Origin of the sequence: Solwaraspora sp. WMMA2065 (genome assembly GCF_030345075.1) — a bacterium.
GTDB lineage: Bacteria > Actinomycetota > Actinomycetes > Mycobacteriales > Micromonosporaceae > Micromonospora_E.
Genome location: NZ_CP128361.1, coordinates 1032098 through 1089768 on the forward strand (window position 1 = coordinate 1032098; position 57671 = coordinate 1089768).

The following is a 57671-nucleotide window of genomic DNA, read 5'->3' on the forward strand; positions in this document are numbered from 1 at the left end:
CCGGGTGACCATCCCGGAGGGCCGTACCGCCAAGCAGATCTACCGGCTGCTGGCCGAGTCGACGGACATCCCCGCGGAGGAGTTCGCCACCGCAGCCGAGGACCCGCTGGCCCTGGGCGTGCCCGAGTGGTGGATGACCCGCACCGACGGGCAGGAGGTGACGGTCTCCGCCGAAGGGTTCCTCTTCCCGGACACCTACGACTTCGATCCCGACGTCACCGCCCCGGAGATCCTCCGGGTGATGGTCAACCGGTTCCTGACCGTCACCGGTGAGCTGGAATACGCCGACCGGGTGCAGGCCGAACGCGGCGGGATCAGCCCGTACGAGGCGTTGATCGTCGCGTCACTGGCGCAGGCCGAGGCCGGTATCGCCGAGGACCTCGCCAAGGTCTCCCGGGTGGCGTACAACCGGGTGTACAGCGAGACCTTCCCGTGCAGCTGCCTGCAGTTTGATGTGACGGTCAACTACTACTGGGAGCTGACCGGCCAGGAGACCAAGGCGTCCAAGGACATGACCCGCGAGGAGCTGTACGACGAGAGCAATCCGTACAGCACCCACGCGCACAGCGGGCTGCCGCCCACGCCTATCAACAACCCGGGCAAGGCCGCCCTGGAAGGGTCGATCAACCCGCCGGACGAGGACTGGGTCTACTTCGTGGCGATCGACAAGGAGGGCCGCTCGGCGTTCGCCGAGACCCTCGACCAGCACAACCAGAACATCGAGATCGCCGAGCAGAACGGCATCCTCTGAGGTGTCCGCCCCCCGACCGTCCACCGCCGTCCGGCGGCGGGCCGCGGTGCTCGGCATGCCGATCGGGCACTCACTGTCGCCGGTGATCCACAACGCCGGCTACCAGGCCGCCGGGCTGACCGGCTGGAGCTACACCGCGATCGAATGCGCCGAGGCGCAGTTGGCGGGCCTGGTCGCCGGTCTCGGCCCGGAGTGGGCCGGGCTGTCGGTCACCATGCCGTTGAAGGAGGCGGCGCTCGCCCTGGCCGGGCGGGCCTCCTCGGTGGCCACCGCGGTCGGGGCGGCCAACACCCTGGTACGCCGGGCCGACGGCACCTGGTTCGCCGACAACACCGACGTGGCGGGGATGGTCGCGGTGCTGCGCGACGCCGGTGTCGGCACCGGTGCCCGGTTCACCGTGCTCGGCGCTGGCGGCACCGCCCGGGCCGCGTTGGCGGCCGCCGCCGCGCTGGCCGCCGCATCGGTCACCGTGGCGGCCCGGCGACCGGCGGCGGTCGACGAGCTGGTGCCGGTCGCCGGCGCGCTCGGCGTGTCGATGACCGGTACCGCCCTGTCGGCGGCCCCGGCGGCGGCCGGCACCGACGTACTGGTCTCCACCCTGCCGAAGGGGGCTGCCGACCCGTACGCCGGCCAGCTGCCGTGGGCATCCGGCACGGTCTGCTTCGACGCGCTCTACGATCCCTGGCCGACTCCACTGGCCTCGGCGGCGGCCGCCGCCGGTTGCCGGGTGGTCTCCGGGCTGGATCTGCTGCTGGCCCAGGCGGTCGGGCAGTTCGAACAGTTCACCGGGGTCGCCGCGCCGGTGGCGGCGATGCGAGCCGCGTTGTCCGCCGCGCGGTCGGCCGGCCCGGCCGGTGAGCTGGCGCGCTCAGCCGCCGCGGTCACGGGTCAGCGCCCACGCGGCGACCAGTGACAGCCCCGCCGCGCCGAGGATGATCAGCGCCATCGGGGTGGCGCTGGCCGTGCCGGCCAGCCCGACCACCGGCGCGGCCAGCGAGGCGATTCCCGACTGGACCGCGCCGAGCAGGGCGGCGGCGGTGCCGGCGTGCCGGGCGTGCTCCTGCAGGGCCAGCGCGGTCCCGTTCGGCATCAGCATCCCGATCGTGGCGACGTAGCCGGCCAGCGCCGGCACGATCAGCCACAGCTGGCCGGTGGTCGCGCCGGCCACCAGCAGCGCCGCAGCGCAGGCTCCGGCGGTCAACGCGCCGACGAACAACGGCCGGGTCCGGTACCGGCCGACCAGTCGGGCGTTGACCTGCCCGAGCGCGATCAGCCCGACCGCGTTGGCCCCGAACACCAGGCTGAACATGGTCGGCGACAGCCCGAAGCCGTCCTGCAGCACGTACGGCGATCCGGAGATGTAGGCGAACAAGCCGGCGAACGCCAGACCCTGGGTGGACGCGTACCCGACGAACGCCCGGTCGGTGAGGACCAGCCGGGCCGCCCGGGCGGCGCCAGCCAGACCGTCCGGGTTTCGGCGCTCCTCCGGCAGGGTCTCCGGTAGCCAGCGGGCCATGACGATGGTGAGCAGCGCGGCGAGTACCGCGAGGGCGACGAAGATCTCCCGCCAGGAGGCCACCCGCAGCACCGCCGCGCCGAGCACCGGCGCGGCGATCGGTGCCACCCCGAAGATGATCAGCAGGCGGGAGAAGAACCGGGCCGCGTCGGCACCCGAGTAGAGGTCGCGCACCACCGCGCGGGCGACGACCACCCCTACCCCGCCGGCGAAGCCCTGGAGCAGCCGCAACCCGGCCAGTGCCTCGGCGTTCGGGGCCAGCGCGCAGGCCAGCGAGACGACGATGTAGCCGGTGGTGCCGGCCAGCGCCGGACGCCGCCGCCCCCACCGGTCACTCACCGGCCCGCCGACCAGCTGGCCGAACGCGACGCCGATCAGGCACGCGGTCAGTGACAGTTGCACCCGGGCAGGGGTGGTGGTGAGGTCCTCGCTGATCGCCGGGAACGCCGGCAGGTACATGTCGATCGACAGCGGCCCCACCGCGGTGACCGCGCCGAGCAGGATGAGTAGCACCGCTGGTCGGCGGCGGATGTCGTACGGCACGAAGCCACCACCCCCCGAAACCGACCAACCGTACGTTAGGGCGGCTCGGGTGGTGTCCGGAGGGCGGGACGCGGGCGACGTGGGTCACCTGGCCCCGACCCCGCCGTGCCACACTTTCCGACGTGTTGCGTTGGCTGACCGCAGGTGAATCCCACGGCCCCGCGCTGGTCGCACTCCTCGAAGGCGTCCCCGCGGGCGTCGAGGTGACCAGTGCCGAGATCGGTCGCGAGCTGGCCCGGCGCCGGCTCGGCTACGGCCGGGGTGCCCGGATGAGTTTCGAGCAGGACGAGATCGAGATCGTCGGCGGCCTGCGGCACGGGGTGACGCTGGGCAGCCCGGTCGCGATCCGGGTGGGCAACTCGGAGTGGCCGAAGTGGCGCACCGTGATGGCGGCCGACCCAGTCGACCCGGTCGAGTTGGCCGGGCAGGCCCGCAACGCCCCGCTGACCCGGCCCCGACCGGGGCACGCCGACCTGGCCGGGATGCAGAAGTACGGCCATACCGACGCCCGGCCGATCCTGGAGCGGGCCAGCGCCAGGGAGACCGCCGCCCGGGTCGCCGTCGGTACGGTCGCCCGGGCGCTGTGCCGGCAGGCACTGGGGATCGAGATCGTGTCGCACGTGGTCGAGCTCGGTTCGGTGGCCGCCAAACCCGGACTGCAGCCCCGCCCGGAGGACGCCGAGCGGGTCGACGCCGACCCGCTGCGCTGCCTCGACCCCGAGGCAAGCGCCCGGATGGTCGCCGAGGTGGACGCCGCCAAGTCCGACGCCGACACCCTCGGCGGCATCGTCGAGGTGCTCGCCTACGGGGTGCCGCCGGGGCTGGGCAGCCACGTCCAGTGGGACCGCAAGCTCGACGCCCGGCTGGCCGCCGCGGTGCTGTCGATCCAGGCGGTCAAGGGTGTGGAGATCGGCGACGCCTGGCAGCAGGCCCGGTCGCGGGGCTCGGTCGCGCACGACGAGATCATTCCGACTGCGGCCGGGGTGCGCCGGGCGACCGACCGGGCCGGCGGGCTGGAGGGCGGCATCACCACCGGCGAGCCGGTGCGGGTGCGGGCCGCGATGAAGCCGATCTCCTCGTTGAACCGGGCGTTGTCGACCGTCGACGTCGTCACCGGCGAGCCGGCGACCGCGATCAACCAGCGGTCCGACGTCTGCGCGGTGCCGGCCGCCGCGGTGGTGGCCGAGGCGATGGTGGCGCTGGTGCTGGCCGAGGCGGCCACCGAGAAGTTCGGCGGTGACTCGGTCGCCGAGATCCGCCGCAACCTTGCCGGGTACCTGGACCACCTGGTGATCCGCTGATGGCCCCGGCCTGCGTGCTGGTCGGCGCACCCGGTGCGGGCAAGACCAGCACCGGTACCGTGCTGGCCGGGCTGCTCAACTGTGAGTTCCGCGACACCGACACCGACATCGTGGCGGCGGCCGGCAAGCCGATCCCGGAGATCTTCGTCGATGACGGCGAGGAGCACTTCCGGGCCTTGGAGCGGGCGGCGGTCCGGGCGGCACTGCGCGGCTTCGACGGTGTGCTCGCGCTCGGCGGCGGTGCGGTGCTGGCCGACGAGAACCGCGCCGCGCTCGCCGGACACACCGTGGTCCATCTCGGCGTCGAGCTGGCCGACGCGGTCCGTCGGGTCGGCCTCGACGCCGGCCGTCCGCTGCTGGCGATCAACCCGCGGGCCACGCTGCGGCACCTGCTGGAGCAGCGTCGCCCGCTCTACGAGCGGGTCGCCACGCACCGGGTGGCAACCGACGGCCGTACCCCGGAGCAGGTCGCCGAGGAGATCGCGACAATGCTGCGCACACCGGCCGACCGGCCCGGGTACTAGGCTCGGTGCCGATGGACTCGACGACCTGTATCCCGGTGCCCGGCGACCGACCGTACGACGTGCTGGTCGGTCGGGGACTGCTCGACCAGCTGCCCGACCTGCTGCCCGGCGCGGACCGGGTGGCGGTGCTGCACGCACCCCCGCTGCAGGGCCAGGCCGACCGGATCGCCGCCGGTTGCGCCGCGGCCGGTGTCAAGCCGCTGCTGGTCGAGGTGCCGGACGCCGAGGCCGGCAAGTCGATCGAGGTCGCCGGGCAGGCGTGGGCGCAGCTCGGCGCGGCCGGCTTCACCCGTACTGACGCGGTGGTCGGGGTCGGCGGCGGCGCGGTGACCGATCTGGCGGGTTTCGTGGCCGCCTGCTGGCTGCGTGGGGTCCGCTGGGTGCCGGTGGCGACCAGCCTGCTCGGCATGGTCGACGCGGCGGTGGGTGGCAAGACCGGGATCAATACGGCGGCCGGCAAGAACCTGGTGGGCGCGTTCCACCCGCCGGCCGGGGTGCTGGCCGACCTGGACCTGCTGACCAGCCTTGCGCCGGTGGACCTGGCCGCCGGGTTGGCCGAGGTGGTCAAGTGCGGGTTCATCGCCGATCCGGCGATCCTGGGGCTGATCGAGACCGATCCGGCGGCGGCCACCGACCCGACCGGGCCGCAGGTGCGTGAGCTGATCGAGCGCGCCGTGCGGGTCAAGGCCGACGTGGTCGGTGACGACCTGCGCGAGTCGGGGCTGCGTGAGGTGCTCAACTACGGGCACACGCTGGCCCACGCGATCGAGAAGGTGGAAGGCTACCGCTGGCGTCACGGGCACGCGGTGTCGGTGGGCCTGGTCTACGCGGCGACCCTGGCCCGGCTGGCCGGCCGGCTCGACGCAACGGTCGCCGATCGGCACGCGTCGGTACTCGCCGCCCTGGGGCTGCCCACCACGTACCGGGCAGACGCGTGGCCACAGCTGCTGGCCACGATGCGGGTGGACAAGAAGGCCCGGGGCAGCCGGCTGCGGCTGGTGGTGCTCGACGCGCTGGCCCGACCCGGGATTCTCGACGGCCCGGCCGACACGTTGCTCGCCGAGGCGTACCGGCAGGTGGCGGCGTGACGGGAGACGGCACGGCGTTGCGGACGTACGTGCTGAACGGCCCGAACCTGGGCCGGCTGGGCAGCCGTCAGGTCGACGTGTACGGGCTGACCAGCTACGCCGACCTGGTGGCGATGTGCGAGCAGGTGGGCCGGGACGCCGGGCTCGACGTCGAGGTGCGCCAGACCGACGCCGAGCACGAGATGCTCAGCTGGCTGCACACGGCGGCCGACGCCGAGGCCGCCGTGGTGATCAACCCGGGTGCCTGGTCGCACTACTCGTACGCGGTCCGCGACGCCTGCGCGCTGCTGCGCGGACCACTCGTCGAGGTGCACATCTCCAACATCCACGCCCGCGAGCAGTTCCGGCACCACTCGGTGGTGTCGGCGGTCGCCACCGGGGTGATCTGCGGGCTCGGGGTGGACGGCTACCGGTTGGCGCTGCTGCACGTCGCCCGGTTGGCCGCGGCCCGTCCCCGCTGAGCCGGCCCGGTTGCCGGTCGTGGGCCGCACCCGACCGCGTCGGGACGGGTAGGGGTCCGGGCCGTGCCGGCTGAGCAGGGTCCGGCCCGATAGACTTGGTAGATCCGTCCGTACATTGATGATCAAGGCAGGAAATGGCGACCACCAACGACCTGAAGAACGGGCTGGTTCTCAACCTCGACGGCGAGCTGTGGGCCGTCGTGGAGTTCCAGCACGTCAAGCCCGGCAAGGGCGGCGCTTTCGTGCGCACCACCCTGAAGAACGTGCTCTCCGGCAAGGTGGTCGACAAGACCTTCAACGCGGGCACCAAGGTCGACACCGCGACCGTCGACAAGCGGACCATGCAGTACCTGTACGCCGACGGCGAGGACTACGTCTTCATGGATCTGGAGACCTTCGACCAGATCATGGTGCCCGGTGGCACCGTCGGCGAGGCAGCGAACTACCTGCTGCCCGAGGCTGAGGCGATCGTGGCGACCCACGAGGGCGTGCCGCTGTACGTCGAGCTGCCGACCAGCGTGGTCCTCGAGGTTACCTACACCGAGCCGGGCCTGCAGGGTGACCGGTCGACCGGCGGAAACAAGCCGGCCACGATGGAGACGGGGGCCACCGTCCAGGTGCCGTTGTTCGTCACCACCGGGGAGAAGATCAAGGTCGACACCCGCGACGGCCGCTACCTCGGCCGAGCCTGATGGCCGAGGGGCCGAAGACCTCGATGCCAGCGCGTCGCAAGGCGCGCAAACGGGCCCTGGACGTGCTCTACGAGGCGGACATGCGCAGTCTGCCGCCGACCCAGGTGCTGGTCGGGTACCTGGCCCGGTTGTCCCCGCGTCCGGAGCATCTCGACTACGCGGTCGGCCTGGTCGAAGGGGTGGCGACGCACCGGGACCGGATCGACGAGCTGATCGGCAGCTACGCCGAGGGGTGGACGCTGGACCGGATGCCGGTGGTCGACCGCAACCTGGCCCGGATCGCCGTCTACGAGTTGCTCTACGTCGACGAGATCGACGACCCGGTGGCGATCACCGAGGCGGTCGAGTTGGCCCGGCAGATGTCCACTGACGATTCGCCGCGGTTCCTCAACGGTCTGCTGGACCGGATCGCCGAGTACACCCCGCACTAGCGGCTCCCGCCGCCATTCCGCGACCACGGTGCCACGCGGCACCGCTGACGGGCCCGATCCAGTTGGATCGGGCCCGTCAGCGGTTGGGCGCGCAGCCGTCAGGAGGCGAAGAACGCCCGCGGGTCGGCGACCAGTACGCCGTGCTCGTTCAGCCGCTCGATGAGGCCGGACGGCGACGAGTCGTACACGATCGCCAGCGCCCGCAGGTCATCGGCGCGGATGGACAGCACCCGACCGTTGTAGTCACCACGCTGCTGCTGGATCGCCCGGGCGTACCGGGCGACGTAGGCGAGGTCCTCGCCGACCTCGTCGTACAGCCGCTCCAGGTCCAGGACGATCTTGCTGGTGGGTTCGTGACGTACCCCACTGCCGTCCGGCAGCAGTTCCGACACGGGTACCCGGTAGAAGTCGGCCAGCTCGGCGAGGCGGGAGACGGTGACTGCCCGGTCCCCACGCTCGTAGGAACCGACGACGACAGCCTTCCAACGCCCGTTCGACTTCTCCTCCACCCCCTGCAGGGACAGCCCCTGCTGCTGACGGATGGAGCGCAGGCGGGCGCCCAACGACTTGGCGTACTCAGAGGGCATACGGACTCTCCCAGTGCTTTGCCCGGGGCTTTCCCCAGCGATCGCTACGGAGCGTGACGGTACGGCGGTTCGCAAGCGCGGTCAAGTGGTGAATAGCTACCAGTGAACAAGATCGTGACGACTTGCCCCAAATTTCGTCTTACTGATGCGACACTCAGCGCCCCATATCGGCTCGGCAACGGGACGCTGGTAACGTTCGGCGTGACCGCTGACCAGCCGGGTGCTGGCCGGCGGCACCCAAGACGTCCTTTAACGACCCGTCCCGTGAGGCGGGGAAGGGGGTCCGCTGTGGCCTACCCGTCGGCCACCCAATCATCGGCGACGATGCCACCGTCAGTTAAGAGCATCCTGACCAGCGCCGACATTCAACGCGTTGTGGACCGGATCGCCCATCAGGTGCTGGAAAAGACCAACGGGGCGCAACGCACCGTACTGCTCGGAATTCCCACCCGGGGTGTGCCGCTCGCCCGCCGTCTCGCCGACCGGATCCGCACCTTCGAAGGAGTCGGCGTCCCGGTCGGTGTGCTCGACATCACTCTCTACCGGGACGATCTCCGGTTGAAGGCCACCCGTGCGGTCGGGCCCACTGAACTGCCCGCCGGTGGCATCGACGGCCAGCGGGTCATCCTGGTCGACGACGTCCTCTACTCGGGTCGGACCGTACGGGCGGCGTTGGACGCGATCAGCGACCTCGGCCGGCCCAGTTCGGTGCAGTTGGCGGTGCTGGTCGACCGGGGCCACCGGGAGCTGCCGATCCGCGCCGACTACGTCGGCAAGAACATCCCCACCGCGCTCACCGAGAACGTCAAGGTGCTGCTCGCCGAGACCGACGACACCGACGAGGTACGGCTGTTCAGTTCACCCGGCAGGACCGAGGCGGCGGACGGCCCGCAGCGGGGGAGGGACCAGCGATGATCAGGCATCTGCTGTCCGGCGCCGATCTGGACGCGGCGGACGCCACCCGGATTCTGGACACCGCGGTCGAACTCGCCTCGCTGGCCGGCCGCGAGGTGAAGAAGCTGCCCACCCTGCGGGGGCGGACCGTGGTGAACCTGTTCTACGAGGATTCCACCCGGACCCGGATCTCGTTCGAGGCCGCCGCCAAACGACTCTCCGCCGACGTGATCAACTTCTCGGCCAAGGGATCCAGCGTCTCCAAGGGCGAGAGCCTCAAGGACACCGCGCTCACCCTGCAGGCGATGGGGGCCGACGCGGTGGTGATCCGCCACCCCGCCTCCGGTGCCCCGCACCGGCTGGCCAACTGGGTGGACGGGTCTGTGGTCAACGCCGGCGACGGCACCCACGAGCATCCCACCCAGGCATTGCTCGACGCGTACACCATGCGGGCCCGGCTGGGCCGGCTCGCCGGCCTGCACGTGGTGATCGTCGGCGACGTGCTGCACAGCCGGGTGGCCCGGTCCAACGTCCTGCTGCTGGCCACCCTCGGCGCCAAGGTGACCCTGGTCGGGCCGCCGCCGCTGATCCCGGTCGACATCGCCACCGCGCTCACCCCCGGCGTCGGGGTCGGCTACGACCTCGACGCCGTGCTGCCCACCGCCGACGTGGTGATGATGCTGCGGGTGCAGCACGAGCGGATGGCCGACTCCTACTTCCCGTCCGCCCGTGAGTACGCCCGCCGGTACGGCTTGGACGGGGCTCGGCTGCGCCGGCTGCCCGGACACGCCATCGTGATGCACCCCGGTCCGATGAACCGGGGCATGGAGATCTCCGCCGAGGTCGCCGACTCGCCCCGCTCCACGATCGTGGAACAGGTCGCCAACGGGGTAAGCGTCCGGATGGCCGTGCTCTACCTGCTGCTCGGCGGCCGCGGTTGATGCGGCCAACCGGTCACCGACATTCTCACCGGCACCACCGATTCCACGCGCACGACGAAAGGACCTCGCTGTGAGCGCGTACCTGATCAAGGGCGTCCGGGTCCTCGGCCGGGACCCCGTCGACCTGCTGTTGCGCGACGGTGTGGTCGCCGACGCCGGCACCGGGCTGAGCGCACCGGGGGCGCAGGTGCTCGACGCCGACGGCCTGATCGCCTTGCCCGGGCTGGTCGATCTCCATACCCACCTGCGTGAACCCGGCCGGGAGGACGCCGAAACGGTGGAGACCGGGTCGCGGGCCGCCGCGCTCGGCGGCTACACCGCGGTCTGCGCGATGGCGAACACCTCCCCGGTGGCCGACACCGCCGGCGTCGTCGAACAGGTCTGGCGGCTCGGCCGCCAGGCCGGGCTGGTCGACGTGCAGCCGATCGGCGCGGTCACCGTCGGTCTGGCCGGCGAGCGTCTCGCCGAGCTGGGCGCGATGGCCGACTCCGCCGCCGCGGTGCGGGTCTTCTCCGACGACGGGCACTGCGTCGCCGACCCCCGGCTGATGCGCCGTGCCCTGGAGTACGTCAAGGCGTTCGACGGTGTCGTCGCCCAGCACGCCGAGGAGCCCCGGCTGACCGAGGGCGCCCAGATGCACGAGGGCGAGGTCTCCACCCGGCTCGGCCTGACCGGCTGGCCGGCCGTCGCCGAGGAGGCGATCATCGCCCGCGACGCGCTGCTCGCCGAACACGTCGGCAGCCGGCTGCACGTCTGCCACCTGTCCACCGCCGGCAGCGTGGAGATCGTGCGGCAGGCCAAGGCCCGTGGGGTCCGGATCACCGCCGAGGTCACCCCGCACCACCTGCTGCTCACCCACGAGGCGCCGACCAGCTACGACCCGGTCTTCAAGGTCAATCCGCCGCTGCGGACCGGCGAGGATGTCGCCGCGCTGCGCGCCGCGCTCGCCGAGGGCGTCATCGACATCGTCGCCACCGACCACGCCCCGCACGCGGTGGAGGACAAGGAGTGCGAGTGGGCGTACGCCCGGCCCGGCATGCTCGGGTTGGAGACCGCCCTGTCGGTGGTGCTGCTCACGACCGCGTTGCACGACGCCGATGGTGTACCAGACTGGGAGCTGATCGCGGAGCGGATGTCCCGGGCCCCGGCCCGGATCGCCGGGCTGACCGGGCACGGGCACGACCCCGCGCCGGGCGTCCCGGCGAACCTCACCCTGATCGACCCGGCCGCCAGCCGCACCGTCGACCCGGCCGAGTCGGCCAGCCGCAGCCGCAACACGCCGTACGCGCGGATGGTGCTGCCCGGCCAGGTGGTCGCCACCTTCCTGCGCGGCGACGCGACCGTGCTCGACGGAAAGGCCGTGCGATGAACGACACCGCCGCCACCGCAGCAACCCGCCAGCGGGTTCCGGCGCTGCTGGTGCTCGAGGACGGCCGGGTCTTCCCCGGCGAGAGTTACGGCGCGGTCGGGGAGACCTTCGGCGAGGCGGTGTTCACCACCGCGATGACCGGCTACCAGGAGACCCTGACCGACCCGTCCTACCACCGGCAGGTGGTGGTGCAGACGGCACCGCACATCGGCAACACCGGGGTCAACGTCGACGACGACGAGTCGGACCGGATCCGGGTGGCCGGCTACGTGGTCCGGGATCCGGCCCGCCGCCCGTCGAACTGGCGGGCCACCGGTGACCTGGAGGACCGGCTGGCCGCCGAAGGGGTGGTCGGCATCTGCGGGGTCGACACCCGGGCACTGACCCGGCACCTGCGCGACCGGGGGGTGATGCGGGTCGGCGTCTCCACCCTGACCGGCGACCCGCAGGAGCTGCTGGACCGGGTCCGGCGGGCCCCGCAGATGGTCGGTGCCGACCTGTCCGCCGAGGTGACCACCGCCGAGCCGTACACGGTCACCGCGCAGGGCGAGCACCGCTACACCGTCGCCGCGCTGGACCTGGGCATCAAACGCAACGTGCCGCGCCGGCTCGCCGAGCGTGGGGTGACCACCCACGTGCTGCCGGCGACCTCGACGCTGGAGCAGGTCCTGGCGACCGGCCCGGACGCGGTGTTCTTCTCACCCGGGCCGGGTGACCCGGCCACCGCCGACCATCCGGTCGCGCTGGCCCGCCAGGTGATGGGGCGCCGGATCCCGCTGTTCGGCATCTGTTTCGGCTCGCAGATCCTCGGCCGGGCGCTGGGCTTCGGCACCTACAAGCTCGGCTACGGCCACCGCGGCATCAACCAGCCGGTGCTCGACCGCACCACCGGCAAGGTCGAGGTGACCAGCCACAACCACGGGTTCGCCGTGGACGCCCCGCTGAACACGGTGATCGACACCGACTTCGGCGGCGTCGAGGTGAGCCACGTGTGCCTCAACGACGACGTGGTCGAGGGGCTGCGGGCCCGTGAGGTGCCGGCGTTCACCGTCCAGTACCACCCGGAAGCGGCGGCCGGTCCGCACGACGCGGACTACCTGTTCGACCGGTTCGTCGAGCTGATCGAGGGAAAACATGCCTAAGCGGACAGATCTGCAGCATGTCATGGTGATCGGCTCTGGGCCGATCATCATCGGCCAGGCCTGCGAGTTCGACTACTCCGGCACCCAGGCGTGCCGGGTGCTGCGCGCCGAAGGGCTGCGCGTGTCGCTGGTCAACTCCAATCCGGCGACCATCATGACCGACCCGGAGTTCGCCGACGCCACCTACGTCGAGCCGATCACGCCCGAGTTCGTCGAGCTGGTCATCGCCCGGGAGCGTCCCGACGCGCTGCTGCCCACCCTCGGCGGGCAGACCGCGCTGAACACGGCGGTCGCCCTGCACTCCGCCGGCGTGCTGGACAAGTACGGCGTGGAGCTGATCGGGGCCGACGTCGACGCGATCCGTCGTGGCGAGGACCGGCAACTGTTCAAGGACATCGTCGCCGCCGCCGGCGGGGAGACCCCGCGCAGCCGGGTCTGCCACAGCATGGCCGAGGTGCACGACACCGTCGCCGAGCTCGGGCTGCCGGTGGTCATCCGGCCGTCGTTCACCATGGGCGGGCTCGGCTCCGGCATGGCGCACACCCCGGACGACCTGGAGCGCATCGCCGGTGCCGGGCTGGCCGCTTCTCCGGTGCACGAGGTCCTCATCGAGGAGAGCGTGCTCGGCTGGAAGGAGTACGAGCTGGAGCTGATGCGCGACCGCAACGACAACGTGGTCGTGGTCTGCTCCATCGAGAACATCGACCCGATGGGGGTGCACACCGGCGACAGCGTCACCGTCGCCCCGGCGATGACCCTCACCGACCGGGAGTACCAGCGGATGCGCGACATGGGCATCGCCGTGCTGCGCGAGGTCGGCGTCGACACCGGCGGCTGCAACATCCAGTTCGCCGTGCACCCGGGCACCGGCCGGCTCGTCGTCATCGAGATGAACCCCCGGGTGTCCCGGTCGTCGGCGCTGGCGTCCAAGGCGACCGGCTTCCCGATCGCCAAGATCGCCGCCAAGCTGGCCATCGGCTACACCCTCGACGAGATCCCCAACGACATCACCAAGCAGACCCCGGCGGCGTTCGAGCCGGTCCTCGACTACGTCGTGGTCAAGATCCCCCGGTTCGCGTTCGAGAAGTTCCCCGGCGCCGACCCGGAGCTGACCACCACGATGAAGTCGGTCGGCGAGGCGATGAGCCTGGGCCGCAACTTCACCGAGGCGCTGAACAAGGCGATGCGCTCGATGGAGACGAAGGCCGCCGGTTTCTGGACGGTGCCCGATCCGGCCGACGCCACCGTCGAGTCCACCCTGGCCGAGCTGGCCACCCCGCACGACGGCCGGCTCTACACCGTCGAACGGGCGCTGCGGCTGGGTGCCACCGTCGCCCAGGTCACCGAGGCCTCCGGTGGTATCGACCCCTGGTTCCTCGAGGAGATCGCCGGCCTGGTCGAACTGCGCCGTGAGATCGAGGCCGCGCCGGTGCTCGACGGCGCACTGCTGCGCCGGGCCAAGCGGGCCGGGCTGTCCGACCGGCAGATGGCCGCGCTGCGTCCGGAGCTGGCCGGCGAGGACGGGGTTCGGGCGTTGCGGCACCGGCTCGGTCTGCACCCGGTCTACAAGACGGTCGACACCTGCGCCGCCGAGTTCGCCGCCCGCACGCCGTACCACTACTCCAGCTACGACGTGGAGACCGAGGTAGCGCCGTCGGACCGGCCGAAAGTGCTGATCCTCGGCTCCGGGCCGAACCGGATCGGCCAGGGCATCGAGTTCGACTACTCCTGCGTGCACGCGGTGATGGCGCTCGCCGAGTACGAGACCGTCATGGTCAACTGCAATCCGGAGACGGTTTCCACCGACTACGACACCGCCGACCGGCTGTACTTCGAGCCGCTCACCTTCGAGGACGTGCTGGAGGTCTGGCAGGCCGAGGACGCCGCCGGCCGGGCCGCGGGCGGCCCCGGCGTGGTCGGGGTGATCGTCCAGCTCGGCGGGCAGACCCCGCTCGGGCTGGCGCAGCGGCTCGCCGATGCCGGGGTGCCGATCGTCGGCACCCCACCGGAGTCGATCCACCTGGCCGAGGAGCGGGGCGCGTTCGGCCAGGTGCTGGCCCGCGCCGGGCTGCGCGCCCCGGCGCACGGCACCGCCGTGTCGTTCGAGCAGGCCAAGGCGATCGCCGACGAGATCGGCTATCCGGTGCTGGTCCGCCCGTCGTACGTGCTCGGCGGGCGCGGCATGGAGATCGTCTACGACGACGCGACGCTGCGCGACTACATCGGCCGGGCCACCGACATCTCGCCGGAGCACCCGGTGCTGGTCGACCGGTTCCTCGACGACGCCATCGAGATCGACGTGGACGCGCTGTGCGACGCCACCGGCGAGGTCTACCTCGGCGGGGTGATGGAGCACATCGAGGAGGCCGGCATCCACTCCGGCGACTCGTCCTGCGCGCTGCCGCCGATCACCCTGGCCGCCCCGCACCTGGCCACCATCCGGCACTACACCGAGCAGATCGCCCGCGGCGTCGGGGTCCGCGGGCTGCTCAACGTGCAGTACGCGCTCAAGGACGACGTGCTGTACGTGCTGGAAGCCAACCCGCGGGCCTCGCGGACCGTTCCGTTCGTCTCCAAGGCCACTGCGGTGCCGCTGGCCAAGGCGGCGGCCCGGATCATGCTCGGGGCCACCGTCGCGCAGCTGCGCGACGAAGGGATGCTGCCGGCCACCGGTGACGGCGGCACGTTGCCGCCGGACGCGCCGATCGCGGTCAAGGAGGCGGTGCTGCCGTTCAAGCGGTTCCGCACCCGCGCCGGGCACGGCGTCGACTCGCTGCTCGGCCCGGAAATGAAGTCGACCGGCGAGGTAATGGGGATCGACCCGGCGTACGGCAACGCATTCGCCAAGTCGCAGGCTGCCGCGTACGGCTCCCTGCCGACCAGCGGAAAGGTCTTCGTCTCGGTCGCCAACCGGGACAAACGCGCGATGATCTTCCCGGTGAAGCGGCTGGCCGATCTCGGGTTCGACATCGTCGCCACCGCCGGCACCGCCGAGGTGCTGCGCCGCCACGGCATCGCCTGCGAGTTGACCCGCAAACACTGGGAGGAGCCGGGTGACGGCCAACCTGACGCGGTGACGCTGATCGCCTCCGGCGAGATCGCCCTGGTGATCAACACGCCGCAGGGCTCCGGGGCCAGCGCCCGCTCCGACGGGTACGAGATCCGCAGCGCGGCGGTCACCGCGGACACCCCGTGTGTGACCACCGTGCCCGGGGTCGCCGCCGCTGTGATGGGCATCGAAGCGCTGGTCAACGGGGACATGGCGGTCCGGCCGCTGCAGCAGTTGCACGCGGCGCTGCGCCCGGAGACAGCCGGCCGGCAGGCGGCCCGGTGACCCGATCCGGCGGGTACGGGCTGGCCCGGTCGGCGTTGTTCCGGCTCGGTGGTGGTGACGCCGAGACGGCCCATGAGTGGACGCTGCGCCGGTTGGCCGCCCTGTCCCGCAGCCGGGTGGCGCTGGCCGCGTTGCGCACCCGGTACGCGGTGGCCGCGCCGCGTACCGTCTTCGGGGTCGACTTCCCCAACCCGGTCGGCCTGGCCGCCGGGATGGACAAGGACGGCTTGGCGCTGCCCGCCTGGCCGGCGTTGGGTTTCGGTTTCGTCGAGGTCGGTACCGTCACCGCTCGTCCCCAGCCGGGCAACCCCCGACCCCGACTGTTCCGGTTGCCGGCCAGCGAGGCGGTGATCAACCGGATGGGCTTCAACAACGCCGGTGCCGAGGCGCTCGCCGACCGGCTCGCGGTGCTCGGCCGGCTGGACGAGCGGGCCGGGTTCGGCCGTTCGCATCCGGCGCACGCCGACCGCCCGGTGCCGTTGGGCATCTCGCTCGGCAAGTCGAAGGTGGTGCCGATCGAGGAGGCGGTCGACGACTACCTGTCGGCCTACAAGGCACTCAGTGGCTACGGCCAGTACTTCGTGATCAATGTCTCCTCGCCGAACACCCCGGGGCTACGGCAGCTGCAGGACCGTGGCCATCTCGACACCCTGCTGGCGACCCTGGTGGGGGAGCGGCCGATCCTGGTCAAGATCGCGCCGGACCTGTCCGAGCCGGCCATCGCCGAGTTGCTGGAGGTGTGCCTGGCCCGGGGCGCGGCCGGGGTGATCGCCACCAACACCACCCTGTCCCGCTCCGGCCTGGCCGGCGCCGACGCGGATCAGGCCGATCAGGCCGGCGGGCTGTCCGGCCGGCCGCTGACCGGCCGGGCCCGGGAGGTGGTCTCCTTCGTCCACCGGGAGACCGGTGGCGCGCTGCCGGTCATCGGGGTCGGCGGCATCCTCGACCCGGACGACGCGGCCCGGATGTTCGACGCCGGCGCCAGCCTGGTGCAGCTCTACACCGGCTTCATCTACCGTGGTCCGGGGCTGGTCCGGGCGATCGCCCGGCAGGCCCGGGGCCGATGAGCGCACCGCGTCCGGCGGGCCCGGGGCCGGTGAGCGCACAGCTGCCGGTGCCCGGCGACGGCCACCGCGCCGAGCGGTTACGGGAGCTGGACCGCCGGCACGTCTGGCATCCGTACGCCGCGCTGCCCCCGGCCATGGCGCCCCTGCTGGTCGACAGCGCCGCCGGAGTCCGGCTGCGGCTGGCCGACGGGCGGGAACTGGTCGACGGAATGTCGTCATGGTGGGCCGCCGTGCACGGCTACCAGCACCCGGTGCTGGACGCGGCCGTCACCGACCAGCTGGGTCGGATGGCGCACGTGATGTTCGGCGGGCTCACCCACGAGCCGGCGGTCCGCCTCGCACAGACCCTGGTGGAGATCACCCCGTCCGGCCTGGAGCACGTGTTCCTCTGCGACTCGGGCTCGGTGAGCGTCGAGGTCGCCATCAAAATGGGCCTGCAGTACCAGCTGGGTCGGGGTCGGCCCGGCCGGCGCAAGTTGGCCACCTGGCGCGGCGGCTACCACGGGGACACCTTCCACCCGATGAGCGTCTGCGACCCCGAGGGCGGGATGCACCATCTGTGGCGCGGAGTGCTGCCGGCGCAGGTGTTCGTGTCCGCCCCGCCGGGCGACTTCGCGGGGGCGCCGGACGAGCGGTACCTGGCCGAGCTGGTCGACGCGGTGGCCCGGTACGCGGACGAGATCGCCGCGGTGATCGTCGAGCCGGTGGTGCAGGGCACCGGCGGCATGCGGTTCCACCATCCGGCGTACCTGCGCGCCCTGCGCGAGGCGACCGCCGCGCACGACGTACTGCTGATCTTCGACGAGATCGCCACCGGGTTCGGCCGGACCGGCGCGTTCTTCGCAGCCGAGCACGCCGGGGTGACACCGGACGTGCTCTGCCTGGGCAAGGCGTTGACCGGTGGCTACCTCACACTGGCGGCCGCGCTGTGCACCCCGGAGGTGGCCGCCGGGATCTCCGCCAGCGGGGTCCTCGCCCACGGGCCGACCTTCATGGGCAATCCGTTGGCCTGCGCGGTCGCCAACGCCTCGATCGGACTGCTGCGCGCCGCCGCGCCGACGGCGGGGGCCGAGCCGGTTGCGGCCACCGGTCCGGCGCCGGCTGGGGTCGTCCCGGCCTGGCAGGTCGCCGTACGGCGGATCGAGGCCGGGCTGCGCGACGGCTTGGCCCCGGTCGCGACGCTGCCCGGCGTGCGCGACGTCCGGGTGCTCGGCGCGATCGGGGTGGTCCAGCTGGACCGGCCGGTCGACCTGGCAGCGGCGACTGCGGCGGCGGTGGACGCCGGGGTGTGGCTGCGGCCGTTCCGGGACCTGATCTACACCATGCCGCCCTATCCGGCGGACGACGATGACATCGCGCGGATCGCCCGCGCGATGGCGGCTGCGGCCGTCGCGGTACCGCGCTGAGGTCCGCCCGGCGGTACCGCCGAGGAAGGGAGAGCCGATGGAGACCTTTGGTCAGCGACTGCACCGGGCCGTCAGCGTCCGGGGCCCGCTGTGCGTGGGTGTCGACCCGCATCCGGAGCTGTTGACCCGGTGGGGGCTGCCGGACGACGTCGATGGGCTGGCCCGGTTCGCCGCGACGGCGGTCGACGCGCTTGGCGACGTGGCTGCGGTGGTGAAGCCTCAATCGGCCTTCTTCGAACGATTCGGGGCTGCGGGCATCGGCGTCCTAGAGTCAACTATCCGACAGTTTCGCGAGGCTGGGGCCCTCGTCCTGCTTGACGTGAAGCGCGGCGACATCGGTTCGACGGTCGCCGCGTACGCCGCCGCCTACCTCGATCCGGCGAGCCCGTTGGCGGTCGACGCGGTCACGGCCAACCCGTATCTGGGCGTCGGGGCGCTCGCTCCGATGTTCGATCTCGCCGGCCGGCACGGCGGCGGCGTCTTCGTGGTCGCGCTGACCTCGAATCCCGAGGGGCGGGCCGTGCAGCACGCCCGGCTGTCCGATGGACGCACCGTCGCTCAGACGGTGATCGATGAGATTTCGCAGCTCAACGTGGGTGCGGAGCCGATTGGCAGTTTCGGTCTGGTGGTCGGTGCGACCGTTGGTGACACCGGCCATGAACTGTCGCATGTCAATGGCCCAATGCTTGCCCCCGGGCTGGGTGCGCAAGGTGGACGGCCCGAGGACCTGCGGACAGTGTTCGGGCAAGCGCTTTCCGCAGTCCTTCCGTCGTACTCCCGTGAGGTGCTGAAATCCGGTCCGGACCCGTCGGCGTTGCGGGCCGCAGCCGAACAGACGCTTGTTAAGTGTCGGGAGGCTCTCGGGGTTCTGGTCTGAGTGAGTGACCGATCACCCCCGCGTGATCGTGGTGCGGCCACGTTGCCGAAAACGTCGCTGACCGCTAGTTTTCCCCGCGCTGGGAACCACATGCCCCTTTGGTTCCCGGCCACACCACGTTTCACAGAGCGGCGGTGCGATCCGCCCGTCGCGATAGGGACCTGAGGAGAACTGGTGCCGCTCCCGTCACTGACCCCCGAACAGCGCGCAGCCGCGCTGGAGAAGGCTGCGGAGATCCGTAAGGCCCGTGCTGAGTTGAAGGAGCAACTCAAGCAGGGCAAGACCACCCTCGCCGCCGTGCTCGACCGGGCGGAGTCCGACGACGTTGTCGGCAAGCTGAAGGTTTCCGCCGTGCTGCAGGCGATGCCGGGCATCGGCAAGATCCGGGCGACCCAGATCATGGAGAAGCTCAAGATCGCCGACAGCCGTCGCCTCCGTGGCCTCGGCGACCAGCAGCGCAAGGCCCTGCTCGGGGAGTTCGCCGCGAACTGATTCGCGGCAGGGTGTAGAAACAAGCAGTGACCATGTATGACGACGCGCGCCCGGCAGCTCGGCTCACGGTCCTCTCCGGCCCTTCCGGGGTCGGCAAGGACAGCGTGATCGAGCTGATCCGGGCGCGCTCGCCCTGGATCTGGCTGTCCGTCTCGGTGACCACCCGCCCGATGCGGGACTACGAGGTCGACGGCGTCCACTACTACTTCGTCGACCGGCCCGAGTTCGAGCGGATGGCTGCCACCGGGCAGCTGCTGGAGTGGGCCGAGTTCGCCGGCAACCTCTACGGCACTCCGCGCTCGGCGGTCGAGCAACGACTACGCGCCGGCGAGCCGGTGCTGCTGAAGATCGACCTGCAGGGTGCCCGGCAGGTGCGGGCGGCGATGCCCGAGGCCCAGCTGGTCTTCCTCGCGCCACCCAGCGTCGAGGAGCTGAAACGGCGCCTCGTCGGTCGGGGGACCGACGACGAGGAGACGATCCGTCGCCGGCTGGAGCACGCCGACGAGGAGCTGGCCGCCGAGCAGGAGTTCGACGTCACGGTGGTCAACGACGATGTGACGCGAGCCGCAATCGAGCTGGTAGGATTGCTCGGTTCGTCATTATTGACCGACGCCCAGTCGCACCGCCCGGTCTGACAGCCCGGTCTGACAGCCCGGTCTGGTCTGGCAGCACCGGTTCACGACGTTGGTTAGACGATGACACCCAGCGACAGAGCCCGACGACACAAAGGTTGCATCCCGTGGGATCCATTGCCAGCCCGGAAGGCATCACCAACCCGCCCATCGACGAGCTGCTGGAGAAGACCTCGTCGAAGTACGCCCTGGTGATCTTCGCCGCCAAGCGTGCCCGCCAGGTCAACGCGTACTACAGCCAGCTCGGTGAGGGCCTGCTGGAGTACGTCGGACCGCTGGTGGAGACCACGCCGCAGGAGAAGCCGCTCTCCATCGCCATGCGAGAGATCAACTCCAACCTGCTCACCGCCGAGCCCACCGACCAGCCCTGAGCGCCGGTACGCCGGCCCGCGTCCCGCCCCGGGTCGTTCTCGGCGTCGGTGGCGGGATCGCTGCGTACAAGGCGTGCGAGCTGCTCCGGCTGCTGACCGAGTCGGGCCACCAGGTCAAGGTGGTGCCGACTGCGGCGGCGTTGCGTTTCGTCGGTGCGCCGACCTGGTCGGCGCTGTCCGGGCAGCCGGTCGCCGATGATGTCTTCAGCGACGTCCATGACGTGCCGCACGTGCGGCTCGGCCAGCAGGCCGACCTGGTGCTGGTTGCCCCGGCCACAGCGGACCTGATCGCCCGGGCCGCGCACGGGCTCGCCGACGACCTGCTCACCAACACCCTGCTGACCGCCCGGTGTCCGGTGCTGTTCGCCCCGGCGATGCACACCGAGATGTGGGAGCATCCGGCCACCGCCGACAACGTGGCGCTGCTGCGCCGCCGCGGGGTGCTGGTCATTGACCCGGCGACCGGCCGGCTGACCGGGTCCGACACCGGCAAGGGCCGGCTGCCCGACCCCGGGGAGATCTTCGCCGTCGCCCGCCGGGTCCTGGCCCGCCCGCCCGGTGCTGTCGCCGACCTCACCGGCCGTCGGGTGGTGGTCACCGCCGGCGGCACCCGTGAACCGCTCGACCCGGTGCGGTTCCTCGGCAACCGGTCGTCCGGCAAGCAGGGGTACGCCTTCGCCCGTACCGCCGTCGCCCGTGGCGCGCAGGTGACGGTGATCGCCGCGAACGTGTCGCTGCCGGATCCGGCCGGTGTCCGGCTGATTCGGGTGGGCAGCACCGAGGAGCTGCGGGTCGCCACGCTCGCCGCAGCAGCCGAAGCCGACGTGGTCGTGATGGCCGCGGCGCCGGCCGACTTCCGGCCGGCGAGCTACGCACCCACGAAGATCAAGAAAGACGACGGCGGGCGACCGCCAGTGATCGAACTGGTCACCAACCCGGACATTGCCGCCGAACTCGGCGCGGCAAAGCGACCCGGACAGCTCCTCGTCGCGTTCGCCGCGGAAACCGGGGACCTGCTGACCAACGCCCGGGCGAAGCTGGCGCGCAAGAACGCGGACCTGATCGTCGCCAACCAGGTGGGTGTCGACCGGGTGTTCGGCGCGGATGTCAACTCGGCCACAGTGCTCGACGCCGACGGTCCGGTCGCGGTGCTCGACGAACGGGGCAAGGAGCAGCTCGCCGACGACATATGGGATCTGGTAGTGGCCCGACTGTCGCAGTGAGCTGCGCTACGTCGGTCGGCGAACCGCCGGATTCCTTGGTCGGCACGGCACCAGACCCCAACGTGGATGACTAGACTGCCGGGAACCATTGCTTTCGGATTCAAGGAGTACCGTGGCACGCCGTCTCTTCACCTCCGAGTCTGTCACGGAGGGCCACCCGGACAAGATCGCCGACCAGATCAGCGACGGGATCCTCGACGCGCTGCTGACCCAGGACCCCCGGTCCCGGGTCGCGGTCGAGACCCTGATCACCACCGGCCAGGTACACGTCGCGGGGGAGGTCACCACCCAGGCGTACGCGGACATCCCGGCCATCGTTCGCGAGACGATCCTGGGGATCGGCTATGACTCCTCCAAGAAAGGGTTCGACGGCGCGTCCTGCGGCGTGAGCGTGTCGATCGGCGCACAGTCGCCGGACATCGCCCAGGGCGTCGACACCGCCATCGAGCGCCGGGTCGGCGAGTCGGCCGACGACGCGCTCGACGCCCAGGGCGCCGGCGACCAGGGCATGATGTTCGGATTCGCCTGCTCGGAGACGCCGGAGCTGATGCCGCTGCCGATCGCGTTGGCGCACCGGCTGGCGAGACGGCTGTCGGCGACCCGCAAGGACGGCACCATCCCGTACCTGCGGCCGGACGGCAAGACCCAGGTCACCGTCGAGTACGACGGGCTGCGGCCGGCGCGGCTGGACACCGTGGTCGTCTCGAGCCAGCACGCCGCCGACATCTCGCTGGAGTCACTGCTCACCCCGGACGTGCGCGAGCACGTGATCGCCCCCGAGCTGGAGGGCCTCGGTTTGGACACCGATGGCTACCGGCTGCTGGTCAACCCGACCGGGCGCTTCGAGATCGGCGGACCGATGGGCGACGCCGGCCTGACCGGCCGGAAGATCATCGTGGACACCTACGGTGGGTACGCCCGGCACGGTGGCGGCGCGTTCTCCGGCAAGGACCCGTCTAAGGTGGACCGCTCGGCGGCGTACGCGATGCGCTGGGTCGCCAAGAACGTCGTGGCCGCCGGGCTGGCGGAGCGGTGCGAGGCGCAGGTCGCGTACGCGATCGGCAAGGCCCACCCGGTGAGCCTGTTCGTGGAGACGTTCGGCACCGAGAACGTGCCGGTGGACCGGATCGAACGGGCGATCGGCGAGGTGTTCGACCTGCGGCCGGCCGCGATCATCCGCGACCTGGACCTGCTGCGGCCGATCTACCGGCCGACCGCCGCCTACGGCCACTTTGGTCGGGAAACGCCGGAGTTCGCCTGGGAGCGCACCGACCGGGCTGCGGACCTGAAGGCCGCCGCCGGAGCCTGACCTGTCGCCGCTGGACGACCATCGGGGGTGGCGGGTCGCCGGCCAGTCCGGCAGCCGGGCAGGATGGCCCGGTGAGCACCCGCGCGGCATGCGACCGACAGCCGGCCGACCGGCTGCCGGTCGCGCGCATCTGCGTCGACGTGCCGCTGCCGCACCTGGACCGACCGTTCGACTACCTGGTCCCAGCGGAGCTCGACGACGGTGTGCAGCCGGGCACCCGGGTCCGGGTCCGCTTCGCCGGCCAACTGGTGGCCGGGTGGGTGCTGGACCGGGTGGCCGCCTCCGGCCACGACGGCAAGCTCGCCTTCCTCGACAAGCTGGTTTCGCCGGAACGGGTGCTCAGCGCCGAGATCGCGGCTCTGGCCCGCACCGTCGCCGACCGGTACGCCGGGCACCTGGCCGACGTGCTGCGGCTGGCCGTGCCGCCGAGACACGCCCGCGTCGAGCAGGAGCCCAGCGAACCGGAGCCCGGTCCCGCCACCGCGCCACTGGCCGCCGCGCCACCGGCCGCTGTGCCATCCGACGCTGCGCCGACCGACGCCGCCGGATGGGCGGCGTACCCGTCCGGACCCGCGTTTCTACGTGCCGTCGCCGACGGCCGGCCGGCCCGCGCCGTCTGGGCGCCGCTGCCCGGCGAGGACTGGCCGGCCCGGTACGCCGAGGCGATCGCCGCCACCGTACGGGCCGGTCGGGGCGCGATCGCGGTGTTGCCGGACGGACGTGACGTCGACCGGCTCGACGCGGCCCTGCGCCGGGTCCTCGGTGCCGGTCGGCACGTGGTGCTCACCGCGGCGCTCGGCCCGGCCCGGCGCTACCGGGCGTTCCTCGCGGCGAGACGCGGCCTGGTCAAGGTGGTCGTCGGCACCCGGGCCGCGATGTTCGCCCCGGTCGCCGATCTGGGCCTGGTCGCCATCTGGGACGACGGCGACGACGTGCACGCCGAACCGCGTGCGCCCTACCCGCACGCCCGCGAGGTACTGCTCACCCGGGCACAGCTGGGCGGGGTCGCGGCGCTGCTCGGCGGTTTCGCCCGCTCCGGCGAGGCGCAGCAGCTGGTAGAGACCGGCTGGGCCCGGGAAATCATCGCCGCCCGGGCGACCGTCCGGCGACGTGCCCCACGGGTCACTCCGGCCGGCGACGATGCCCAGTTGGCCCGCGACGCGGGTGCTGCCACCGCCCGGCTGCCCAGCCTGGCCTTCGCCACCGCCCGTACGGCGTTGCAGGCCGAGATGCCGGTGCTGGTGCAGGTGCCCCGGCGCGGCTACCTGCCGGCGGTGTCCTGCGCGGACTGCCGGACCCCGGCCCGCTGCCCGCACTGCTCCGGCCCGCTGGCCCTGCCGGCGGCGACCGCCACCGCACAGTGCCGCTGGTGCGGCCGGCCGGCCGCCGGCTACGCCTGCCCGCACTGCCACGGGCGTCGGTTGCGGGCGTCGGTGACCGGTGCCCGGCGTACCGCCGAAGAGCTGGGCCGGGCGTTCGCCGGCACCACGGTGCGGACCTCCGGCCGCGACGAGGTGCTCACCTCGGTGCCGGCCGAGCCGGCGGTGGTGGTCGCCACCCCGGGCGCCGAGCCGGTGGCCGCCGGTGGCTACGGCGCCGTACTGCTGCTGGACACCTGGGCGTTGCTGACCCGGGCCGACCTGCGGGCGGCGGAGGAGGCACTACGCCGCTGGCTGTCCGCCGCCGCGCTGGCCCGCCCGGCGGCCGACGGCGGCCAGGTGGTGGTGGTCGCCGACGGCGGGCTCGCCCCGGTGCAGGCACTGCTGCGCTGGGATCCCGGCTGGTTCGCCGCCCGCGAGTTGGCCGACCGGCGGGAGCTGGGTTTCCCGCCGGCGGCCCGGATGGCCAGCGTGACCGGCCCCGCCGAGGCGGTGGCCGAACTGCTGGCCGCGTTGCGGATGCCGGACAGCGCCGAACTGCTCGGTCCGGTGCCGGCGGCCGACGGCCAGGAACGGATGCTGATCCGGGTCCGCCGGTCGCAGGCGGCCGAACTGGCCCGGCAGCTGCGGGTGGCGGCCGGCACCCGCACCGCCCGCCGTGCCGGCCAGCCGGTACGCATCCAGATCGACCCGCTCGACCTGCTCTAGCTGGCTTTAGCCAGACGAGGGACGTGCACGGGAGTTCGTCTGGGTATGGGCTTGGCATCGGCGTAGGCTGCGCCGGGTGCCGAGGACGAGGCGATCATGGGGTTCGGACAGGGCGGCGGCGGATGCCTCCTACGCGGCGGCGTTCGACCGGTTGTTCGTTCAGGGTCGTGAAGCGGTCCTGTCTGGGACCCACTACCGGGACACGCCGCCGGTTGAGGGTGGCCGGTGGGGGACGTCGGTGGTGTTCGTTCCCGATACGGACAGCGTGTCGAGGCTGGCTGCGGTGACCGCCGAGGTGATGAGGTTGGCCGGTCCGGGTCACTGGCCGACCGGCGCCCCGGAGGCGGTGCATTTCACGGTCCGAGCCATTGAGACTCATCGCCGCGATGTTCCTGTGGGCGATCCGCTGGCGGGTCGGTGTGCGGCTGCACTGGGCCGGGCGGCTGCGGAGTGTCGGCCAGTCCGGTTCAGGCTGCGCGGGGTGACGCTCACGCCGTCCGGGGTGATGATGTGTGCGTTTCCCCTTGACGATGCTGCTGACGGGTTCGCTGATCGGCTCGGTGAGGAGTTGGGGTCCGACGGCTGGTTCGAGGACAGCTATCACCGTGACATCTGGTACGCCACGCTGGTGCACTTCACCGGTGAGGTCCGCGACCGGCAGGGGCTGGTGGACTGGGTCGACAGGCGGCGGGATCTGCATCTGGGCGAGGCCGCCGTCGACAGGGCGGAACTGCTGCGGTTTCGGCACAACGGCCGGCAGCCGGTACGGGTTGGGCTTGGACACGCGCGACTCGACGGGGTGTCTGTCGCGGCTTTCGTTTCAGACTGCCGGTAGCCGGTGGGGCGGCAGGTGCCGCCCCACCGGGGTTGGCGGCTATGTCCGATAGCCGAGGCTGAGGACGGTCCAATCGGCGGCCATCCAGCGGGGTACGGTGATGACTCCCCGGGTGTCGAGCAGGATCGGGGTGCGGATCGGTCGGCGATAGTCTGTGGGTCGAGCGCGCCGAACTCGGGCCAGCCGGTGGCCACAATGACCATGTGGGCGTCCTGAGCGGCGTCAGCGGCGGTCTGGGCATAGGCCAGGTCCGGAGCTGCTTGCCGGGCCTGGGGCATGGCCTGGGGGTCGTAGACGGTGACGGTCGCGCCTTGGTGGTGCAGGCGGGTGGCGACGTCGAGGGCGGGTGAGTCGCGTACGTCGTCGATGCCCGCTTTGAACGCGGCGCCCCAGACGGCGATGCGACGTCCTGTGAGTGTTCCTCCGACGGCTGAGCGGGCCAGGTTGATGGCACGGTGGCGCATGTGTTGGTTGATCGTGTCGACGCTGCGGAGCAGATTCACGGCCGGAGTGATGTCGGCGGCGGTGGCCTGTTGGGTGAAGGCGTGGAGGTCCTTGGGTAGGCAGCCGCCACCGAAGCCGAGTCCGGGTGTTAGGTATTGATGTCCGATGCGGGCATCGTGGCCGATTGCGTCGGCGAGGTCGCTGATGTTGGCACCTACAGCGGCGCTCATCTCGGCTACGGCGTTGATGAACGAGATGCGGGTGGCCAGATAGGCGTTCGCGGTGGCCTTGACCATCTCGGCGGCGCGCTGTCGGCACCGACGACGATGCGGTCCGGGGTGAGGGTGTCGGCCACTGCGGTGCCCTCGCGCAGGAACTCCGGATTCCAGGCGACTTCGATCTGCCCGGCGGCGGGGGCGAGGCTGCGGGCCAGGGTTTCGAGCTTTGCGGCGGTGCCGGGTGTGACGGTGGATTTGCCGACGATCAGGCGGCTGGTGTAGATGCGGTGCGAGTTCGTGGACTGCGCCGGTGAGCTGGGACAGGTCGTAGGTGCCGTCCGGGCCGGAGGGGGTGCCCACGGCGAGGAAGTGGACCTCGCCGTGGGTCGCGGCCTGTTTGAAGTCGGTGGTGAAGCGTAGCCACGGCCCTGACTTCGACCCAACCAACATCATCGATGTGAACGTTGACAGCGACGAAGTAGTACGGCCGGATCACCACGTCGTCAATACCGTCTTCCCGACTTCACGGTCACGGCCGCCCGAGTGACCACCGCGTCCGTCACCACGTCCGGCGTACGCCCGTAGACTGGAGGCACCGTTTGCCCACGACAAGGAGCCTGACCGCGTGACCGTCCAGCCCATCCGACTCTTCGGCGATCCGGTGCTGCGCACTGCGGCCGAGCCCGTGGTCGACTTCGACGCCGAGCTGCGCGGGCTCGTCGCCGATCTGACCGACAGCATGACCGATCAGAACGGCGCCGGCCTCGCCGCGCCGCAGCTCGGTGTCGGGCTGCGGGTATTCACGTTCCACGTCGACGACCTGCTGGGCCACCTGGTCAACCCGGTGCTGGACTTCCCCGACGAGGAGGAACAGGACGGCCCCGAAGGCTGCCTGTCCATCCCGGGGCTCTACTTCGACACCAAACGTCGACAGAACGTCGTCGCGAAGGGCTTCAACGAGTACGGAGATCCGATGCAGATCGTCGGCAGCGGTCTGCTGGCCCGCTGCGTCCAGCACGAGACGGACCACCTCGACGGGGTGCTGTTCCTGGACCGGCTCGACGCCGCCACCCGCAAGGAGGCGATGAAGGCCATCCGCGAAGCCGACTGGTACGACGCCGCCGCACCGCCGACGGTGAAGGTCAGTCCGCACCGCTCACCCGGTGGCCTGTTCCGGCCCGGTGCGGCGACCAGCCCGTTCGGTCTGGGCGGGTGACGGCGATGCGACTCGTCTTCGCCGGTACCCCGGCGGTCGCCATTCCCGCGCTGGACGCGATCGCCGCCAGCGGCCACGAACTCGTCGCGGTGGTCACCCGGCCGGACGCCCCCGCCGGGCGGGGGCGCCGGCTGGTCCGCTCCGCAGCCGGTGCCTGGGCTGACGAGCGGGGGATCGAGGTGCTGACCCCACAGCGCCCGCGGGAGCCGGAGTTCCTCAGCCGGCTGACCGAGCTGGCCCCGGACTGCGTACCGGTCGTCGCCTACGGTGCCCTGGTCCCGCCGACCGCGCTGGCCATCCCCACCCACGGCTGGATCAACCTGCACTTCTCCCTGCTGCCGGCCTGGCGCGGGGCGGCTCCGGTGCAGCACGCGGTGCTGCACGGCGACGAGGTGACCGGCGCGAGCGTGTTCCAGCTGGAGGAAGGGCTGGACACCGGCCCGGTGTTCGGCACGGTGACCGATCAGGTCGGCCAGACGGACACCGCCGGTGACCTGCTGCAGCGGCTGGCGTCCAGCGGCGCGCAGCTGCTGGTCGCGGTGCTCGACGGGATCGCCGCCGGCACCGCCCGTGCGGTGCCGCAGCCCGGTGACGGGGTGTCCCTGGCCCCGAAGCTGACCGTAGACGACGTCCGGGTGCGGTGGACCGATCCGGCGTTCGCGGTGGACCGGCGGGTGCGGGCCGGCACTCCGGCGCCGGGCGCTTGGACCACGTTCCGCGACGAACGGGTCAAACTCGGGCCGGTCCGGCCGGTGCCGGACGGCCCGGAGCTGAAGCCTGGGGAAGCGCTGGCCGAACGTAACCGCCTGCTGGTCGGTACGGCCACCGTGCCGGTCGCGCTCGGCGAGGTCCGGGCCGCCGGTAAGAAGGCCATGTCGGCGGCGGACTGGGCGCGCGGCGCCCGCATCACCACCGGCGAGTTCTTCGGGTGAGCGCGAGGAGTGAGCGAGCGCAGCGAGTGAGCCCCGCAGTCGTGAACGGAGGGCGGTCATGGTGAGCGCGAGGAGTGAGCGAGCGCAGCGAGTGAGCCCCGCAGTCGCGAACGGCAGGGGCGACCGCGACCAGCGTGGCCGTCGGCGGCGGGCGGATCCGGCGCGGGACGCGGCGTACGAGGCGGTCGCGGCGGTGTACCGCGACGACGCCTACGCCAATCTGGTGTTGCCGACGATCCTGCGGGACCGGGAGTTGCGGGGCCGCGACGCCGCCTTCGCTACCGAGTTGACCTACGGCACGCTGCGGATGGTCGGCACCCTCGATCTGATCATTGCCCGGGCGGCCGGCCGGGAGGTGGACCGGATCGATCCACCGGCCCGTGACGCGCTGCGGCTGGGCTCGTATCAGCTGCTGCGTACCCGGGTTCCGGCGCACGCCGCAGTGTCGGCCACGGTGGATCTGGTGCATGACGTGGCGCCGGGGGCGGTCGGGTTCGCCAACGCCGTACTCCGGGAGATCGCCACCCGGGACCTGGACGACTGGCTCGCGGAGCTGGCACCGGACGAGCAGGCCGACCCGGTAGGTCACCTGGCGGTGACCTACCACCATCCGCCGTGGATCGTCCGGGCGTTCGCGGAGGCGCTCGGTGAGGAGCCAGGCGACGGCCTGGCGGAGACGACCCGGCTGCTGATCGAGGACAACGAGCCGCCACCGGTGCACCTGTGCGCCCGACCGGGCCGGGTCGACGCGGTCGAGCTGGCGGACGCCACCGGCGGGGCACCGGGCGCGTTCTCGCCGTACACCGTCTATCTGCCGGGCGGCGCGCCGGGCGAGGTGTCGGCGGTCCGCCAGGGCCGGGCGCACGTGCAGGACGAAGGCTCGCAGCTGGTGGCGGCGGCGTTGGCCGCAGCCGAGGTGTCCGGTTCGGACCGGCGGTGGCTGGACCTGTGCGCCGGTCCGGGTGGCAAGGCGGCGCTGCTCGGCGCGTTGGCGGCCGGTCGCGGCGCCGAGGTGACCGCGGTGGAGGTCGCCGAGCACCGGGCCCGGCTGGTGGAGCAGGCGGTACGCGGGCTGCCGGTCACGGTGCACGTCGCCGACGGTCGTCAGGTGGGTGCCGGGACGGAGCTGCCCGAGGCGGCGTTCGACCGGGTGCTGGTGGACGCGCCGTGCACCGGGCTCGGCTCGCTGCGCCGCCGTCCCGAGTCGCGCTGGCGGCGCCAGCCGTCGGACCTGCCACCGTTGACCCGGTTGCAGCGGGAGTTGCTCGCCGCCGGGCTGCGGGCGGTCCGGCCGGGCGGCGTGGTGGCCTACGTGACGTGCTCGCCACACCGGGTGGAGACGCATGTGTCGGTGACCGAGGCGGCCCGTAGGTCCGGCGTACCGGTGGATTTCGTTGACGCCCGGCCGTTGCTGCCGGCGGGTATGCCGGGGCTCGGCGCCGGGCCGTCGGTGCAGCTGTGGCCGCACCGACACGGCACCGACGCGATGTTCGTGGCGTTGCTGCGCCGGGTCGGTCAGCCCTGACGGACCGGCAGGGCGGCGGTGCCGCCGTCGCGTACCGAGCGGGTCAGCGGTGGTTGGTCGCGCCAGAGCAGGCAGCGTACGGCGAGGTTGCCGTCGTCCCACTCGTCCTTGAACGGGTAGTCGTAGATGGTGCCGAAGCGGTGTCGCAGGTCGTCGTCGACGGGTAGGCCGACGTAGTCGGCGACGACCCGGCGGCACCGTTCGTGTACCTGGTCGGCGTTCGCGGCGAAGTCGTCGTAGGGCAGGTCGGCTTCCAGGTACAGCCCGGCGAATTCGCTCTGGTGTGGTTCGGTGCAGGCCACCGGTGCGAGAACTCCGACGTCGCCGGCGGCGTTGGCGCTCGGGTTGAAGCAGCCCCAGCGCAGCGGGCTCGGCTGGTCGAGGGCGCCGGTGAGGCTGCCGGTGCGGGGGACAAAGGTGCGGTCCTGCATGCTGACCACCTCGCCGACGTCGCACCGGTACCAGCGGGCGCCGCCGTCCCAGGCCGTCGTGGACGGGACGACGACTTCGAGCCGGAGCCGGCCGGCCTGCCAGTCGTCGCCGAGGAACTTGCGGACCCGCTGGTCGCAGTCGGCGCGGGCGGCCCGCCGGCTGGACGAGCCGGGGGCGGGGGAGTGGTCCGGTACGCCGTACACCCCGGTGAAGATCCCGACGAAGACCGTCTCTACCTCGTGGGACTGTCCGCAGTCGACGGGTCGGTACTCGGCGCCCTGGCCGACGGTACCGGCGGCGACCGGATGGCACTCGCCGGCCCGTGGGACGAACACTTTCGGTGTGCCGATCCCCACCCAGTCGTTGGTCAGGTCGCCATCTCCGATGTTGGACCGGACAGCGGGCGCGCATCCCGCCGCTGTCGTCAGAACCGCGACCGTCAGAACCAGCCGTACCCACCACCGCATGTCGTACGCCCTCCCCGTGGTTGGAAGATCGTAGACAGCCAAGTGTACTTCACGTAGTCAAATGACTCTCCACAGTAACCGTGACCTGCCGATTCGACGGACAGCGGCCCGATGCTCCGCAAGGGAGCATCGGGCCGCAGCCGGACAACTGGTGGCGGATCAGGCGGGTTGGATGAACGTGATGCTCTGCGGACCGTTCATGCGAATCGGTTCGCCAGTGGCACTGCTGAAGTCGGTGCCACCGTGCCAGCGGTGCTCACTACTGCAGACACAGCGGATCTTCACCTGCTGTCGCGGCAGTACCATGAGCGACGCGCCGGTCGCCTCGTCGGCCAGCTCGACGATCCCCACCGGGTCTTTCGTGCTGACGTTGAGCAGAACCAGCTGGCCCGGACCCTGCGGCGGGTCGGCGATCTCGATGCTCACCGAGGTCCCGGCCTCCAACTGGTACGCGTACGGCGGGGCGTTGACGTCCGCCGCCACCAGATCGGCGCGCAGCCGGTTGCCGACGTGCCCGCTCCACTGGTACGGGTAGCCGTCCGCTTTGAACAGCAGCGGCCACTCGTACGGCCCCAGCCAGTCGACGACGAACGAGCCCTTGTCGTCGACCGGTGCGTAGCGCGGATCCCGCGAACCGTCGGCGACCGGCGCGACGAGCCCGACCGTACCGTTCGTCAGGGTCTCGTCGTCGGCACCCTGCACGGTGCCGACGATCACTGAGCGCGCGTCCAGTCGGATCGTCGGCCCGGACCGCACCTCGTCGGCGGAGAAGGTGAACCACCGCGCATTCTTCTGGGTGCCGGTGCCGCCGTCCTGGCTGACCCACTGGGCACCGTACCGGCTACCCGAGTCGGGCAACGCGAACAGATTGTAGGAACCCGGCCCGGGAACCGAGACATTCACCCGGCCCCGGGAGTCGCTCCGGGTCGGGCAGACGTCGGTAAAGCTGAACGTGAATACCGGAACGGCGAATACGCAGATGTCGGCCACCGGCTCGCCGGTGATCGCGTCCACTACGTCGGTGCGGATACCCGGCCCGTCGAAAGCCGTCGTCGCGTACGCCTGCGGTGCGATCGTGGCACCGCCCAGGAGGGCCGCAGCGACCACCGAACCGAGCACGATCCTCCGTTTCCGGTTGCCGACCGAGCGTGGTTGGACGGCGCGGTGGGCCCCGCCTTTGCCGCCTGTGGAAAATCGAATGATTCTCAACGAGGTTGCCCCTTTCGCATTTGCACTGCACTGCTAGGTGCCAGATGAGTTTGTAGCACGGATCATCGTCAATTCCCGGTTGCGGATGCCGGTGCGGCGAGCGTTTCGCTGTCGATCGGCGCCCGCGATGCTTGGAAACGCGCAACCGGGTTCGGTTCCGGGTGATCCCGCTCAGGCGGACTCGCGCCATACGACGGGGGTCGGCAGCAGCGCCCCGCCGGCTGCGATGTGGTCGCCGTTGATCTGGCGCAGCACCAGGTCGGCGGCGCGGGCCCCGATCTCCTTCGCTGGCTGGTGCACGGTGGACAGCGGTGGGTTGGTGCGGAGCGCCCAGGCGCTGTCGTCGAATCCGACCACGCCGACATCGGCCGGTACGGTCCGGCCGGCCTCGCGCAGGGTCTGGATCGCTCCGGCGGCGACCACGTCCGAGGCTGCGAAGACGCCGTCGAGGTCGGGTGTCCGCTCCAGCAGGGTCTGCATGCCGCTGACGCCGCACGAGTAGTCGTAGAGGGGGACTTCGGCGACCAGCCGGGGGTCGAACCGGTCGCCGAGTGCCTGGCGGAAGCCGGTGAGCCGGTCGGCACCGGAGTCGCGGTTCAGCGCGGCGGCGATCATGCCGATCCGCCGCCGGCCGGTGGCGACCAGCCGGGTGGTGATCTCCCGTGCCGAGCCGACGTTGTCGACCCCGACGTACGGGATCTCCTGCGCCAGGTCGGGCGGGTGCCCGACGAAGGCGGCCGGCAACTTCAGGTCGGTGACGACCCGGGTGATCGGGTCGTGTACGCGGGCCGAGACGATCACCGCGCCGTCGACGAAGCCGCCACTGAGGTAGCGGGCGATCCGTTCAGTGTCCCGGTCGGAGTCGACCACCAGGTTGACCATCTGGTACTCGCCGGCGGAGAGCACCGCGTTGGCGCCCAGCATGATCGCCCCGATGTTCGGGTCCTCCAGAAACAGCGAGTGCGGTTCGAGCACGATGAAGCCGACCGCCTGGGAACGTTGGGTGACCAGGTTGCGGGCGGCGGTGTTCGGTACGTAGCCGACCTCGGCGATGGCGGCGAGGATCGCGGCGCGGGCAACGGGGGAGACGTAGCCACCGTTGAGGACCCGGCTGACGGTGCCCCGGGACACGCCGGCGGCGGCGGCGACGTCGTGCACGGTGGCCCGCTTCGTCATCGGTCTCGGCCGGTTCACGCCGATCACTGTAGCGGCCGGCCCTTGACCTGCGGCGGAACGCGGCTCTAACGTCTGCACGTTCACACATTCGTTTGCCGACTGTACACACGACGAAATGTGTGCACGTGCACACACACGCCCGTATCTGCAGCGAGGACATCTCGATGACACTGCCCCGTGACCGGTCGGCCGCATCACTGCTGCCGTCGATCCGCGGCATCGCGCTGGGCTGTGACTACAACCCGGAGCAGTGGCCGTCGGCGGTGTGGCGCGAGGACGTCGCGCTGATGCGACAGGCCGGCGTCGACCTGGTGGCGATCAACATCTTCGGTTGGTCGAGCATCGAGCCCCGGCCGGGCGAGTACGACTTCGCCGCCCTCGACGAGGTGATCGGCCTGCTGCACGACGCCGGCATCCGGCTCAACCTCGGCACCGGCACCGCCTCCCCGCCGCCCTGGCTGACCACCCGCCACCCCGAGGTGCTGCCGCGGGCCGCCGACGGCACCACCCGCTTCCCCGGCGGGCGACAGGCGTGGTGCCCCAGCTCGCCGGTGTACCGCGGGCACGCCCTGGCGCTGGCCGAGCAGGTCGCCCGACGCTACGGCGGGCACCCCGCCCTGGCGCTGTGGCACGTGTCCAACGAACTCGGCTGCCACAACGCGTTGTGCTACGACGAGCCCAGCGCGGTCGCGTTCCGGCACTGGCTGCGGCAGCGCTACGGCAGCCTCGACGCACTTAACGACGCCTGGGGCACGGCCTTTTGGAGTCAGCGCTACGGCGACTGGGACGAGGTGGATCCACCCCGGGCGAACCTGTCGGTGGCCAACCCGGCACAGCTACTGGACTTCCACCGGTTCAGCTCCGCGCAGTTGCTGGAGCACTACCGCGCCGAGGCGGCGGTACTGCGCCGGTACAGCGCCGCGCCGATCACCACGAATCTCATGGTAACCGCCCATATCAGGAATCTAGACTACTGGTCCTGGGCTCCTGACCTGGACATCGTAGCCAACGACCACTATCTGGACCACCGGCTCGGCGACCCGGTCGCGGAACTATCCTTCGCCGCCGACCTCACCCGTGGGCTGGCCGGGGGAGCGCCGTGGATGCTGATGGAGCAGGCGACCGGCGCGGTCAACTGGCAGCCCTGGAACCTCGCCAAGGAGCCGGGCCAGATGATCCGCAACTCGCTCACCCACGTCGCCCGGGGCGCCGACTCGATCTGCTTCTTCCAGTGGCGTGCCTCCGCCGCGGGCGCCGAGAAGTACCACTCGGCGATGCTGCCGCACGCCGGCACCGACACCACCACCTGGCGGGAGGTGCTGCGACTGTCGGAGGTGCTCGACCGGGTCGGCGAGGTCGCCGGCACCCGGGTGCACTCCGACGTGGCCCTGCTGTTCAGCTGGGAGTCCTGGTGGTCCGCCGACGGTACGGCCCGCCCGTCGACCGAGATTCGCTACCTCGACCAGGTGCACGCCGCGTACACCGGGCTGCGGGAGCTCGGCGTTACCTGCGACGTCGCCGCGCCGGACGCCGACCTCGCCGGGTACCGGCTGGTCGTCGTGCCGTGTCTGCACCTGGTGACCGACGAGCAGGCCACCGCGCTCGCCCGGTACGTCGACGCCGGCGGCCACCTGCTGGTGACCTTCTACAGCGGCATCGTCGACGAACACGACCGGATCCGCCTCGGCGGCTACCCCGGTGCCTTCCGGGATCTGCTCGGTGTGGTCGGCGAGGAGTTCGTCCCGCTGCTGCCCGGGGTCGACGTCACTTTGGACAACGGCGCCCGCGCCCGGTGGTGGACCGAGCGGCTGCGGACCACCACCGCCACGACCGTCGCCTGCTACGCCGACGGCCCGCTGCCCGGCACCCCGGCGGTCACCCGCAACGACTACGGCGCCGGCATCGCCTGGTACCTGGCGACCGCGCTGGCCCCCGACGGGCTGCGTGACGTGCTGCGTGCCGCCGTCGACGGGGCCGGGGTGGTCCCGCATGGTCCGGAGAACGACGGCTCGGTCGAGGTGGTCCGGCGCGTCGGCGGCAACCGCAGCTACCTGTTCGTCGTCAACCACGGCCGTCGGGAGATCCGCCACGCCGCCAGTGGCTACGAACTCGTCACCGGCACCCCGGTCGACGGGCGGTTGCGAGTCGGCCCCGGCGAGGTCCGGGTGGTCAGAGAGGAGTCGGCCCGGTGAGCAGATCCCGTCCGGTGCGGGCGACGGCGACCGGCCGTCGCCGGGCACCCGTGCCGCACAAGAGCGCCATCGCGATCTTCGTGGTGCCGTTCGGGACGCTCTTCGCGCTCTTCTACGCCGTCCCCATCGGCTACGCCATGGTCCAGTCGCTGTACGTCGTGGAACGCACCGGCACCTTCGGCCCGGCCCGGGAGGTCTTCGGCGGGCTCGCCCAGTACCAGCGGGTGTTCGCCGACGGCTCGTTCTGGTCGTCGATCGGCCGGGTGCTGCTGTTCGGCGTGGTCCAGGTGCCGGTGATGCTCGGCGTCGCTCTGCTGCTGGCCCTGCTGCTCGACTCCGGTCTGGTCCGCGGTCGACGCTTCTTCCGGCTCGCCTTCTTCGTGCCGTATGCGGTACCCGGCGTCGTCGCGGCGATCATGTGGGGCTTCCTGTACTCGCCCAACCTGTCGCCGTTCGCCGCGGTGACCGGTCGGGTGGACCTGCTCGGCGCGGACCTGGTGCTGTGGTCCATCGCCAACGTCGTCACCTGGGTCTACGTCGGCTACAACATGTTGATCATCTACTCGTCGCTGCTGGCGATCCCGCCGGAGATCTACGAGGCGGCCCGGCTCGACGGCGCCGGTCCGGCCCGGATCGCCTGGTCGATCAAGATCCCGATGGTGCTGCCGGCGATCGTGCTGACCACCGTCTTCTCCATCATCGGCACCCTGCAGCTGCTGGCCGAACCGCAGGTGTTCCGAACCTTCAGCTCAGCGGTGTCCAGCACCTACACCCCGAACCTGACCGTCTACTCCACCTCCTCCATCCCCAACTTCAACCTGGCCGCGGCCTTCTCGGTGGTGCTCGCCTTGGCGACCTTCGCGCTGTCGTTCACGTTCCTGAAATTCACCCAGCGCCGGGACGCGCGATGAGCGCCCTGGCCAGGACCACCGCCGGCCGCACCCCCGGCGGTACGCCGTCGCGGGAGTCGCTGCTGTCGCGGTCCGCCGCGACCCTGGTGATGCTGGTCTGCACCGCGTACTTCCTGGTGCCGATCTGGTGGCTGGTGGTCGCCTCGGCGAAACCCGAGGGGCGGTTCACCCAGGGTGCGCCCCTGTGGTTCGACGACTTCTCGCTGGTCGACAACGTCGCCGAGGTGCTGACCTACCGCGACGGGGTGTTTCCCCGCTGGATCCTCAACAGCCTCGCCTACACCGGCGGCGCCGCCCTGATCGGTACCCTGCTCGCCGCGATGTGCGGGTACGCCCTGGCCAAGTACCGGTTTCCTGGCCGGGAGACGCTGTTCAACGTGGTGCTCGGCGGGGTGCTGGTGCCGGCGACCGCGCTCGCCCTGCCACTGTTTCTGATCTTCAGCCGGTTCGAGGCGACCAACACCTTCTGGTCGGTGTTCCTGCCCAGCCTGGTCAACCCGTTCGGGGTCTACCTGGCCCGGATCTACGCCGCCGCGAGCGTGCCCGACGAGTTGCTGGAAGCGGCCCGCCTCGACGGCGCCGGCGAGGTACGGACCTTTTTCACCGTCGCCACCCGGCTGATGCTGCCCGCCCTGGTCACCATCTTCCTGTTCCACTTCGTCGCGGTCTGGAACAACTTCCTGCTGCCGCTGATCATGCTCGGCGACGAGCGGCTGTTCCCGGTCACCCTCGGCCTCTACACCTGGAACACCCAGGTCAACCAGCTGCCCGAACTGCGGGGCCTGGTGCTCGTCGGCGCGCTGCTGTCGATCGTGCCGCTGGTCGCGGCGTTCTTGCTGCTCCAACGCTTCTGGCGGACCGGCCTCGGGGCCGGCTCGGTCAAGTGAACCCCGCCTTCCGCCGTACCCGTCCACCCACCGATAACGAGAGAAGGATTTCGATGAGACTCCCCGCCTCGACGGTCGGCGTACTGCTCGCCGGCACGCTCGCGCTGACCGCCTGCTCCTCCGGCGATTCCGGTGACTCCGGTTCCGGTTCCGGCGCCGCCACCGACTGCAGCCCGGCCGAGGGCCCGGTCACCCTCGACTTCACCTCCTGGATCCCCGGCATCGAGCAGGTGGTCGAGGTCTGGAACGAGCAGAACCCCGACATCCAGGTGAACGTGCAGACCGGGCCGAACGGCAACGGCGGCACCTACCAGAACTTCTTCAACCAGCTGCGCGCCGGCAACGCACCGGACCTGGGCCAGATCGAGTACGACGCGTTGCCCAGCTTCCGGGTGCAGGACGGCCTGGTCGACCTCGGCGCCTGCGATATCGTGCTCGACGCCCAGGACCAGTTCGTCGACTGGACCTGGGGGCAGGTCAGCTTCGGCGAGGTGGGCTCGGCGTACGCCGTACCGCAGGACGCCGGACCGATGGCCCTGTTCTACCGGGCGGACCTATTCGAGGCCAACGGCATCGAGGTGCCGACCACCTGGGCCGAGTACGCGGCCGCCGCCGAGACGGTCCGCGCCGCCGGCGGCTACATCACCAACTTCTCGTCCAGCGACATCAACCAGTTCGCCGGGCTGGCCTGGCAGGCCGGCGGCCGGTGGTTCGCCAACGACGGCGACCAGTGGACGGTGGACCTGACCGACCCGCAGACCACCCAGGTCGCCGAGTACTGGCAGGACCTGATCGACCGCGACCTCGTCTCGACTGTGCCGCCGTGGACCACCGAGTGGGACAACGCCTACAACAGCGGCTCCGCCTGGACCTGGGTGTCGGCCGTGTGGGGCGCCAACTCGATCAGCTCCGGCGCGCCGGACACCGCCGGCAAGTGGGCGGTCGCGCCGATGCCGCAGTGGAACGCCGGCGACCAGGTCGCCGGCAACTGGGGTGGTTCCTCCACCGCCGTGTTCCGGGGCAGCGAGCACGTCTACGAGGCCGCTCAGTTCGCCCTCTGGCTGAACACCTCCGAGGAGGCGTTGACCCTGCTCAACGCCGAAGCGAACCTCTACCCGGCGACCACTGCCGGCACCCAGCTGCCGGCGCTGCGCGAGGGCGTGGAGTTCTACGGTGGCCAGCCGATCTACGAGGTCTTCGCCGAGGCGTCGGAGCAGGTCGCGGAGGGCTTCGTCTGGGGTCCGACGATGACCCAGACCTACGCCGACGCCTCCGACGGCTTCAAGGCGGCGGTTTCCGGTCAGGGCAGCCTGCTGGACGCGCTGACCGCCGCGCAAACCTCTACCGTGGATACCCTGAAGTCGCAGTCCATCCCGGTAGCGGAGTGACCATTTGATCGCGTACCTGCGGGCCGCGGGCGCCAGCCTCGTGCTGGACGCCCGTGGCCCGTACCCACCGGTCGTCCTGCACTGGGGCGGCGACCTCGGCGACCTCACCGAGGCCGAGTTGACCGACCTGGCCGACGCGGCGGTCCCACCGGTGCCGCCCAGTGCGGTCGACCAGCCGCTGCGACTCACCCTGCTGCCCACCCCGGGCCAGGGCTGGACCGGCCGGCCCGGCATCGCCGGACACTGGGCCGGCCGGCCCGTTGACGACCTGCGGTTGCACACCGTCGGCCGGACCGGTCCCCGTGACCTGGTAATCGAGTGCGGCTGCGCCGCCGGCGGGCTGCGGGTCAGCACCGACGTCTCGCTCAGCGAGCAGGGCGTCCTACGGCTCCGCCACCAGGTGCGCAACATCGCCGAGGTCGACCTGCACCTGGCCGCGGCGGACGTCGTACTGCCGGTGCCGGAGCGGGCCGAGGAGGTGCTCGACTTCACCGGGCTCTGGGCCAACGAGCGGCGTCCGCAGCGCAGCCGACTGCGCGACGGTACGTGGACGCGGTCCACCCGCCACGGCCGGCCCGGCCACGACGACCCGTACCTGATGGTCGCCGGCACCGCCGGGTTCGGGTTCCGGCACGGCCAGGTGTGGGCGGTGCACCTGGCGTGGAGCGGCGACAAGCAGCTGTACGCCGAACGCCAGGCCACCGGGCAGAGCCTGCTCGGCGCCGGTGAACTGCTCGCCCCCGGCGAGCTGATCCTGCCGCCCGACGGCACGTACACCACCCCGTGGACGGTCGCCGCGTTCTCCGCCGACGGCCTCGACGGTCTCTCCGCGCGGCTGCACGGCTGGATCCGGGCCCGCCGCCCGCTGCCCGGGCCCCGGCCGGTGGTGCTCAACACCTGGGAGGCGGTCTACTTCGACCACGATCTCGACCGGCTGACCCGGCTGGTCGACGCCGCCGCGCAGGTCGGCGTCGAACGTTTCGTCCTCGACGACGGCTGGTTCACCGGCCGGGTCGACGACCGGCGGGCGCTCGGCGACTGGTCCGTCGACCCGCGGCGCTGGCCGGCCGGTCTGGGGCCACTGATCGACCGGGTCCGCGCCCGGCGGATGGACTTCGGGCTGTGGGTGGAACCGGAGATGGTCAGCCCCGACTCCGACCTGGCCCGTGCCCACCCCGACTGGCTGCTCGGGCCGACGCACGCGCCGACCTGGCGGCACCAGCGGGTGCTCGACCTGGACAACCCGGACGCCTACCGGTATCTGCGGGAGCGGCTCGGCGCGCTGCTCGAGGCGTACCCGATCGCCTACCTGAAGTGGGACCACAACCGGGACCTGCTCGCCGCGACCGGCGCGCACCGGCAGACCACGGCGCTGTACCGGCTCCTGGCCGACCTGCGGGTGGCCCACCCCGACCTGGAGATCGAAAGCTGCGCCTCCGGCGGAGGCCGCATCGACCTGGGCATCGGTGAACTGGTCGACCGGTTCTGGACCTCCGACACCAACGACCCGCTCGACCGGCAGCGGATCCTGCGTTGGACCAGTGTGCTGATGCCGCTGGAGTACCTCGGCGGGCATTTGGGCGCCGGCACCGCGCACGTCACCGGCCGGGCCACCGACCTGAGTTTCCGACTGGCCACCGCGCTGTTCGGGCACGCCGGCATCGAATGGGACCTGACCACCGCGACCGACGCCGAACGCGCCGACGTCGCCGAGTGGGTCGCCGCGTACCGGCGGCTGCGGCCGTTGCTGCACACCGGGACGCTGGTCCGCACCGACAGCCCGGATCCGGCCCGGCAGCTGTATGGGGTCGTCGCCGCCGACCGGCGTACCGGCGTGTACGCCCTGGTGGCGCTCGACGCGGCGCGGTCCGCGCTACCGGTGCCGCTGCGGCTGCCCGGTCTCGACCCGCAGCGCCGCTACCGGGTGAGCCCACTGCGGATCGGCCCGGTGCCGGCGACGCTGCAGGTGCGGCCGCCGGCCTGGCTTCAGCGGGGCGAGGCGACCCTGCCCGGCCGGGTGCTGGCCGAGGTCGGACTGCCCGCACCGCTGCTGCACCCGCAACAGGCGGCGCTGTTCACCGCCGAGGCGGTCGGCTGAGCGCACGCCTGAAGATCGTTCCTCAGCCGGGTCGCCGGCGCGTCACCGGCCGCCCACCGTGCCCCGTGCCGCGTTGACGGCCGGGTGACGCGGTGTCGGCGAAGGTCAGGTCCACCGCACGCCGTTCAGGGGGACCACATGATCAGGACGATGCTCCGGGTCCGCGCCCGCAGCGGATTCGAGACGGTTGTGGAGTCAGCGTGGCAGGCCGTCGCCGACGACATCGGTGCGGCGCCCGGCAACCGACTGCGACAGCTGCTCGTCGACGCCACCGATTCGCGTACCTTCGTCGTGGTCACCGAGTGGGCCGACGACGACGCGTTGCGCGACCACCTCGACGGGCCCGTCGCCCGGCAGTGGGCCGACGCCGTAGCGGCCGCCTGCGAACCGCCGACCGCCGGCAGCTACCGGGTGATGCGCGGTCGGGCCGGCACCGACACCCGGATCTACGTCGACGTGCCGATCACCGTTCCCACCGACCGGATCGACGAGTTCCACCGTGGGCACGCCGAGGTCGTCAGTCGACTTTCCGGAGTGGACGGATATATGCGTGAGGAGCTGCTACGCGAACCCGGCACCCCGGTGCACCACATCTTCGCCGAGTGGAGCAGCCCGGAGCAGTTCCGCCGGTGGATCTCCGACCCCGACCACGAGCGGGCCGAAGCCGGCCCGATCGCCGAGTTCCTCGTCGGGATCCGCCCCCGGATCTTCCACCCCGCCGACCACCCCGCCGACCAACCGGCCGATCCGCCCGCCGATCCGCCAGCGGCAGCGGCCGACACCACCGACGTACTGATCGTCGGCGCCGGCCCGACCGGGCTCACCGCCGCGATCGAACTCGCCCGCCGCGGCGTCGACTGCCAGGTGATCGACAAACTCACCAGCCCGCCCGACCAGGCGGACAAGGCGATCGGGGTGCACTGCCGCACCATGGAGATCTGGGAGGACCAGGGCGTCGTCCGGGACGCGATGAACGCTGGCATCTGGCTGACCGGCCAAGCGGTCTTCGTCAACGGTCACCAGGTGTACCGGGGCAGCTGGGAGCTGCCGGAGCTGCCGTACGCACACCTGGGTCTGCCCCAGTACGAGACCGAACGGATCCTCACCGACCGGCTCGCCACACTCGGCGTACGGCCCCGGCGCGGCGCCGAACTGGTCGACTTCACCAGCGACGACGACGGAGTCACCGCCAACCTCGCCCACGCCGACGGCGGCACCGAGACGGTCCGCGCCAAGTTCCTCGTCGGCGCCGACGGCGCGCACAGCCGGGTACGCCAACTGCTCGGCCTCACCTTCACCGGCGGGCTGGGCCGCTTCCCGCAACTGTTCATGCTCGGCGACGTCGACGTCGACTGGGACATGCCCGCCGGCCACCTGCTGCGGTTCATCCACGAAACCGACGGCCAGCTGGACAACATGCTGGTCTGCGTACCGCTGCGGGGTGAATCCCGCTACCGGATCGCGACCATGGCGCCGCCGCGCTACTTCGCCGCCACCCGTGGCGAGAACGCCCCGCCCGGGTTCAGCGCCGAACTCGGCGAACCGACCCTCGCCGACGTGCAGGCAGTGCTGGACCAGCTCGCCCCGGCCGCAACGACCGCGGCCAACCTGCGTTGGTCGTCGATCTTCCGGATCAGTCACGGCATCGTCGACCGCTACCGCGACGGACGGGTCTTCGTCGCAGGCGACGCCGCACACCTGCATCCGCCAGCCGGCGGTCAGGGCATGAACACCGGCATCCAGGACGCCTGGAATCTGGCCTGGAAGCTGGCATTGGCGGTCCGTGGTGTCGCCGCGCCCGGCCTGCTGGACAGCTACCAGATCGAGCGCCGGCCACAGGGGGAAGAGGTCGTCGGGCGGGCGGTGCGGCTGGCCTTCACTGACGAGTTGGAACGCGAGGACCTCGAAAGGCAGTTCCTGCAGGAGATGTCGATGCTGGTCAGCTACGCCGACAGTCCACTCGTCGGCGAGTCGCTGGCCACCGTGGACGCGCTGCGGGCCGGCCCGGCCCCGGGGGAGCGCGCTCCCGACGTGTCCGGCCTACGTCGACGCGGAGTCGGACATTCGATGCGGCTGCACGAGCTGACCCGGGGGACCCGGCACACTCTGCTGCTCTACGCCGACCGGACGGCGGACGAGGCCACTCTGGCCGCCATCGACAAGCTCAGCGCCGACCTGCCGGATCGGACGTACGGCGAAGTCGAGGTCTACCTGCTGCTCAGCCCGGACACGCCAGCCCTGCCAGCGGACCATCCGCCGGTGCTCCACGACGCCGCCGGTGAGTTCCGGGCCGGGTACGGCACCGCCGGTGCCGCCGCTTACCTGATCCGGCCGGACGGGTACGTCGGCTTCCGCAGCCACCCGATCGACGTCGATGCACTACGCCACCACCTGTACCTGGTGTTCAACGGCGGTGTCCGGTGACCGCCGCTCCCCAGAACCAGACAGACCAAGTGAACCGGACAAACCAGATGAGCCGGACAGGCCAGATGAATCGGGCGGACCTGGTGCCGGGTCCCGTCCGCGCCGTGCTGTCGATGCGGACCCGCCCCGGGTGCGAGCGGCGGTTCGAGACCGAGTGGCAGGCCATCGCCGATCAGATCCGCACCCTCGACGGCTGCCTGCGCCAGGACCTGGTCCGCGACGCCGACGATCCCCGCAGCTACCTGATCATCACCGACTGGGCGGACCGGGAACGCCTCGACGCGTTCGGCCGCAGCGCGCAGCGCGACCGGCTGCTGCGGGTGATCCGGGAGCTGCGCGAATCCGCGCAGCGGCACACCTACCAGGTGCTGCACAGCGTGCCGAGCGAACGAGAGGAGCACCGATGACCGCCGATCCGCGACCGGCCGAGCCGGTCGGATCCGCTGAGCAGGCCGTCCCGGCGGCGGAGTTCTACACCGACGGGTACGCCGCCGACCCGTACCCCACCTACGCCCGGATGCGTGCGCAGTGCCCGGTCCGGTTGGTCGCCTCACCCCGGTTCGACTCCTATCTGATCACCCGCTACGACGACGCGCGGGCAGCGTTGACCGATCCGCGGCTGTCCAAGGACCTGTACGGCCCGGAAGGCCACTACCTGCGGTTCTTCGGGCCGAACTCGGAGGGCCTGAACAAGAACATGCTCAACTCGGATCCGCCGGAACACAGCCGGCTGCGCCGGCTGGTGTCGCAGGCGTTCGCGCCCCGGCGTATCGAGGCCCTGCGGCCCCGGATCGGCCAGGTCGTCGACGACCTGCTCGACAAGTTCGCACCGAGGGGCGAGGCGGACCTGATGCACGAGTTCGCCGTACCGCTGCCGATGGTGGTGATCTGCGAGCTGCTCGGCGTGCCGACACCCGACCACGAACAGGTGCTCGGCTGGACCCAGGTGATCCGGACCTCCGGGTCGGCCAGCCGGCCGCCCGACCAGGAGCGGGCAGCGGTGCAGCAGGTGCAGGCGCAGCTGCACGACTACCTGACCGGACTGGTCCGGGCCAAACGCGCGACGCCGGCCGACGACATGCTCACCGCCCTGATCGATGCCTGTGACCACGATGGGGCGCTCACCGAACGGGAGCTGGTCTCCACCGCGTTCCTGCTGCTGTTCGCCGGTCACCAGACCACCGCCGACTTCATCGGCAACGCCATGCTGGCCCTGTTGACCAACCCCGGACAGTACGAGCTGCTGCTGGCCCGGCCCGAGCTGCTGCCAGCGGCCGTCGAGGAGCTGCTGCGCTTCGACGGCCCGCTGCCGATCGCCAGCCCCCGGGTGGCTACCGAGGACGTCGAGTACGACGGTGTCCGCATCCCGCGCGGGGCGGCGGTCGGGGTGGTGCTCAACTCGGCCAACCGCGACCCGGACCACTTCACCGACCCCGACCGCCTCGACGTGACCAGCGAACGTGGACCCCACCTGGGCTTCGGCCACGGGGTGCACTACTGCCTGGGTGTTTCGCTGGCCCGTATCGAGGCCCGGACCGGCATCGGCGGGCTGTTGCGCCGGCTGCCGGACCTGCGGCTGGCCGTACCCGCCGCCGAACTGCGCCGACTCCCGGCGGCCTCGCCGTTTCGCGGGCTGCTCGAGCTGCCGGTCCGGTTCACCGCCACCGGCTGACGTACCACCGGTCACCGGGCGAACCGACCCGGCCGATCCACCACCGACCACCGGGCGAACCGACCCGGCCGATCCCCACCGTTCTGCGAGGAGTTGTCATGGTCTTCCGCAACGTGATCGTCTGCCGCATGGTGCCGGGCAGCGAGGACAAGATCGCCAAGACTTTCGGCCACTACGACAGGGCCACCCGGCCGCAGGACTTCGGCGTCATCGGGCGCATCCTGCTGTCCCACCACGACCTCTACATTCACATCGTCGAACGCAACGAGGACCCGGCGATCTCCGGGCAGACCCGGGGCCTGCCCGCGTTCAAGGAGATCGCCGAGGCGATCGGCCCGTACGTCACCCCGTACCCGCGCAACTGGCAGAACCCGTCGCACTCGGTGGCCAAGGAGTTCTACCGCTGGACCGCGGAAGGGACCGGCCCGGCGGAAGGGACCGGCCCGGACCCGGCCGGCCGGCATCTGACCGTGATCGTCGGGCGGATCAAGCCCGGCGCGGAGGACAACGTCGCCCGGATCTTCACCGAATCCGACGCCGGCACGCTGCCGGTCGAGATGAGCGTGACCGCGCGCTGGCTCTACTCGATCGACGACGTCTACGTGCACCTGCTGGAACGCTCGGTCCCGCACACCGCCGACGACGCGCGGATCCACGACAAGCCGAAGTTCGGCAAGATCATGGAGGAGCTGAGCCCGTACATCAGCCCGTACAACCAGGACGCCTGGCGTGGCCCGGTGGACGCGGTCGCCAAGGAGTACTACCGCTGGCGGGCCGAGGACTGACTCCGACGGCGCCGCCTCCCGGTCAGCACCGGCCGGCTATCGGGAGGCGGCGACCAGTCGCCGGGCCTCGGTGACCAGCCGGCTGGACCCGCCCCGGGCGGCGACGTCGGCGAGCCCGGGCACGTCGAGGCGCACGCCGGTCGCCGCCGCTGTCTGCGCAGCCAGCGCCAGCAGGTCCGGCAGCCCGCGCGGCGCAGGCTGGACGGTCAGCAGCGCCGGCAGCGCGGCGGCGAGAATCCGCCAGGTGGTCAGCGGCGCACCGGCCGCCGCCGCGTCCCGCAACGGCTGGACGACCCGGGACAGCGTGATCATCTTGTCGGCGGTGAGCGAGCCGAGGTGACCACCGACGGCCAGGGCGTCGAGCCCGCCGGCGGCCGCGAGCAGCAGCAGCGCGTCGACGGCCGCCACCCGGTCGGCCTCGTGCCGGGCGGCCAGCCCGTACGCCACCGCCAGGTCGAGCGCCGGCGTGGTCTCGCCGGTGCACTCGGCGAGCATCGGCAGCAGCGCGGCGCCGCCCGGCTCGTCGAGGTCCGCGCTGCCGGCGACCAACGGCAGGACGTACGCGGCGACCAGCCCTCGGTAGCCGGGCAGCTGCGCCGGCCAGTGCCGCTCGTCGGCGATCGACGCGATGTCAACCGCTCGGGCCGGGACGCTGAGCAGACCGTGCTGGTCGGTCACCCCGGGCGGTACCGAGGCTTCGACGACCCGACGCTGCGTCGGCAACCGGTCGTGCCAGTAGTCGTAGCTGCCCTGCCGGCGCCGACGGACGGCCGTCACCACCCGGTAGTGCGGCCGGGGCAGCCCGCCGCAGCGCAGCCAGTCGGCCAGGGCCTGCCCGGCCGGGGTGCCCAACGCCGTCGCCTTCGCCGCCAGCGGCTCGTCGACGACGGACGGCAACCGCAGCAGCGCCTGGGTGAGGTCCGCCGGCCACGGCTGGCGCTCACCGAGGCGGGCCAGCCGGTCGTACAGCTCCTCCGCCGCCACCGCCCCGGTGGCCAGCGACGGTGCGGCGACGAGGCCCACGGCCCCGAGACTGGCGAGCTCGGCCGTCTCGGGACCGGTGAACTCCGCCGCCCCGGGACCGGCGACGGCCCGGCCGATCTCCGCGACCCGGGTGCGCAGCAGTCGGCGCAGCACCGCCTGCTGCGGGTCGGCGGGCCGCTGACCGGAGGTCTGCCGCTGGCCCCAGGTGGACAGCAGCACCTGCCAGCTCCGTGGCGGGGTCCGATCCTCGCTGCCGGCGAGGATCCGCAGCACGCCGCCGAGGCCACCGAGCCGCTCCTCGGGCCGCGAGGACCAGGCCAGCACACCGGCCCGGTCGAGCACCGGGGTCAGCGCCGCCACCGTGGCGGTCCGATCGGCGGCGGTCGACCGGATCAGGCCGTCGAGGATCCGTTCCAGGCCCAGTGCGTCGGTCGAGGACCCGCCGAACAGCGCGGCGATCTCCTCGGCCAACTCGTCCGGGTGGGTGATCGGCGGCGGCGCCGGGGCCGGCGGTGGCACCGGGGGCAGGACGTCGCCGACGTGGCGCACCTCGGCGGGCGCCGCCATCCGGTGGCCGTGTTTCGCGGCCAGCGCGGCCGCCCGGTCGGCGACGTCGACCGCCGGGTGCTCGGCGGCGACGGCCAGCACCGCAGCGATCCGCGCCGCTTGGGCGCGGTCCCGGCGGGCCAGCTGATCGAGCCAGCTCAGCTGGGCCCGTACCAGGGTTTTCTCCGGTCGGCCCAGGACGGCCGGCGCCGTGTCGAGCAGCGTGTCGAGGTCGATGTCCGGCAGCTTGCGCAGCGTCCGTTGGGCCAGTGCGGCAGCCGTCGACAGGCCGTCGGCGAGCAGCCGCAGGTACGTGGGGAGTCGGTCGCGTACCTCGTCGCCGGTCGGCGCCAGTGCGTCGTGCAGGCCGAGGAAGACGCGCAGCGCGGCCGGGCGCTCACCGCGCAGCATGCGGCTGAGCGTGCCGTCCAGCAGCATCGTGCGGTCCAGCCGCCGTTCGGCGGCCAGCTGCGCCAACGCCAGTGGCATCCCCGACCGGCCGTCCGGCTGCTGGTCGGTCCAGGCCCACTGGCCGCCGACCCCGTCGACGTCGAACATTCGGGGGGCCAGCGCGTCCAGGAACGGGTGCCGGCGCATCCGGTCGACCAGCGCGACGCTCCACTCGTGGTCGCGGGGTCGGCTGGCCGTCACCGCCCAGCCGAGGACGAACAGGTCGTCGGTCGGCGGCGCGGCCTGTTCGGCGGTCAGCAGCTCGGCGATGAACCACCAGTTTTCACCGGGTGACTCACGGTCGATCCGCCCGACGAGGCGGTACGCCAGGTCGGCCAGCCAGGTGACACCCCGGCGTCTGGCCACGTCGATCACCGGTGCCGCGGGTGTCGCCAGCAGCGAGAGGTTGCGGCGCCCCAGCACCTCGGCTGCCTGGGCAGCCGTCGGCAGGCAGCCGACCGCCGCGACGGCCAACGCAGTGGCCCGCCAGCGGGACCACCACTCGTCGCGGTGCCGGCGCACGTACGCCGTCAGCTCGATGCCGAGCTGGCGGCGCTGTTCCTCGTCGAGCCCGGAGACGGTGTCCACGGCGGCGGTGATGTCGCCGTTGACGAGACGGTGGACCGTGTCGCTCGCCTCGGTCACGCCGTCACCCCCACCGGGGCGGTGACCATCGCGGCGGCGAGGGCGTGCCGGCACGGCCCCCGCCCGCCCCGGTGCCGCGCCCACCAGGTGCAGGTGCAGGTGCGGGTGCCGTCGGGCAGCTGCCGCACCCGGTAGACCTGGTCACCGGCGCGTACCGTCGCCCCGTCCGGGTCCGGGGTCACCGCACCGGCCTCGACCAGCGCCCGGGCCGCGGTCAGCCGGGGATTGTCCCGCTCGGCGCGGCCCGGATCGTAGGGCAGCACCCGGTGGAAGTAGCCGGCCCGCGCGACGTCGTAGCCGACCCGACCGGCGGTGCCGAGCAGCGTCAGCGCCGCGCGCACCCGGGCGGCGGCCAGGCCGGACGCCTCGGCCAGCGCGTCGACGTCGACGCTCGGATCCCAGTCGAGCAGTCCGCCGATCAGCTCGGCGTCGTCGGCGACCTCGTCGCCGGCCAGGGCGGGCAGGACGCCGCCCTCGCCGGAGAAGCCCCGGGCCGGCTCCGGTGACAGGGCCAGCGACAGGCTCATCCCGGCCAGGTCCAGCTCCCACACGCTGGCCACCGGTGCCGCGCCGGCGGCCACCGGCGGCCCGTACACCCGCAGCGCCGACGCGTGCCGCAGCAGGCCCCGCAGCGCGGCGAGCCGACCCGCGCCGGACAGGCACACCGCGCCCGGCGCGGCGCGCGACGTCAGGCGCAGCGCCCGGCCGGCCGGCACCGCCCACAGCACCGACCGGTCGCCGGCACCGGGCAGCCGGCGCAGCAACGTCGCCGCCTCGGCGGCCGGGATCTGCGCCCGCAGGTCCATTCCCGCCGCGGTCACCTGCACCTCGGCGAAGCCGCGCAGCCAGCGGCGGGGCAGCGGCACCTTCCGTTCGACGACCGAGGAGTCCATCGTCGACACCGTCAGGTCGTCCGGGCCGACCGCCAGATGCAACGGGTCCAGGCCGCCGACCCGGGCCAGCGCGTCGCGCAGCGGCGGGTTGACGTCCACGTTGGTGGTGCCGTGCGCGACGATGTCGCCGTCCAGCCCGTCCGGGGTGACGTCGAGTCGGGCGTACACGCCGCAGCAGCCGGAGAAGGACTCGAACCGCAACCGGTCCCGGCCGCCGGTGACCACCGGGTCGAGGCTGGCCGGGACGACGGGTCGGTGGTAGCGGGTGCGGGCGACCTCGGCGACGGCCAGCAGCCCGGCGGCGGCCGCCACCGGGCGGGTGAGGAACCCGGTGAAGAACCGGGGGTTGGCGGCCGGGCCGCCGCTGGTCTGCAGGGTCAGCGCCCGGCCGGCCAGGGCGGACGGGTTCAGGTACCGGTAGGTCGCGACGGTGTTCACGGTGGCGCACGCTACCCGCCCCGACCGACATCGCCGGTGTCGCCGTAGGTAGCGCCGGCCGCCCGGCCGTCGGGACGCGGTGCGGACACACGGCGGCGGCCGGTGGCGCAGCCGTACCGCAGCCGTACACTGGTCGCCGGTGTCGGCCGGCCGCGGCGGCGAGTGACAGCGGGGGAGTGCGTACTGATGAGGTCAGGCCTGCCGATCCTGAAGGCGCACGGCTCGCAGAACGACATCCTGGTCGTAGAGGGCCGGCCGGGTGACTACGCCGCCGAGGCGGACGTGCCGCACCTGGTCCGCCAGCTGTGTGACCGGTCCGGGCCGCTCGGCGGCGGTGACGGCGTGTACTTCGTCGATCTCGGCCCGGCGGTGCCGCAGGCGGCGTTCTTCAACCCGGACGGCTCGTTCGCGAAGCTGTGCGGCAACGGGATGCGCTGCGTCGGGCGGCTGGTGCTGGACACCCGCGACGCCGAGCGGGCGGTGGTCCGGGCCGGGGACAGCGACTTCGTGGTGCTGCGGGCCGAGTCGACGCCGGAAGGGGTCCGGCAGACCGCGGTCGAGATGCCGAAGGTGGACTTCGATCCCGTCGAGCCGGTGGTCGCCGTGGCGCAGCCGCACGTCGACACCCCGCTGCCGGTGCTGCACCCGACGTACGGGTTGACCGCGCTCGCCGTACCGAACGACCACCTGGTCGCGGTGGTGGAGAAGTTCGACGAGGCCGAGCTGGTCGCCACCGGGGAGCGGATCACCGCCGCCACGGACGTGGTGCCGCGTGGGGCGAACCTGTCGTTCGTGTTCCCGCTCGACGACGGCGAGATCTACGTGCAGACGTACGAGCGGGGCGCCGGACTGACCCCGTCGTGCGGTTCGGGTGTAATCGCGTCCCGGGCGGTCTGGTCGCGGCTCGGCCTGGCCGGGTCGGGCGAGCGGATCACCGTCCGTAATCCCGGTGGGGTGGCGACGGCCTGGCTGACCGGCGACCCGGCGGCCTGGCAGGCCACCCTGCAGGGCAACGCGTCGTACGTCTACCGGGCCGATGTCGACCTGGCGGCGGTGATCGCCGGCAGCCTGGCCTCGGTACGGCGGGACACGTTCGTCGACGAAGTCGAGGCGTTCGCCCAGTTGCGGGAGAACAACCACGCCGTGCTGCACGCCGCCGGCGTACACCCTTCGGTCGGCTGATTTCTGACCCGACGCGGCCCGGATCCGGCCCGTATCCCGCCCGGATCCGGCCCGAAGTCGGGCACTTCCGATTTTCTGACCGGCCACCGACCGGGTGGCGACTGATTCCAGTCTGGTCAGGGTCAACTTCATGACGATGGACATCAATGTGATGTTGAGTGGATCCGGAGTTCGAGCGGTATTGGCAGAAGGTGGCAGCGTCCGGCAACACGAGACAGGATCACATATCTCTACATCAATCTGTTCTAGGCCTAACATCTGTGTCAGTCAGGTACCCGGTCACCGGTCGGCCTGTCACAAACCGGCCTGCCGTGCATCGAAAGGAGGCGGGAGATGACACTCTCCCGGCCATCCCGGCGCCGCTGGCGCCTCGGGCTCACCACTGTCGCGGTAGTGGCCGCCGCGCTGGCGTTCGCCGCACCGGCCAACGCCGAACCAGCGGAAGGCCAGATCCTCTACGCGGGCGGTGAGGACACCGTCGCCGGCTCGTACATCGTCGTCTTCGACGAGGACAAGGTGGACAGAGGGACGGTCGGGCGCACCGCCCGTACCCTCGCCGCGAAGCACGACGGCGCGGTGGCGCGCACCTACTCGACCGCGCTGCGTGGCTTCGAGGCCCGGCTGACAGGACTTCACCCTCGCGGTCACCCCGACCAGCGGTGCGGTCGACCCGGGCGACTCGGTGACCGCGACGGTCAGCACCACCACCACGATCGGGGCCCCGCACACCGTCACCCTCGGTGTCACCGGGCTGCCGAGCGGTGCGACGGCCACCTTCAGCCCGTCGTCGGTCACCTCCGGCGGGTCGGCGACGCTGACCATCGCCACCACCACCGGGATCGCCACCGGCGTCTTCCCGCTGACCGTGGTGGGCACCGGGCCGGAGACGGCCCAGTCGGCGCCGTTCACCCTCATCGTCAACGGCCCGCCGGGCTGTTCGCAGACCAACTCGACCGACGTCGCGATCAATGACAACAGTACGGTGGAGAGCTCGATCACCATCACCGGCTGCTCCGGCAACGCCAGCTCGAGCAGCACCATCGAGGTGAACATCTACCACACCTGGATCGGTGACCTGACCGTGTCGCTGATCGCCCCGGACGGCAGCATCAACGTGCTGCACAGCCGGTCCGGCAGCAGCACCGACAACATTGTCGAGACCTACACCCGGGACCTGTCCGTTGAGGTGGCCAACGGCACCTGGAAGCTGCGGGTGCAGGACTCGGCCAGCCTTGACACCGGCTACCTGGACAGCTGGACGCTGAGCCTGTAGCCGAAACAGTGACGGACCGACCGGGACACGTCCCGGTCGGTCCGCCGCTGTCGCTGGTGCGTCGCTGGTCAGCCGTCGAGTTCGTCGGCGAGGTCCTGCAGGTCCTGCATCAGCTCGGCGAAGTCCGCCGTCTCGGCGGCCGGCGGTGCCTCGATGGTGACCGCCTTGCCGTAGTCGGTGTAGTTCATCGTCATGTCGGACATCGTGCCCATGACGAGCTTCACCCGACGTGGCTGGTACTGCTCGTCGACCCACACGTCGACGGCGACCTCGGTGACCTCGGCGGTGGCGAGCTGCTCCTCGATGCCTTCGCGGATCTCGGCCTCGAACTGCTCCAGGTAGCTGTCCACCGGGGTCACCGACGTGTAGTGCACGGTCGGCACGCCGTCGATGGTCTCCTCGCCGACGACGGTGACCTCCGCACCCTCCAGCAGGGTCCGGACGTTCTGCACCGGGTCCAGGCCTTCGAGCTGCTGAGCGAGGTCCTCCGAGGTCGCACCGAGGGCAGCGAAGTCCATCTTGAACCACTTCTTGCCGTCCATCGATGCCTGTTCGGCCTCGGGGATGCTCACGTAGAACGCGCTGCCGATCACCCGTACGGTGATCTCGCCGTCCTCGGGGTCGACCTGGGTCAGCTCGGCGGCCGGTGAGTCGCCGAAGCTGATGACGCCGCTGACGTCGACCGGTTCCCCACCGCTGGTGCCGGTCATCGTCACCGCCGCCGAGTTGGCGCTGGTGGTAGTCTCCACGGTCTTCTGCAGCGAGCCGGTGGCGTCGCTGGCGAGCTGCGCCAGTACGCCGGACGTCTCGGTGCCGCCTTCGTCCGTTGTGGCTGATGAGCCGCCACACGCGGTGACGGCGAGGACCGCTGCCGAGGCACCCGCGAGCAGCGCGGTCCTTATTGCAGTGTGCACGAAGTGAACTCCCAGTCGGTGTGTGCGTGGTTCTGCCGGGCGAAATCCTAGCCGCCGTGCCGTTGGTCCCTGTCTACCGGGCCTGCTGGGTCAGGCCCGGGAGCGCCGGGGTCCGGTGCTGGGATGCGGTGTCGGATTCGGCGTCGTTGGGGCAGCCACCGGTCGCCCTCAGTTCGCGTGCGAGAACCAGTACACCGAGGTTCCAAAGGCAGTGGCGGCGAACGGACGTCGGATGCTGACCATGGAGCCTCCGCCGGTACGGTGACGAGACCGCCAAAGCCTAGGGCGACGCATCGACGCGCTCCACTTCCACCGTCGGTTGTTCCGCGATTCGCATACCTCGACTGCCGTTGTATGTCCGGCATGAGCGAACAGTCAGGTAGCTCCCCGAAGAGTGGGCACGCACCGCCCGATGTAGAGAGCCGTGCGTGCCCACTGGGGAGCGAGTCGGTGGTCAGGAGACAGTCGGTGTCAGCTTGATCAACTCCCAGCCACCCTCCGGCACGTCGTCGGTCGGATCGGTCCGCAGGTTCATCGGATTCGCCATGCCGAGGTACAGCGTCGATCCGTCGGCGACCATCGTGCGGACGCCGTAGTTGAGGTAGTTGCCGCCCAGCCCCTGCGTGTCGACCGCCGTGGCCGGCCGCAGATTGGAGCCGAACATCCACAGGTCACCGCCGTACAGCTGCGGATCGATGGTGATCGGGTCAGGCCCGTCGGTCAACGCGGCGGCCGCCTGCGGATAGCCCATCTCGGCTACGGACTGCGGCAGCAGGTCCTTGGCGAGGTAGCTCCAGTCCATCGTGCCGACGAACAGCCGGCCACCGGACACCGCCATCGTCCAGGTGTAGTTGTTGTAGATGTTGCCGAACCCCATGTGGCCGTACCTGGCCCGGTAGCCGGTGAGCGCCCAGCGCCAGGCACCGGCGCCGTCGTTCGCGCTGGCGTCGTACGCCGGCAGCACCGCCTCGCCGTACAGCAGGTCGACCCGCTGCGTCGCGGTGCCGAACCGCTTGCCCCGGAAGATGCTCACCGCCCGCTGCGACCGCTCCAGCGTCGTGCGGGCCGCCAGCTCGTCGACCGGCGGGTACGCCTCGGCCACCATCGCGGTCGACTTCATCGGCACGTGCATCGTGCCCCAGTAAAGGTACCCACGGTACGAGGCCAGCGCGCCGAGCCCGTACGAGCCGGCGATCACCGGATCCGGCTCGTAGGAGGCGGCACTCCAGACCTGCGTCCACCCAGCGGTGTCGTCCGGGGTCAGACCGGGTTCGGCGGCGGCCAGCGGAGGGCTCATCCACACCCCGGCGACGCCGGGGTCGGCCTCATCGGTGACCCCGATCCGGCCGGTCCGCCGACCGTCGGCGGTACGCGCGCCGGCCGACCCGCTGCCGGCGGCCGACCAGGTGCTGACGAAGACCCGGCCGTCGTGCAGCTCCAGGTCGGCGACCTGCGCCGGCAACTGCCCGACCTCGACGAAGTTGAACGGGTCGGTCCGGTCGCCGGCCCAGCGCAGGATGTGCCCGCCGTCGCGGCCGTTGGGTCCGACACCGACCCCGGCGTACAGCACGTCGTCGGCGACCAGGAAGTGGCGGATGTTGCCGTACTGGGTGAAGTTGGCCGAGCCGAGATAGTCGCCGGTCACCGTGTCGAAGGCGAACATGTTCACCGTGGCTCCGAGCGCCGGCCCGGCCAGCAGCACCACGCCCTGGTGCGTACCGCCGGCCCGCAGACCCAGGGTGCGGCGCAGCCGGGACAGATCGTCGGGCGACGCGGAGGTGATGTCGCTGGTCTTCTCGGTCAACGCGCCGGAGGCCAGGTCGTAGACGTACGCCCGGGGCTGCCGGTGGTCACCGACGCTAACCGGCATGATCGGGTTGTCCTTCGCCACCTGGCTCTCGGCGAACTCGCACACGTAGTCGTCGGTCATCCGGGGATTCGGCAGGGAGAGCGTCGCCCCGGTGACGATGCAGTTGACGTTCGACCCGGTGCCGAACCACAGCCGGTTGTCGGCCTGGGCGAGCGACCACACGTACGCCTGGTTGACCTTGGCCTGGCCGGACTCGCACGCCGGGCCGGCCGGGTAGGGCAGGCGGATACCGGCGAAGCATTCGTCCGGGGTGGCCTTGGCGAGCAGTTCAGTGCCGAATGCCGCCTCGCTGGGCGGCAGTAGCGGCTTGCCGGTGGCCGGTGACGGGGCCATGGCCAGTGCGGCGGGCAGAGCTATGAGGACGGCGGCGGACAGCAGGCGCCGTCGTGATGTCTGAGGCCAGCGCATCGATTCCCTTTCGGTCAGTGCGACCCGACCCGGTGCCGAAGGGCGAGGCCCGGGGTGGACGCTGCGCTGACAGTAAGCTAGATCGATTACCGGTCCATGTCCGACCTCCGGAAAGGTCCGTCGTGGCAGCCGCCGAGCTGTACCCCGGCCGGCCAGCGACGGCGTCGCCGGCCGGGGTACAGCTCAGGTTGGTTCCCGAAGGCTCAGCCGCAGGCCGCGCCGTCAAGGGTGAACCCGCTGGGTGAGGAGCTGTTGCCGGTGTGGGTGGCCTGGAAGCCGATGCTGACCGAGCCTCCCGGTGGGATGACCGGGTGTCTGGTGGGGTGTCCGGCGGGGTGTCCGAGCCGCCTCGTGTCGCGCTGTCGGGTCTGGCGGGGCTTTGGGTGCCCTTCGGAATGCGCGGGTGAAACTCGTATATTTCCTATGGTGGCCCGGTCTGTCATGCGATTCGCGCATCGCTTTATGCTGCAAGAAGAGCCATTGAGGCATGGCTATGTGAAGCCGTATGGTCATGTCACCTGGCAGGACTAACGGATGGTGGTGGTCTCAATGCGGAAGCTGCTCGGCTTCGTCGCGGCACTGGCAATCGGTGTTTCCGCGACATTGTTCTTCGCGCCGTCGGCGCAGGCGACGACGGCAACATTTACCCAGACAAGTTCCTGGTCGACCGGTTATGTCGCCGAGGTTGTCGTCACGAACGACTTCACTGTGCCGATCACCGGCTGGGAGTTGGCCTTCACGCTGCCGGCGGGGTCGACCGTCTCCAACGTATGGAATGCGCAGATCGCGACCAGTACGCCGCACTACACCCTGATCAACACAAGCTGGAACGGATCGCTCGCGCCGGGACAGTCCGTCGCCGTCGGGTTCGTGGTGACCGGCACCGGCCTGCCGACGATCCTCTGGCCGCTGTAGATTCCGCACTCCGGCGTCGGAGCGCCCGCGACGCTTCCGGTCGCTACCGGCCCGACCGGTCACCCGGTCGGGCCGGTGTGATCTCGCCCATCTTCCGCCCCCGTGGGCGCCGGAAGATCTGCCCGGGGGATTGCGTACGCCGGTCAAGTGGTTACGGTCGGCTGACCGTACCGGTGGAAAAGCGGCGAGGTGACCTTGTCTGAGGTAGAACGGAATCGGCCAACCGTGGCGCGACGCGCCCGCCGTACCGTGGATGTGGCACGTTTCGCGAGGTGGCTGGCGGGTCCGGCCGGCACCGGGTTCATCGGCGTCTTGTTCACCGTCGGCACCGCCGCGTTCAGCGCAGCCGGCGGGATCGTCCCGGACCTGGCCGCCGAGGGCTGGTCGCAGGGGCGGGACCGAGTCTGGTGGCTGGTCGTCTTCCTCAGCGTGGCGGTGGCTGCGGTCGCCGCCGGTGCGACGCTGTGGTGGTGGCGCAACCGGCTGCGGGAAACCCGGGGCATCGCGTACGTCGTCAACGAGACGGCCGCCGAGTGGACCCCGGAGCAGAAGGAAGGCTTCCTGAGCGACGTACGGGACCAGTTCGCGGTGTTCCGACCGGTGCCGCCGCTGCGCAGCTTCGATCGGACGGCGGTGTGGCCGCACGGTGAGGAGGCGACCCGCTGGGGGCGTGACATGGACGCCGTGGTCCGGCACTTCCAGGTCGCCAACCACGACCCGGACGGCCGGGACGCCGCGTTGGACCGGTCGCTGTTCGTGTGGGCACCATGGCCGGTGGCGGTCGCGTTCGGACAGCGGACGACGGCGCTCAGCCGGGGCCGGGCGGTGCGGGTCCGCCAGCGGGACAGCTTCGGCCGGCAGGGGCCGGTGCGGGCACGACCGCTGCAGGACGACGGACATTCGTTCCAGCAGCAGATCGAGCGTCCCGGCGACGGGCTGTTCGGCGAGTTGAACGTGCGACGTCACCAGGTGCGGCTGCAGATCAGCCGCAACGGTCAGCCGGACCCGGTAGCCGGGCAGGAGCCGGTGCCCGATATCGCGCCGGGGACCGCGTTGGAACCGGTGCCGGAGGTGCTGCTGCTGGTGCTGCGGACCAACCACAACCGGTTCGGGCTGCTGCCGAGCCTGCCGGTGGACGTCACCGAACGGGCCGCCCACGACGACGCGGCGGCGGGCAGCCGCGAACCGGTCGTCTTCGAGCTGCACGACGCGGTCGGGCTGGGACTGCCGGCGACGATGTCGACGGAGCTACGGGAGTGGCGTTACCTGCCGCCGCCCGGCGAGACCCAGCACCGGTGGGCGGA

The 57671-nt window shown here is 71.6% G+C and carries 48 protein-coding genes and 3 pseudogenes (2 of these 51 running past the window's edge); 39 read left to right on the forward strand and 12 right to left on the reverse strand.

What is annotated here, in order from left to right:
- On the forward strand, positions 1 to 751 hold the 3' portion of the coding sequence (gene mltG, locus O7610_RS04770) for an endolytic transglycosylase MltG (RefSeq protein WP_289212726.1). Its footprint begins 446 nt before the window's first position; 751 of the gene's 1197 nt are visible here — the last part of the coding sequence; its start codon lies off the left edge, out of view; its stop codon occupies positions 749 to 751.
- Between the two features lies 1 nt (position 752).
- Positions 753 to 1664, forward strand: coding sequence for a shikimate dehydrogenase (locus O7610_RS04775; RefSeq protein WP_281554538.1), 912 nt, complete (start codon positions 753 to 755; stop codon positions 1662 to 1664).
- Here the strand turns inward: O7610_RS04775 and O7610_RS04780 are convergent.
- Complete coding sequence (locus O7610_RS04780) at positions 1620 to 2810, reverse strand: multidrug effflux MFS transporter (RefSeq protein ID WP_289212727.1); 1191 nt, start codon at positions 2808 to 2810, stop codon at positions 1620 to 1622. The two genes, O7610_RS04775 and O7610_RS04780, sit on opposite strands and share 45 nt — an antisense overlap.
- 122 nt (positions 2811 to 2932) lie before the next feature.
- Between O7610_RS04780 and aroC the strand changes: the two genes are divergently transcribed.
- The 6 genes from aroC (at position 2933) to nusB (ending at position 7307) form a co-directional block, all read left to right on the forward strand.
- The gene (gene aroC, locus O7610_RS04785) at positions 2933 to 4111 is read left to right on the forward strand and encodes a chorismate synthase (RefSeq protein WP_281554540.1); all 1179 of its coding nucleotides are present in this window, start codon (positions 2933 to 2935) and stop codon (positions 4109 to 4111) included.
- Entirely contained in the window at positions 4111 to 4635 is a 525-nt protein-coding gene (locus O7610_RS04790) for a shikimate kinase (protein ID WP_281554541.1), read from the forward strand. Before aroC ends, O7610_RS04790 begins: the two co-directional genes overlap by 1 nt.
- Before the next feature lie 11 nt (positions 4636 to 4646).
- Positions 4647 to 5723 carry a 3-dehydroquinate synthase gene (gene aroB, locus O7610_RS04795; RefSeq protein WP_289212728.1) on the forward strand — a complete coding sequence of 359 codons (1077 nt, stop codon included), beginning with the start codon at positions 4647 to 4649 and terminating at the stop codon, positions 5721 to 5723.
- A 17-nt stretch (positions 5724 to 5740) separates the two neighbouring features.
- The gene (gene aroQ, locus O7610_RS04800; protein ID WP_281555554.1) at positions 5741 to 6184 is read left to right on the forward strand and encodes a type II 3-dehydroquinate dehydratase; all 444 of its coding nucleotides are present in this window, start codon (positions 5741 to 5743) and stop codon (positions 6182 to 6184) included.
- A 134-nt stretch (positions 6185 to 6318) separates the two neighbouring features.
- Positions 6319 to 6876 carry an elongation factor P gene (gene efp / locus O7610_RS04805; RefSeq protein WP_123601169.1) on the forward strand — a complete coding sequence of 186 codons (558 nt, stop codon included), beginning with the start codon at positions 6319 to 6321 and terminating at the stop codon, positions 6874 to 6876.
- 23 nt (positions 6877 to 6899) lie between these two features.
- Positions 6900 to 7307 (forward strand): transcription antitermination factor NusB, encoded by a 408-nt coding sequence (gene nusB, locus O7610_RS04810; protein ID WP_281554543.1) that lies wholly within the window; start codon positions 6900 to 6902, stop codon positions 7305 to 7307.
- A 98-nt stretch (positions 7308 to 7405) separates the two neighbouring features.
- Here the strand turns inward: nusB and bldD are convergent, their stop codons facing one another.
- Positions 7406 to 7894, reverse strand: a complete 489-nt coding sequence (bldD, locus tag O7610_RS04815; protein ID WP_123601171.1) for a transcriptional regulator BldD — start codon at positions 7892 to 7894, stop codon at positions 7406 to 7408.
- 288 nt (positions 7895 to 8182) lie between these two features.
- On the opposite strand from bldD, the gene pyrR reads away from it, so the two are divergent.
- The 15 genes from pyrR to O7610_RS04890 all read left to right on the forward strand — a co-directional run bounded on the left by pyrR (position 8183) and on the right by O7610_RS04890 (position 25873).
- Positions 8183 to 8809 carry a bifunctional pyr operon transcriptional regulator/uracil phosphoribosyltransferase PyrR gene (pyrR, locus tag O7610_RS04820; protein WP_289212729.1) on the forward strand — a complete coding sequence of 209 codons (627 nt, stop codon included), beginning with the start codon at positions 8183 to 8185 and terminating at the stop codon, positions 8807 to 8809.
- A complete protein-coding gene (locus tag O7610_RS04825; protein ID WP_289212730.1) occupies positions 8806 to 9729 on the forward strand; it encodes an aspartate carbamoyltransferase catalytic subunit in 924 nt (307 codons plus the stop codon). Before pyrR ends, O7610_RS04825 begins: the two co-directional genes overlap by 4 nt.
- A 70-nt stretch (positions 9730 to 9799) precedes the next feature.
- The gene (locus O7610_RS04830) at positions 9800 to 11098 is read left to right on the forward strand and encodes a dihydroorotase (RefSeq protein ID WP_281554546.1); all 1299 of its coding nucleotides are present in this window, start codon (positions 9800 to 9802) and stop codon (positions 11096 to 11098) included.
- A complete protein-coding gene (gene carA / locus O7610_RS04835; protein WP_289212731.1) occupies positions 11095 to 12240 on the forward strand; it encodes a glutamine-hydrolyzing carbamoyl-phosphate synthase small subunit in 1146 nt (381 codons plus the stop codon). Before O7610_RS04830 ends, carA begins: the two co-directional genes overlap by 4 nt.
- Positions 12233 to 15574 carry a carbamoyl-phosphate synthase large subunit gene (gene carB, locus O7610_RS04840; protein WP_289212732.1) on the forward strand — a complete coding sequence of 1114 codons (3342 nt, stop codon included), beginning with the start codon at positions 12233 to 12235 and terminating at the stop codon, positions 15572 to 15574. Before carA ends, carB begins: the two co-directional genes overlap by 8 nt.
- Positions 15571 to 16641 carry a quinone-dependent dihydroorotate dehydrogenase gene (locus O7610_RS04845; protein ID WP_502959077.1) on the forward strand — a complete coding sequence of 357 codons (1071 nt, stop codon included), beginning with the start codon at positions 15571 to 15573 and terminating at the stop codon, positions 16639 to 16641. Before carB ends, O7610_RS04845 begins: the two co-directional genes overlap by 4 nt.
- A gap of 134 nt (positions 16642 to 16775) precedes the next feature.
- Positions 16776 to 18047, forward strand: a complete 1272-nt coding sequence (bioA, locus tag O7610_RS04850; protein ID WP_475051389.1) for an adenosylmethionine--8-amino-7-oxononanoate transaminase — start codon at positions 16776 to 16778, stop codon at positions 18045 to 18047.
- A gap of 37 nt (positions 18048 to 18084) precedes the next feature.
- A complete protein-coding gene (pyrF, locus tag O7610_RS04855) occupies positions 18085 to 18924 on the forward strand; it encodes an orotidine-5'-phosphate decarboxylase (RefSeq protein WP_281554550.1) in 840 nt (279 codons plus the stop codon).
- Between the two features lie 174 nt (positions 18925 to 19098).
- Positions 19099 to 19416, forward strand: a complete 318-nt coding sequence (gene mihF / locus O7610_RS04860; RefSeq protein WP_123601181.1) for an integration host factor, actinobacterial type — start codon at positions 19099 to 19101, stop codon at positions 19414 to 19416.
- Between the two features lie 32 nt (positions 19417 to 19448).
- Positions 19449 to 20051 (forward strand): guanylate kinase, encoded by a 603-nt coding sequence (gene gmk, locus O7610_RS04865; protein WP_281555556.1) that lies wholly within the window; start codon positions 19449 to 19451, stop codon positions 20049 to 20051.
- A gap of 104 nt (positions 20052 to 20155) precedes the next feature.
- Positions 20156 to 20419 (forward strand): DNA-directed RNA polymerase subunit omega, encoded by a 264-nt coding sequence (gene rpoZ, locus O7610_RS04870; protein ID WP_123601182.1) that lies wholly within the window; start codon positions 20156 to 20158, stop codon positions 20417 to 20419.
- On the forward strand, positions 20416 to 21642 hold the full coding sequence (gene coaBC, locus O7610_RS04875) for a bifunctional phosphopantothenoylcysteine decarboxylase/phosphopantothenate--cysteine ligase CoaBC (RefSeq protein ID WP_281555557.1): 1227 nt from the start codon (positions 20416 to 20418) through the stop codon (positions 21640 to 21642). The genes rpoZ and coaBC overlap by 4 nt, the downstream gene beginning before the upstream one ends.
- A 112-nt stretch (positions 21643 to 21754) precedes the next feature.
- Positions 21755 to 22951 (forward strand): methionine adenosyltransferase, encoded by a 1197-nt coding sequence (gene metK / locus O7610_RS04880; RefSeq protein WP_281554551.1) that lies wholly within the window; start codon positions 21755 to 21757, stop codon positions 22949 to 22951.
- 128 nt (positions 22952 to 23079) lie between these two features.
- Positions 23080 to 25038, forward strand: a complete 1959-nt coding sequence (locus tag O7610_RS04885) for a primosomal protein N' (RefSeq protein WP_281555558.1) — start codon at positions 23080 to 23082, stop codon at positions 25036 to 25038.
- Between the two features lie 481 nt (positions 25039 to 25519).
- On the forward strand, positions 25520 to 25873 hold the full coding sequence (locus O7610_RS04890; RefSeq protein ID WP_281554552.1) for a hypothetical protein: 354 nt from the start codon (positions 25520 to 25522) through the stop codon (positions 25871 to 25873).
- Positions 25874 to 26067: 194 nt separating this feature from the next.
- Here O7610_RS04890 and O7610_RS04895 read toward each other — a convergent pair.
- Positions 26068 to 26613 (reverse strand): annotated as a pseudogene (locus O7610_RS04895) (UDP binding domain-containing protein); the annotation flags it as partial.
- Positions 26553 to 26988: pseudogene (locus tag O7610_RS30545) on the reverse strand (hypothetical protein). The pseudogenes O7610_RS04895 and O7610_RS30545, both read right to left, overlap by 61 nt.
- 172 nt (positions 26989 to 27160) lie before the next feature.
- On the opposite strand from O7610_RS30545, the gene def reads away from it, so the two are divergent.
- From def to O7610_RS04920, 3 genes are read left to right on the forward strand one after another with little or no spacing between them, the layout of a single operon-like run.
- Entirely contained in the window at positions 27161 to 27751 is a 591-nt protein-coding gene (gene def / locus O7610_RS04910; RefSeq protein WP_278168682.1) for a peptide deformylase, read from the forward strand.
- 5 nt (positions 27752 to 27756) lie between these two features.
- Positions 27757 to 28683 (forward strand): methionyl-tRNA formyltransferase, encoded by a 927-nt coding sequence (gene fmt / locus O7610_RS04915; RefSeq protein WP_281554553.1) that lies wholly within the window; start codon positions 27757 to 27759, stop codon positions 28681 to 28683.
- 58 nt (positions 28684 to 28741) lie between these two features.
- Positions 28742 to 30208 (forward strand): RsmB/NOP family class I SAM-dependent RNA methyltransferase, encoded by a 1467-nt coding sequence (locus O7610_RS04920; RefSeq protein ID WP_475051385.1) that lies wholly within the window; start codon positions 28742 to 28744, stop codon positions 30206 to 30208.
- On the opposite strand, the gene O7610_RS04925 is transcribed toward O7610_RS04920, so the two are convergent.
- From O7610_RS04925 to O7610_RS04935, 3 genes are all read right to left on the reverse strand, one after another.
- The gene (locus tag O7610_RS04925) at positions 30199 to 30996 is read right to left on the reverse strand and encodes a septum formation family protein (protein ID WP_281554555.1); all 798 of its coding nucleotides are present in this window, start codon (positions 30994 to 30996) and stop codon (positions 30199 to 30201) included. The two genes, O7610_RS04920 and O7610_RS04925, sit on opposite strands and share 10 nt — an antisense overlap.
- Positions 30997 to 31266: 270 nt before the next feature.
- Positions 31267 to 32226: a hypothetical protein gene (locus O7610_RS04930; RefSeq protein WP_281554556.1), complete on the reverse strand. Its 960-nt coding sequence runs from the start codon at positions 32224 to 32226 to the stop codon at positions 31267 to 31269.
- Positions 32227 to 32487: 261 nt separating this feature from the next.
- Positions 32488 to 33510: a LacI family DNA-binding transcriptional regulator gene (locus O7610_RS04935; protein WP_281554557.1), complete on the reverse strand. Its 1023-nt coding sequence runs from the start codon at positions 33508 to 33510 to the stop codon at positions 32488 to 32490.
- Positions 33511 to 33656: 146 nt separating this feature from the next.
- Here O7610_RS04935 and O7610_RS04940 point away from each other — a divergent pair, with 146 nt between their 5' ends.
- The 9 genes from O7610_RS04940 (at position 33657) to O7610_RS04980 (ending at position 45849) form a co-directional block, all read left to right on the forward strand.
- Positions 33657 to 35684 carry a beta-galactosidase gene (locus tag O7610_RS04940; protein WP_281554558.1) on the forward strand — a complete coding sequence of 676 codons (2028 nt, stop codon included), beginning with the start codon at positions 33657 to 33659 and terminating at the stop codon, positions 35682 to 35684.
- Positions 35681 to 36595, forward strand: coding sequence for a carbohydrate ABC transporter permease (locus O7610_RS04945; RefSeq protein WP_281554559.1), 915 nt, complete (start codon positions 35681 to 35683; stop codon positions 36593 to 36595). Before O7610_RS04940 ends, O7610_RS04945 begins: the two co-directional genes overlap by 4 nt.
- The gene (locus O7610_RS04950) at positions 36592 to 37482 is read left to right on the forward strand and encodes a carbohydrate ABC transporter permease (RefSeq protein WP_502959078.1); all 891 of its coding nucleotides are present in this window, start codon (positions 36592 to 36594) and stop codon (positions 37480 to 37482) included. The genes O7610_RS04945 and O7610_RS04950 overlap by 4 nt, the downstream gene beginning before the upstream one ends.
- A gap of 53 nt (positions 37483 to 37535) precedes the next feature.
- Complete coding sequence (locus O7610_RS04955) at positions 37536 to 38870, forward strand: ABC transporter substrate-binding protein (RefSeq protein WP_281554560.1); 1335 nt, start codon at positions 37536 to 37538, stop codon at positions 38868 to 38870.
- Between the two features lie 4 nt (positions 38871 to 38874).
- Entirely contained in the window at positions 38875 to 40968 is a 2094-nt protein-coding gene (locus O7610_RS04960; protein ID WP_281554561.1) for an alpha-galactosidase, read from the forward strand.
- 138 nt (positions 40969 to 41106) lie between these two features.
- Positions 41107 to 43392 (forward strand): FAD-dependent monooxygenase, encoded by a 2286-nt coding sequence (locus tag O7610_RS04965; RefSeq protein WP_281554562.1) that lies wholly within the window; start codon positions 41107 to 41109, stop codon positions 43390 to 43392.
- Between the two features lie 65 nt (positions 43393 to 43457).
- Positions 43458 to 43799, forward strand: a complete 342-nt coding sequence (locus O7610_RS04970; RefSeq protein WP_289212733.1) for a putative quinol monooxygenase — start codon at positions 43458 to 43460, stop codon at positions 43797 to 43799.
- Positions 43796 to 45064, forward strand: coding sequence for a cytochrome P450 family protein (locus O7610_RS04975; RefSeq protein ID WP_281554564.1), 1269 nt, complete (start codon positions 43796 to 43798; stop codon positions 45062 to 45064). Before O7610_RS04970 ends, O7610_RS04975 begins: the two co-directional genes overlap by 4 nt.
- 98 nt (positions 45065 to 45162) lie before the next feature.
- Complete coding sequence (locus O7610_RS04980) at positions 45163 to 45849, forward strand: TcmI family type II polyketide cyclase (protein ID WP_281554565.1); 687 nt, start codon at positions 45163 to 45165, stop codon at positions 45847 to 45849.
- Positions 45850 to 45885: 36 nt separating this feature from the next.
- Here O7610_RS04980 and O7610_RS04985 read toward each other — a convergent pair whose 3' ends face one another.
- Both O7610_RS04985 and O7610_RS04990 read right to left on the reverse strand, forming a co-directional pair.
- Entirely contained in the window at positions 45886 to 48474 is a 2589-nt protein-coding gene (locus O7610_RS04985) for a DUF6493 family protein (protein ID WP_289212734.1), read from the reverse strand.
- The gene (locus O7610_RS04990; protein WP_281554567.1) at positions 48471 to 49805 is read right to left on the reverse strand and encodes an SWIM zinc finger family protein; all 1335 of its coding nucleotides are present in this window, start codon (positions 49803 to 49805) and stop codon (positions 48471 to 48473) included. Before O7610_RS04990 ends, O7610_RS04985 begins: the two co-directional genes overlap by 4 nt.
- A 186-nt stretch (positions 49806 to 49991) precedes the next feature.
- On the opposite strand from O7610_RS04990, the gene dapF reads away from it, so the two are divergent.
- Together dapF and O7610_RS05000 are read left to right on the forward strand one after the other, a co-directional pair.
- The gene (gene dapF / locus O7610_RS04995) at positions 49992 to 50987 is read left to right on the forward strand and encodes a diaminopimelate epimerase (protein ID WP_289212735.1); all 996 of its coding nucleotides are present in this window, start codon (positions 49992 to 49994) and stop codon (positions 50985 to 50987) included.
- Between the two features lie 682 nt (positions 50988 to 51669).
- A complete protein-coding gene (locus O7610_RS05000; RefSeq protein WP_289212736.1) occupies positions 51670 to 52260 on the forward strand; it encodes a proprotein convertase P-domain-containing protein in 591 nt (196 codons plus the stop codon).
- Between the two features lie 68 nt (positions 52261 to 52328).
- On the opposite strand, the gene O7610_RS05005 is transcribed toward O7610_RS05000, so the two are convergent.
- The 3 genes and pseudogenes from O7610_RS05005 to O7610_RS30830 form a co-directional block, all read right to left on the reverse strand.
- Positions 52329 to 53174, reverse strand: coding sequence for an SCO4651 family lipoprotein (locus O7610_RS05005; RefSeq protein WP_281554569.1), 846 nt, complete (start codon positions 53172 to 53174; stop codon positions 52329 to 52331).
- 454 nt (positions 53175 to 53628) lie between these two features.
- A complete protein-coding gene (locus O7610_RS05010; RefSeq protein WP_289212737.1) occupies positions 53629 to 55452 on the reverse strand; it encodes a hypothetical protein in 1824 nt (607 codons plus the stop codon).
- Between the two features lie 203 nt (positions 55453 to 55655).
- Positions 55656 to 55757, reverse strand: a pseudogene (locus O7610_RS30830) (cellulose binding domain-containing protein); the annotation flags it as partial.
- A 244-nt stretch (positions 55758 to 56001) separates the two neighbouring features.
- On the opposite strand from O7610_RS30830, the gene O7610_RS05020 reads away from it, so the two are divergent.
- The gene (locus O7610_RS05020) at positions 56002 to 56367 is read left to right on the forward strand and encodes a cellulose binding domain-containing protein (RefSeq protein WP_281554572.1); all 366 of its coding nucleotides are present in this window, start codon (positions 56002 to 56004) and stop codon (positions 56365 to 56367) included.
- A 255-nt stretch (positions 56368 to 56622) separates the two neighbouring features.
- Positions 56623 to 57671, forward strand: the 5' portion of a protein-coding gene (locus O7610_RS05025) for a hypothetical protein (protein ID WP_281554573.1). 226 nt of this gene lie beyond the right edge of the window; the window shows 1049 of its 1275 coding nt (coding positions 1-1049); the start codon lies at positions 56623 to 56625; its stop codon lies off the right edge, out of view.

Excerpts from the sequence above, each read along its gene's own strand:
- efp (WP_123601169.1), top strand. The coding sequence starts at position 6,319 with ATGGCGACCACCAACGACCTGAAGAACGGGCTGGTTCTCAACCTCGAC.
- O7610_RS04950 (WP_502959078.1), top strand. The coding sequence starts at position 36,592 with ATGAGCGCCCTGGCCAGGACCACCGCCGGCCGCACCCCCGGCGGTACG.
- O7610_RS04975 (WP_281554564.1), top strand. The coding sequence starts at position 43,796 with ATGACCGCCGATCCGCGACCGGCCGAGCCGGTCGGATCCGCTGAGCAG.
- nusB (WP_281554543.1), top strand. The coding sequence starts at position 6,900 with ATGCCAGCGCGTCGCAAGGCGCGCAAACGGGCCCTGGACGTGCTCTAC.
- fmt (WP_281554553.1), top strand. The coding sequence starts at position 27,757 with ATGCGACTCGTCTTCGCCGGTACCCCGGCGGTCGCCATTCCCGCGCTG.
- O7610_RS05010 (WP_289212737.1), bottom strand. The coding sequence starts at position 55,452 with ATGCGCTGGCCTCAGACATCACGACGGCGCCTGCTGTCCGCCGCCGTC.
- bioA (WP_475051389.1), top strand. The coding sequence starts at position 16,776 with ATGGCGCCCCTGCTGGTCGACAGCGCCGCCGGAGTCCGGCTGCGGCTG.
- carA (WP_289212731.1), top strand. The coding sequence starts at position 11,095 with ATGAACGACACCGCCGCCACCGCAGCAACCCGCCAGCGGGTTCCGGCG.
- O7610_RS04920 (WP_475051385.1), top strand. The coding sequence starts at position 28,742 with ATGGTGAGCGCGAGGAGTGAGCGAGCGCAGCGAGTGAGCCCCGCAGTC.
- O7610_RS04965 (WP_281554562.1), top strand. The coding sequence starts at position 41,107 with ATGATCAGGACGATGCTCCGGGTCCGCGCCCGCAGCGGATTCGAGACG.
- O7610_RS04790 (WP_281554541.1), top strand. The coding sequence starts at position 4,111 with ATGGCCCCGGCCTGCGTGCTGGTCGGCGCACCCGGTGCGGGCAAGACC.
- aroB (WP_289212728.1), top strand. The coding sequence starts at position 4,647 with ATGGACTCGACGACCTGTATCCCGGTGCCCGGCGACCGACCGTACGAC.
- pyrF (WP_281554550.1), top strand. The coding sequence starts at position 18,085 with ATGGAGACCTTTGGTCAGCGACTGCACCGGGCCGTCAGCGTCCGGGGC.
- bldD (WP_123601171.1), bottom strand. The coding sequence starts at position 7,894 with ATGCCCTCTGAGTACGCCAAGTCGTTGGGCGCCCGCCTGCGCTCCATC.
- dapF (WP_289212735.1), top strand. The coding sequence starts at position 49,992 with ATGAGGTCAGGCCTGCCGATCCTGAAGGCGCACGGCTCGCAGAACGAC.
- O7610_RS04825 (WP_289212730.1), top strand. The coding sequence starts at position 8,806 with ATGATCAGGCATCTGCTGTCCGGCGCCGATCTGGACGCGGCGGACGCC.
- O7610_RS04970 (WP_289212733.1), top strand. The coding sequence starts at position 43,458 with ATGAATCGGGCGGACCTGGTGCCGGGTCCCGTCCGCGCCGTGCTGTCG.
- carB (WP_289212732.1), top strand. The coding sequence starts at position 12,233 with ATGCCTAAGCGGACAGATCTGCAGCATGTCATGGTGATCGGCTCTGGG.
- O7610_RS04980 (WP_281554565.1), top strand. The coding sequence starts at position 45,163 with ATGGTCTTCCGCAACGTGATCGTCTGCCGCATGGTGCCGGGCAGCGAG.
- gmk (WP_281555556.1), top strand. The coding sequence starts at position 19,449 with ATGTATGACGACGCGCGCCCGGCAGCTCGGCTCACGGTCCTCTCCGGC.
- O7610_RS05020 (WP_281554572.1), top strand. The coding sequence starts at position 56,002 with ATGCGGAAGCTGCTCGGCTTCGTCGCGGCACTGGCAATCGGTGTTTCC.
- O7610_RS04955 (WP_281554560.1), top strand. The coding sequence starts at position 37,536 with ATGAGACTCCCCGCCTCGACGGTCGGCGTACTGCTCGCCGGCACGCTC.
- O7610_RS04940 (WP_281554558.1), top strand. The coding sequence starts at position 33,657 with ATGACACTGCCCCGTGACCGGTCGGCCGCATCACTGCTGCCGTCGATC.